The 57671-nt window shown below is 70.2% G+C and carries 46 protein-coding genes (1 of these 46 running past the window's edge); 25 read left to right on the plus strand and 21 right to left on the minus strand.

Annotated features, from left to right (window positions below):
- Positions 1–29: 29 nt before the first annotated feature.
- The 4 genes from CAP_RS20625 to CAP_RS20640 form a co-directional block, all read right to left on the minus strand.
- On the minus strand, positions 30–1442 hold the full coding sequence (locus tag CAP_RS20625; RefSeq protein WP_044243770.1) for an HTTM domain-containing protein: 1413 nt from the start codon (positions 1440–1442) through the stop codon (positions 30–32).
- 121 nt (positions 1443–1563) lie between these two features.
- Positions 1564–2697 (minus strand): imelysin family protein, encoded by a 1134-nt coding sequence (locus tag CAP_RS45105; protein ID WP_231511592.1) that lies wholly within the window; start codon positions 2695–2697, stop codon positions 1564–1566.
- A 5-nt stretch (positions 2698–2702) separates the two neighbouring features.
- Entirely contained in the window at positions 2703–4136 is a 1434-nt protein-coding gene (locus CAP_RS20635) for a di-heme oxidoreductase family protein (protein WP_044243773.1), read from the minus strand.
- Positions 4137–4140: 4 nt separating this feature from the next.
- Positions 4141–5358: an imelysin family protein gene (locus tag CAP_RS20640; protein WP_156040986.1), complete on the minus strand. Its 1218-nt coding sequence runs from the start codon at positions 5356–5358 to the stop codon at positions 4141–4143.
- 164 nt (positions 5359–5522) lie between these two features.
- On the opposite strand from CAP_RS20640, the gene CAP_RS20645 reads away from it, so the two are divergent.
- From CAP_RS20645 to CAP_RS20685, 9 genes are all read left to right on the plus strand, one after another.
- Positions 5523–5975: a chemotaxis protein CheW gene (locus CAP_RS20645; protein ID WP_052375576.1), complete on the plus strand. Its 453-nt coding sequence runs from the start codon at positions 5523–5525 to the stop codon at positions 5973–5975.
- Complete coding sequence (locus tag CAP_RS45110) at positions 5972–7513, plus strand: CheR family methyltransferase (protein ID WP_052375577.1); 1542 nt, start codon at positions 5972–5974, stop codon at positions 7511–7513. Before CAP_RS20645 ends, CAP_RS45110 begins: the two co-directional genes overlap by 4 nt.
- Positions 7510–8073, plus strand: a complete 564-nt coding sequence (locus CAP_RS20655; RefSeq protein ID WP_044243776.1) for a chemotaxis protein CheW — start codon at positions 7510–7512, stop codon at positions 8071–8073. Before CAP_RS45110 ends, CAP_RS20655 begins: the two co-directional genes overlap by 4 nt.
- 15 nt (positions 8074–8088) lie before the next feature.
- Positions 8089–9918: a HAMP domain-containing methyl-accepting chemotaxis protein gene (locus CAP_RS55040; protein ID WP_052375578.1), complete on the plus strand. Its 1830-nt coding sequence runs from the start codon at positions 8089–8091 to the stop codon at positions 9916–9918.
- Positions 9919–9923: 5 nt separating this feature from the next.
- Positions 9924–12443 carry a hybrid sensor histidine kinase/response regulator gene (locus tag CAP_RS45115; RefSeq protein ID WP_052375579.1) on the plus strand — a complete coding sequence of 840 codons (2520 nt, stop codon included), beginning with the start codon at positions 9924–9926 and terminating at the stop codon, positions 12441–12443.
- Positions 12444–12451: 8 nt separating this feature from the next.
- Positions 12452–13576 (plus strand): chemotaxis protein CheB, encoded by a 1125-nt coding sequence (locus tag CAP_RS20670; protein WP_197041276.1) that lies wholly within the window; start codon positions 12452–12454, stop codon positions 13574–13576.
- A 63-nt stretch (positions 13577–13639) separates the two neighbouring features.
- Entirely contained in the window at positions 13640–15799 is a 2160-nt protein-coding gene (locus CAP_RS20675) for a response regulator (RefSeq protein WP_052375580.1), read from the plus strand.
- 234 nt (positions 15800–16033) lie between these two features.
- Positions 16034–17017 (plus strand): endonuclease/exonuclease/phosphatase family protein, encoded by a 984-nt coding sequence (locus tag CAP_RS20680; RefSeq protein ID WP_044243781.1) that lies wholly within the window; start codon positions 16034–16036, stop codon positions 17015–17017.
- An 87-nt stretch (positions 17018–17104) separates the two neighbouring features.
- Positions 17105–17434 carry a hypothetical protein gene (locus CAP_RS20685; RefSeq protein ID WP_044243784.1) on the plus strand — a complete coding sequence of 110 codons (330 nt, stop codon included), beginning with the start codon at positions 17105–17107 and terminating at the stop codon, positions 17432–17434.
- Positions 17435–17596: 162 nt separating this feature from the next.
- On the opposite strand, the gene CAP_RS45120 is transcribed toward CAP_RS20685, so the two are convergent.
- The 3 genes from CAP_RS45120 to CAP_RS20700 all read right to left on the minus strand — a co-directional run bounded on the left by CAP_RS45120 (position 17597) and on the right by CAP_RS20700 (position 25036).
- Positions 17597–21793: a CHAT domain-containing protein gene (locus CAP_RS45120; protein ID WP_197041277.1), complete on the minus strand. Its 4197-nt coding sequence runs from the start codon at positions 21791–21793 to the stop codon at positions 17597–17599.
- Between the two features lie 264 nt (positions 21794–22057).
- Positions 22058–23557 carry a hypothetical protein gene (locus CAP_RS20695; protein WP_044243786.1) on the minus strand — a complete coding sequence of 500 codons (1500 nt, stop codon included), beginning with the start codon at positions 23555–23557 and terminating at the stop codon, positions 22058–22060.
- Between the two features lie 150 nt (positions 23558–23707).
- Complete coding sequence (locus CAP_RS20700; RefSeq protein WP_231511593.1) at positions 23708–25036, minus strand: FHA and sigma-54 interaction domain-containing protein; 1329 nt, start codon at positions 25034–25036, stop codon at positions 23708–23710.
- Between the two features lie 431 nt (positions 25037–25467).
- On the opposite strand from CAP_RS20700, the gene CAP_RS20705 reads away from it, so the two are divergent.
- The gene (locus CAP_RS20705; protein WP_231511594.1) at positions 25468–25896 is read left to right on the plus strand and encodes a hypothetical protein; all 429 of its coding nucleotides are present in this window, start codon (positions 25468–25470) and stop codon (positions 25894–25896) included.
- 40 nt (positions 25897–25936) lie between these two features.
- Here the strand turns inward: CAP_RS20705 and CAP_RS45125 are convergent, their stop codons facing one another.
- From CAP_RS45125 to CAP_RS20735, 7 genes are all read right to left on the minus strand, one after another.
- Entirely contained in the window at positions 25937–27268 is a 1332-nt protein-coding gene (locus tag CAP_RS45125; RefSeq protein WP_052375582.1) for a beta-helix domain-containing protein, read from the minus strand.
- 88 nt (positions 27269–27356) lie between these two features.
- On the minus strand, positions 27357–30338 hold the full coding sequence (locus CAP_RS20710; protein WP_044243791.1) for a TonB-dependent receptor: 2982 nt from the start codon (positions 30336–30338) through the stop codon (positions 27357–27359).
- Positions 30339–30418: 80 nt separating this feature from the next.
- The gene (locus tag CAP_RS20715) at positions 30419–30853 is read right to left on the minus strand and encodes an ExbD/TolR family protein (protein ID WP_156040988.1); all 435 of its coding nucleotides are present in this window, start codon (positions 30851–30853) and stop codon (positions 30419–30421) included.
- A gap of 4 nt (positions 30854–30857) precedes the next feature.
- Positions 30858–31340 (minus strand): ExbD/TolR family protein, encoded by a 483-nt coding sequence (locus tag CAP_RS20720; RefSeq protein WP_044243792.1) that lies wholly within the window; start codon positions 31338–31340, stop codon positions 30858–30860.
- The gene (locus tag CAP_RS20725; protein WP_052375583.1) at positions 31294–32001 is read right to left on the minus strand and encodes a MotA/TolQ/ExbB proton channel family protein; all 708 of its coding nucleotides are present in this window, start codon (positions 31999–32001) and stop codon (positions 31294–31296) included. The genes CAP_RS20720 and CAP_RS20725 overlap by 47 nt, the downstream gene beginning before the upstream one ends.
- Positions 32002–32032: 31 nt before the next feature.
- Entirely contained in the window at positions 32033–32794 is a 762-nt protein-coding gene (locus CAP_RS20730; protein ID WP_044243795.1) for an energy transducer TonB, read from the minus strand.
- A gap of 106 nt (positions 32795–32900) precedes the next feature.
- Positions 32901–33623 carry a response regulator gene (locus tag CAP_RS20735; RefSeq protein WP_044243798.1) on the minus strand — a complete coding sequence of 241 codons (723 nt, stop codon included), beginning with the start codon at positions 33621–33623 and terminating at the stop codon, positions 32901–32903.
- 116 nt (positions 33624–33739) lie between these two features.
- Here CAP_RS20735 and CAP_RS20740 point away from each other — a divergent pair, with 116 nt between their 5' ends.
- The 6 genes from CAP_RS20740 to CAP_RS45135 all read left to right on the plus strand — a co-directional run bounded on the left by CAP_RS20740 (position 33740) and on the right by CAP_RS45135 (position 40229).
- A complete protein-coding gene (locus CAP_RS20740) occupies positions 33740–34093 on the plus strand; it encodes a hypothetical protein (RefSeq protein WP_156040989.1) in 354 nt (117 codons plus the stop codon).
- A 28-nt stretch (positions 34094–34121) separates the two neighbouring features.
- Entirely contained in the window at positions 34122–35072 is a 951-nt protein-coding gene (locus tag CAP_RS45130) for a DUF4129 domain-containing protein (protein ID WP_052375584.1), read from the plus strand.
- Positions 35069–36595, plus strand: coding sequence for a hypothetical protein (locus CAP_RS20750; protein ID WP_156040990.1), 1527 nt, complete (start codon positions 35069–35071; stop codon positions 36593–36595). The genes CAP_RS45130 and CAP_RS20750 overlap by 4 nt, the downstream gene beginning before the upstream one ends.
- Positions 36582–37538, plus strand: coding sequence for an AAA family ATPase (locus CAP_RS20755; RefSeq protein WP_044243805.1), 957 nt, complete (start codon positions 36582–36584; stop codon positions 37536–37538). The genes CAP_RS20750 and CAP_RS20755 overlap by 14 nt, the downstream gene beginning before the upstream one ends.
- 3 nt (positions 37539–37541) lie before the next feature.
- Entirely contained in the window at positions 37542–38969 is a 1428-nt protein-coding gene (locus CAP_RS20760) for a DUF58 domain-containing protein (RefSeq protein WP_052375585.1), read from the plus strand.
- A gap of 291 nt (positions 38970–39260) precedes the next feature.
- A complete protein-coding gene (locus tag CAP_RS45135; protein WP_052375586.1) occupies positions 39261–40229 on the plus strand; it encodes a C-type lectin domain-containing protein in 969 nt (322 codons plus the stop codon).
- A 16-nt stretch (positions 40230–40245) separates the two neighbouring features.
- On the opposite strand, the gene CAP_RS20770 is transcribed toward CAP_RS45135, so the two are convergent.
- Entirely contained in the window at positions 40246–40917 is a 672-nt protein-coding gene (locus tag CAP_RS20770; protein WP_044243806.1) for a class I SAM-dependent methyltransferase, read from the minus strand.
- Between the two features lie 74 nt (positions 40918–40991).
- Positions 40992–41522 (minus strand): hypothetical protein, encoded by a 531-nt coding sequence (locus CAP_RS20775; RefSeq protein WP_044243807.1) that lies wholly within the window; start codon positions 41520–41522, stop codon positions 40992–40994.
- Positions 41523–41894: 372 nt separating this feature from the next.
- On the opposite strand from CAP_RS20775, the gene thrS reads away from it, so the two are divergent.
- Positions 41895–43124: a threonine--tRNA ligase gene (thrS, locus tag CAP_RS20785; RefSeq protein ID WP_052375587.1), complete on the plus strand. Its 1230-nt coding sequence runs from the start codon at positions 41895–41897 to the stop codon at positions 43122–43124.
- A gap of 743 nt (positions 43125–43867) precedes the next feature.
- Here thrS and CAP_RS20790 read toward each other — a convergent pair.
- Together CAP_RS20790 and CAP_RS20795 are read right to left on the minus strand one after the other, a co-directional pair.
- Complete coding sequence (locus CAP_RS20790) at positions 43868–44362, minus strand: host attachment protein (RefSeq protein WP_081865095.1); 495 nt, start codon at positions 44360–44362, stop codon at positions 43868–43870.
- A 236-nt stretch (positions 44363–44598) separates the two neighbouring features.
- On the minus strand, positions 44599–44895 hold the full coding sequence (locus CAP_RS20795; RefSeq protein WP_156040991.1) for a hypothetical protein: 297 nt from the start codon (positions 44893–44895) through the stop codon (positions 44599–44601).
- A 793-nt stretch (positions 44896–45688) separates the two neighbouring features.
- On the opposite strand from CAP_RS20795, the gene CAP_RS20800 reads away from it, so the two are divergent.
- Positions 45689–46135: an SRPBCC domain-containing protein gene (locus CAP_RS20800; RefSeq protein WP_197041278.1), complete on the plus strand. Its 447-nt coding sequence runs from the start codon at positions 45689–45691 to the stop codon at positions 46133–46135.
- A 91-nt stretch (positions 46136–46226) separates the two neighbouring features.
- Here the strand turns inward: CAP_RS20800 and CAP_RS20805 are convergent, their stop codons facing one another.
- A complete protein-coding gene (locus CAP_RS20805; RefSeq protein ID WP_044243816.1) occupies positions 46227–46907 on the minus strand; it encodes a phosphoribosyltransferase in 681 nt (226 codons plus the stop codon).
- Positions 46908–47416: 509 nt separating this feature from the next.
- Here CAP_RS20805 and curA point away from each other — a divergent pair.
- A complete protein-coding gene (gene curA / locus CAP_RS20810) occupies positions 47417–48442 on the plus strand; it encodes an NADPH-dependent curcumin/dihydrocurcumin reductase (RefSeq protein WP_044243817.1) in 1026 nt (341 codons plus the stop codon).
- A gap of 85 nt (positions 48443–48527) precedes the next feature.
- Here the strand turns inward: curA and CAP_RS20815 are convergent, their stop codons facing one another.
- Positions 48528–48956 (minus strand): hypothetical protein, encoded by a 429-nt coding sequence (locus tag CAP_RS20815; RefSeq protein WP_044243820.1) that lies wholly within the window; start codon positions 48954–48956, stop codon positions 48528–48530.
- Positions 48957–49108: 152 nt separating this feature from the next.
- Between CAP_RS20815 and CAP_RS20820 the strand changes: the two genes are divergently transcribed.
- The 4 genes from CAP_RS20820 (at position 49109) to CAP_RS20835 (ending at position 53269) form a co-directional block, all read left to right on the plus strand.
- Positions 49109–49507 carry a nuclear transport factor 2 family protein gene (locus CAP_RS20820; protein ID WP_044243823.1) on the plus strand — a complete coding sequence of 133 codons (399 nt, stop codon included), beginning with the start codon at positions 49109–49111 and terminating at the stop codon, positions 49505–49507.
- 46 nt (positions 49508–49553) lie between these two features.
- Positions 49554–50450 carry a DegV family protein gene (locus tag CAP_RS20825; RefSeq protein WP_044243825.1) on the plus strand — a complete coding sequence of 299 codons (897 nt, stop codon included), beginning with the start codon at positions 49554–49556 and terminating at the stop codon, positions 50448–50450.
- A gap of 263 nt (positions 50451–50713) precedes the next feature.
- A complete protein-coding gene (locus CAP_RS45140) occupies positions 50714–51691 on the plus strand; it encodes a BON domain-containing protein (protein ID WP_052375589.1) in 978 nt (325 codons plus the stop codon).
- Between the two features lie 174 nt (positions 51692–51865).
- Positions 51866–53269, plus strand: coding sequence for an Rpo12/RPC10 RNA polymerase subunit family protein (locus CAP_RS20835; RefSeq protein WP_044243827.1), 1404 nt, complete (start codon positions 51866–51868; stop codon positions 53267–53269).
- Between the two features lie 53 nt (positions 53270–53322).
- On the opposite strand, the gene CAP_RS20840 is transcribed toward CAP_RS20835, so the two are convergent.
- Positions 53323–55308, minus strand: a complete 1986-nt coding sequence (locus tag CAP_RS20840) for a hypothetical protein (RefSeq protein WP_044243830.1) — start codon at positions 55306–55308, stop codon at positions 53323–53325.
- A 151-nt stretch (positions 55309–55459) separates the two neighbouring features.
- Between CAP_RS20840 and CAP_RS20845 the strand changes: the two genes are divergently transcribed.
- Positions 55460–56812, plus strand: coding sequence for a serine hydrolase domain-containing protein (locus CAP_RS20845; protein ID WP_052375590.1), 1353 nt, complete (start codon positions 55460–55462; stop codon positions 56810–56812).
- A gap of 499 nt (positions 56813–57311) precedes the next feature.
- Positions 57312–57671, plus strand: the start of a protein-coding gene (locus CAP_RS20850; protein WP_044243832.1) for an AgmX/PglI C-terminal domain-containing protein. 1710 nt of this gene lie beyond the right edge of the window; the window shows 360 of its 2070 coding nt (coding positions 1–360); it begins with the start codon at positions 57312–57314; its stop codon lies off the right edge, out of view.

The following is a 57671-nucleotide window of genomic DNA, read 5'->3' on the forward strand; positions in this document are numbered from 1 at the left end:
CGAGGCCCCTGCTCCAGGGTACGCAGTACCTAGCGCAGGGAGGGGTCGGCGTGGGGGAGGATCCAGGGGGCGGGGAGCAGGGAGTCGCGCACGCGGGCGAGGTCGGTGGTGGGGTCGATGAGGCGCTGGTTGCGGCGGCCGTTGATGGAGGCGTAGGCGTCGGCGAAGACCTGGACGTCGCCCTCGCCGCGGCGCGCGAAGTCGGCGGCGAGGTGGTGGGCGTACTCCAGGATCATGTCGGGGCTGAGGGCCATCATCTTGACCTGCAGCGGGGTGAGCTCGGCGGAGGGGTGCAGGACCCAGGTGCGGTGCGTGGCGGGGTCGTGCACGCGGTACTCCACGATGCCGGTCTTCTCGACGAGCATCACCCGCCAGGCGAAGCGGAAGCCCTCGTCGGTCCAGCCGGAGTCGCCGGGGTAGAGCAGGTGGCGGAGCGGTAGCAAGAGCTGCAGCGCGAAGTGCGCGCAGAGAGCCGCGAAGCTGAGGCGGCCGAGGAGGGGGCGGGAGGGGGTGGTAGCGGCAGCGGAGGGCGCGGCGGCAGCGGAGGGCGCGGCCTGGGACGGGGCGGGGATGGGCGGGAGGAGCGCGGGCCAGCGCGCGAGGAGGGGGGCGAAGAGGCGACGGGGCCAGGAGGGGGAGAAGAAGACCAGCGTCGCCACGATCATGATCCAGGGGAACATGCCGATGGGGAACAGCAGGCCGGTGAGGGTGTGGAAGCCGATGACGGCGAGGTAGGCGACGGGGCGGGTGCGCTTCCAGAGGAGGAGCGGGAAGATGGTGAGGTCGAAGAGGGCGCCGGCGTAGCTCATGGCGTAGGCGGCAGCGCGGGAGGCGAGGAAGGGGCCGAGGAGGGGGAAGTCGGCGCGGGCGGAGAGCCAGGTGGTGAGGGGCTGCGCGCGGAGGAGCCAGTCGGGGTTCAGCTTGGCGAGGCCGGCGAAGAGGTACACGAGGCCGAGCTGGAGGCGGAGGGCGTGGAGGACCCAGGCGGGGGCGGTGGGGCTCTGGAGGGAGGGGTCGCGGCGCGCGTCGAGGGAGGCGGCGCGGTGGAGGGGCATGAAGACCAGGAGCAGAGAGGCGATGCTGACGAAGTAGTAGTGGTTGAGGTACGTCGCCTTCTCGCAGAGTTCGGCCCAGGTGAAGGTCAGGAAGAAGGTGGAGGCGGCGAGGCGGTAGAAGAGGCCGAGGGCGATGCACAGGCTCGCAAGGGCCATGAGCGCGAAGTGGGCGTACATGCCCCACGCGGGCCAGGGGTTCACCCAGCCGAAGCCGAAGTAGTGGAAGTGGAACGAGGGGGCGACGTAGACCTCGCCGATCCAGCCGCGGGCCCAGAAGCGGAGGGCGCTGAGGAGCATCATCGCGCCGAAGAGGATGCGGAAGGCGGCGAGGGAGGCGATGTCGACGGGCGCGGAGAGGACGGCGCGCACGGTCCGCGTGCGACTCAATCCTGCTTCGTCACTCCGGGCCTCCGTTCCAGATCGGTCGCGCAGCGGTGTGGCCAGCATCGTGGGTAGCGACCATCGGGAGCGTAGGGACCGAAGGTCCCTGATTTGCCGTACGCAGTACTCAGTCGCCGTCGTTGTCGTTGAGGGTGACGGTGACGTTGAGGATGCCGGCGAGGTCGACGGCGATGAGGCGGCGGAGGGCGCGGCCGCTTTCGAGGGCGGCGGCGACGGAGGTGGGGTCGGTGGTGACGGCTTCGCTCAGGGGGGCGGGGATGGATTCCAGCTTGGAGATGAAGTCGGTGAGCTGGTTGCGGATGCTGGTGTCGAGGTCGGGGGAGCGCTCGAGGAGCGTCGCGAGGCCGCGGCCTTCGGTGGTGCCGAAGCGGCCGGTGTAGACGGCCTCGATGCCGCGCGTCGCTTCGATGAGGTCGGCGATGGAGTTGTCGCTGAAGCGGGACTCGACGAGGTCGGGCTGAGGGGTGCCGCCGGTGCGGGTGCCGGAGGGGGCGCCGAGGCGGCCGTCGGTGACCTTCTGGAGCAGCTCGACGAGGGTGTTCACCACGCGGTCGATGCCGTCCTGCGCGCGGGGGAAGGTGTCGCTGCCGGAGCCGGCGGTGGCGACCTGCTCGACGAAGGCGCCGCTCTCGGGGCGCCAGGCGTCGGCGAGGGCGGAGACGTCGCGCTCGAAGATGCCGGAGATGGCGACGGCGAAGGAGCACCGGCGCATGGCGTCGGGGTCGTCGCCGCCGAGGGTGGTGAGCACGGTGGCGTCGCCGCCGGCGGGATCGAAGAGCAGGTAGTCGAGGGTGGAGAGGCCGCGGACGGAGACGCCGAGGGCGGCGACGTGGTCGGGGGTGACGGTGGCGGGGGCCTCGGCGATGGCGCTCTCCACGTTGTCGGTGCGGACGGGCCAGAAGTCGAGGGCGTTGGCGGAGCCGAGCTCCTCGGCGGGGCCGAAGAGGATGGCCTGGGTGTGCTCCCAGGGGGCGCGCGCGGCGCGCCAGGCGTCTTGCGCGGCGTCGAGGCGGGCCTGGTCAGGGGCGTCGCAGAAGGCGTCGAGGGCGGCGGTGAGGGGCGCGGCGGAGGCGGCGAAGGTCTCGACGGTCGGGAGCATCACGGTGCGGGCGAGGTCGGTGAGGACCGGGCCGCGCTCGTCGGCGGGGGTTTCGCTGGTGCAGCGCACGGCGCTGGTGAGCGTGAGGAGGCCGAGGCCGAGCATGGCCGCGGTGGTGGCGAGGCCTCGTTGCGAACGCATCGACATCAGAGAGACTCCAGGAAACGCAGCAGGGCTTCGCGCTCGCTCGCGGGCATGGACTTGAAGGTGTCGCGGGCGCGCTCGGCCTCGCCGCCGTGCCAGAGGATGGCCTCGGCGAAGCCGCGGGCGCGGCCGTCGTGGAGGAGGAAGAGGTGCTTGTTCACCACCTCGACGAGGCCCACGCCCCAGAGCGGCGGGGTGCGCCACTCGCGGCCGGAGGCCTGGAAGTCGGGGCGGTGGTCGGCGAGGTCGTCGCCCATGTCGTGGAGGAGGAGATCGGTGAAGGGGCGGATGTCCTGGTGCGACAGCTCGGGGTAGCCCGTGAGCTCGCCGGTCATGAGGCGCGGGGTGTGGCAGGAGGCGCAGCCGGCGTCGAGGAAGAGCTCCTTGCCGCGCTGGACGGTGGGGTCGCGCCAGTCGCGCCGCGCGGGGACGGCGAGGGTGGCGGAGTAGAACGTGGTCCGGGCGAGGGCGATGTCGCTCGCTTCGGGCGCGCCGGGTTCGCCGCCGGGGAGGGCGGCGAGGCAGTCGGTCTGGGAGGCGGTGCAGTCCTGGTCGGGGTGGAGATCGCTGGTGATGCCCATGTCGCCGAGGAAGGCGGCGGCGGTCTGTTGCTCGACGGTGGCGACGGCGGCCTTCCAGCCGAAGCGTCCGAGGACCTCGCTGCGGGTGCGCGCGTCCCAGACGCGGTTGGGGCGGCCGGAGATGCCGTCGCCGTCGGCGTCGTCGGGGTCGGCGAGTTCGAGGAGGGTGGCTTCGGGGATGGCTTCGAGGAGGCCGAGGCCGACCATGGCCGGGGCGATGCGCGCGGAGAACATGGCGTCGTCGGCGAAGGGGCCGTAGCCGGGGGCGTCGATGACGATGGTGGGGCGGCGGAGGCTGTAGGGCTCGCCGTCGGCGTAGGTGCCGGGGACCTCTTCGTAGGTCACGCGGGCGTCGCCTTCGCCGGGGACGCCGGGGATGCCGTTCGGCTGGAGCTGACCGCCGTAGGTGGGCTCGGGGGCGGGGCCGCCGAGGGCGTCGGTGCCGGGGACGCTGAGGCGGACCAGCATCTCCGCCATGGGGTCGCTCTCGGTCTCGGGGGGCCTGCCGCGGCCGTCCTTGAAGTGGCAGGTGGAGCAGGAGCGGGCGTTGTGGAGGGGGCCGAGGCCGTCGCGCCCCTTGGTGGAGGCGGGGGCGATGACCCAGTTGTCGCGGAAGAACGAGTTGCCGACGAAGAACTCGCTGCGGCGCTCCGAGGCCATGTTCCGCGCCGAGTACGAGAACGCGGTGGGGGAGGTGTCGAACACGGTGGTCTCACCGCCGCTCAGCTCTTCCCCTTCGTCTTCTTCCAGCCCGTGAGGTCCGGGGACCTCTTCTTTCGCGCAGCCGGACGCGAAGGCCAGGGCAGCGAGGAGGATCCAGGCGGGGCGTGCTCGTACTCGGGTCGCGGTCACCATGCCGTCACTCTTCCAGGTTCAGCTCGACCTCAAGGAGGGCTGCGATCTCGATGATCGTCGTGGTCTGGGCGCGGAGGGCGTCGATCGCGGCCTTCACGGCCACGCGGCCCGGCGCGGAGTCGTCTCCCACGATAGCCTGATCGAAGGGAACGGGGATCGCCTTGATGGCGGCGATGCTCGCGTCGAGCTGCTCCTTCATCTTCCGGTTGAGCTCGGGGTCGCGGGACTCGACCAGGTCGTCGATGCCGGGGCCGTCGGTGGTGCCGATGCGGCCGAGGTAGACGTTCTGGATGCCGGTGGCGTTCATGAGGATGTCGTTGTGGGTGTTGTCGCTGAAGCAGCTATGCTCGTCCTCTTCGTCCTTCGTGTCGTAGGCGACCTGCATGCGCTCGCCTGCGAGTTCGGCGCCGCTGAGGCTGCCGATGCCGAGGAGGATGTCGCGCACGGCTTCGCGGCCGGTGCGGCCCTCGAAGGAGGCGCGGTAAGTGTCGGCGCCCTCGGACCAGGCGTCGGTGACACCCTTGAGGTCGACCTCGAGCAGCTCGCCCGCGGCGAGGAGGTAGTCGCCGCGGCGGCCCTGGTTCATGGCGGTGCCCTCGGTGCCGTCCACGTAGTCGGTGTAGGGGCGCGCGCCGGGGCCGTCCTCGCTGAGGTCCTGGCCCCAGAGGAGGAACTCGATGGCGTGGTAGCCGGTGGAGATGTTCTTCTCGCCGCCGGCCTCGTTGAGCGAGGCGAGGTACTCGGTGGTGAGGTCGGGGTGGCCGGTGGGGTCGTTGACGATGCCGGCGTCAGCGTCACCCTCGACGTAGTCGACGTAGACCTCGTCGAGCGGCCAGGCGTTGATCTGACCCTCGGGGCCCTCGTCGTTGTCGATGGGGCCAGAGTAGAAGCGGAAGGCCTCGGTGAGGCCGTACGGGTTGCGCGCTTCGAGCCACACGGAGCGGGCGGCGTCGAGGTTCGCCTGCGAGGGCGTCTCCACGAACGTCGCGAGCGAGGCGCGGATCTCGCCGACGCCGGTGAGTGCGTCCGAGTAGCTCGTGTGCACGAGCTTGGCGTACTGGGCGACGACGGGCTGGGCGTCTGCCTCGAAGGTGTCGGCGGGGGGCTGTTCGCCGTCGTCGTCACCGCCGCAGCCCACGAGGAGCGCGGCAGCGGGGAGCAGGATGCGGAGACCACGGACACAGGCCGTGGAGGCGAGTGGACGGAGGAAGTTGACAGTCATTTTCATCAGTCTCTAACCAGGTCGCTGGCGGGGTGTCAATCACCCCGGACGGGGACGTTCCCGGCAGCACGGAACCGGCTGGACGGGGCCGGTGGAGGGGGGAGCGTGGTGGGGATGACCGGGTGGGGCGGTCGGGTGGGGACGTGCATGGTAGGGTGAGGGCGGTGCTGGAACTCCTCACGTTCGCGCTCGACGAGTTCCGGTATGCGGTGCCCTCGACCCGGGTGGTCGAGGTGATCCAGCGGGTGCTGATCACGCCGCTGCCAGGGACGGCGGCGCACGTGCTGGGGCTCATCGCGCACCGCGGGGGGATGGCGGTGGCGGTGGACCTGCGGGCGCGGTTCGGGCTGCCGCCGCGGAGGCCGACGCTGGACGACCACCTGGTGGTGGCGCGGGGGGCGCGGCGTCAGGTGGCGCTCGTCGTGGATCGCGCGGAGGGGCTGCTGATGCTGCCCAGGGCGCAGGTGGAGGACCCGCCGCTCGCGGTGACGCACGTGTCGGGGATCGCGATGCTGGAGGGGGGGCTCTTGCTGATCCACGACCTGGATGCGGCGCTGTCGCTCGACGATGAGCGGGCCATCGACGCGGGGATCGCCGAGGTCGAGGCGAGGGCGTGACGCTCGAACGGGCGGTCCAGGCGCTGTCGGATCGGGTCCGCGGCGCGCTGGAGGCCGAGATCCGGGAGCTGCTCGGGCTCGTGTTCCTGCGCGGTCGTGGGCGGGATTTCGACGTGGGGATCGCGCGGACGATGGAGCTGCTGGAGCTCGACGATCCGGAGCTCTTGCTGCAGCGCATCGTGGCGCGCGAGCCGGTGGTGCAGGAGGCGCTGGCGACGGCGCTGACGGTCGGGGAGACGTACTTCTTCCGGCACCCCGAGCACTTCCAGCTCGTGCGCGAGAGGGTGATCCCCGAGGCGCTGCGCCGGCGGTACGGGGGGATGGTGAGGCTGTGGTCTGCGGGGTGCGCGACGGGAGAGGAGCCGTACAGCATGGCCCTCGTGGCGCTGGAGCTGCTCGGGCCCTCGGCGTCGCAGCGGGTGGAGGTGCTGGCGACGGATCTGAGCCCGACGGCGCTGACGCGGGCGCGGGCCGGGCGCTACGGGCCGTGGTCGTTCCGGGGGGTGGCGGAGTCGGTGAAGCAGCGCTGGTTCGTGCCCGAGGACGGGTTGCAGCGGGTGTCGCCGGAGGTGCAGCAGATGGTGCGCTTCGATCGGTTCAACCTGGCCGACGCCACGAGGCCGGGGTCGCCGTGGCCCGGGGACATGGACGCGGTGTTCTGCCGGAACGTGCTCATCTACCTGGACAGCAAGGTGCGCGAGGCGTTCTTCGTGCGGATGGCGGGGGCGCTGGTGAGCGGAGGGCGGCTCGTGCTGTCGCCCTCGGATCCGGTGCCAGGGCGCGGGTGCGGGCTCATGCCGCGGCACGAGGACGGTCACAACGTCTACCAGCCCGGGCAGGCCGACGAGGCGGGGAGGAGCGGGCATACACCACCCGCACCCGCCGTGAGCCCAGAGGTGGTGCTCGGGCGGGTGAGGTCCGCACAGGTGGGGTCCGCGCAGGTGGGGCCCGGAAAGACACCGCCGCTGCCAAGGCGATCTGCGGTGTCTCCTGGTGCGGAGCCGAGGACGTACCCGCACGCGACGACGACGCAGCCGCCCTCAGGGGGCAAGGCGAGCGCGGTCGGGGCGGTCGAGCGCCCGGCTGGCGGGGAGAGGCGCGCGAAGGGCGCCGCAGAAGCGCGGAGGCTCGCCGACGAAGGGGAGACGACGGCGGCGCTGGAGATGCTCGAGGGGGCCATCGCGGAGGCGCCGCTGGAGGTGGCGCTGTACCTGCTGCGGGCGACGGTGCTGCTCGACGATGGACAGGCGGATGCCGCAGCGCAGGACGCGCGGCGCGCGATGATGCTCGATCCCGAGCGCCCCGCGGCGCACCTGGTGGCGGCGGCAGCGGCGGTGCAGCTCGGTGAGGACAAGGAGGCAGCGCGGGGGATCCGCAATGCGCGCACGTTGCTGCTCGGGTTGCCGGCCGACGCGGCGGTGTCGGACCTGGGCGACGCGCAGGTCACGGATGCCCTCGCTTACTGTCAGCGGCTCGAGCAGGTGCTCGCGCAGCGGTCGTCGGGGAGAGCCGGCGGTGGTACGAAGGCACCTTCATGAGCGAACCCTCCGTCAAGGATCCATGGAGCGAGGAGCAACGCGCGCTGCTGGAGACGCGCACGCGGGCGGTCGCGCATCGGGCCGAGGTCGCGGTCAACGTGGTGGGGACGGAGGTGCTCCGGGTGCTGGTGGCAGGCGAGCCATGCGCGTTGCAGACGGCGCGCATCCGGGGGGTGGCGGAGATCCTGAGGCTGACGCCGTTGCCGCACGCGCCTCCGGAGGTGGCGGGGTTGACCGTCCGTGGAGGAAGCGTGTTGCCGGTGTTCTACCTGCGGGCGGTGCTGGGGCTGCCGCTCTCGGCGCTGCCAGAGCACGGGCGGATGGTGCTGCTCGGGGCCAAGGAGGAGGACCAATTGGGCCTCGTGGTGGACGCGATCGAGGGGACCGCGCGGCTCGATCTGAGCACGCTGCGGGAACCGCCGCCGACCGTGGCTGCAGAGGTGAAGGCGGTGCTGCTCGGGATGGATCCCCAGGGCACCATGGTGCTGGACCTGGATGCCCTGCTCGCTTCTCCGCGGCTGATCATCGATATTCCCTTGCCTCGGGTGGGCCGTTCGTAACATCCAAGCGCTGTGATGCAGTGGTCCGTCGGTACGAAGCTCTGGGCTGGGTTCCTCTCGGTGGTGGGGCTCGTGCTCCTGCTCGCCCTCTACGGGTTCGAACGGGATCAATCCACGGAGGAGGCGCTGGATGGGCTGTACGCGCAGGGGGTCTACCCCACCCAGGCGCTGGGGATTGCGGCCCTGAACATGGAGCGGCTCCGCGGGCTTACCTACCAGCACATCCTCAGCCAGGATCCGACGGAGCAAACGCGGGTCGAGGCCACGATCAAGCGGCACGAGGGTGAGATCGAGCGGGCCCTGAACGAGGCGCAGCGGGGTTTCCCGCCCGGTGACGAGCGGCTGGAGATGCTCGCGAACGTGCGCAAGGTGCAGCAGGAATGGACGACGCGGAGGAACACGGAGCTTTATCCGCTCAGCCGCAGCAACCCGGACATCAACGCGAGCATCAACGTCTTGAGGACGCGGACCGCGCCGCTCCTGGAGCAGATGCTGGAGGAGCTGGGCAGGGTGGTGGCGAGCACCGTCACGACGACGCAGGGCATCTACGACAACGCGAACGGCATTCTGGACCGGGCCCGCTGGGTGATGCTGATCGGGCGTGGGCTGATGGTGGTGATCGCGGTGACCATCTCGTTCGTGCTGGCACGAAGCATCTCCGGGCGGGTGGCGCAGCTCGCCACGGCGGCCCGGAAGATCAGCGGCGGGGACCGGGACGCGCGCGTGCGCGTGGAGGTGGGCGGTCACGACGAGATCGCCGATCTCGGAGGGGCGTTCAACCGCATGACCGAGGAGCTGAACGGGCGCATCGAGGAGCAGCGGAAGAGCGCGGCGGATCAGGCAGACGCGCGCGAGGCGCTGGCGAAGCTCGTGGAGCGGTACGCGGCGTTCGTGGACCGGGTGGCGCGGGGAGACCTCACCGGGGGGCTGGAGGCCGAGGGGGTCGGCGACATGGCGCAGCTCGGGCGCAACCTGGACGCGATGGGGCGGGCGCTGCGGACGATGACGCTGCGCACGTACGAGGTGGTGGGGGCGCTGTCGAGCGCGAGCGCGGAGATCCTGGCGATCACCCAGGAGCACAGCGCAGGCGCGAGCGAGTCGGCGTCGGCGGTGACGGAGACGGCGACCACGGTCGACGAGCTCTCCCATACGGCGCAGGAGGCCACGAAGCGGGCGCAGGAGGTGGCGGAGCTGTCGCGGCGGAGTGTGGAGGTGTCGAGCGCGGGGAGCGCGGCGGTGGACCGGACCGTGGCGGCGATGGCGCGGGTGCGCGAGCAGGTGGGGTCCATCGCCGAGCGGATCCTGGCGCTGTCGGAGCAGGCGCAGACGGTGGGGCAGATCATCACTACGGTGAACGAGCTCGCCGAGCAGTCGAACCTGCTGGCGCTGAACGCGGCCATCGAGGCGGCGCGCGCGGGGGAGCACGGGCGGGGGTTCGCGGTGGTGGCGCAGGAGGTCCGGAGCCTGGCGGAGCAGTCGAAGCGCGCGACGGGGCAGGTGCGGGCGATCCTGGGGGACATCCAGAAGTCGACGACCGCGGCGGTGCTGGTCACCGAGGAGGGGAGCAAGGCGGTCTCGGCGGCAGTGGAGACGGCGCGAGAGGCCGGGGAGCGCATCGAGCAGCTCGCGTCGACGATCGCGGAGGCGACGGAGAGCGCGAACCAGATCCTGGCGACGGCGCAGCAGCAGGTGTCGGGCGTGGGTCAGATCTCGGCAGCGATGCACGCGATCAGCGCGGCGACGACGCAGACGGTGGAGGGGACGCGCCAGATCGAGCGCGCTGCGCGTGACCTCAACGAGATCTCCGCCCGCCTGCGCGACGCGACCGCGCAGTACCAGACCTGAGGCCGATGACCAGCCGCGATCTGCTCGACGAGCTTCGTCAGGTCTTCCGGGGGGAGCTCGAGGACACGCTCACGCTCCTGGAGGACGAGGCTCAGGCGCTGGCGACGTCCGATGCCTCGTCCGGCGAGCTCGGGCGATCGGTCGCGGAGATCTACCGGGCCGTGCACAGCCTGAAGGGGGCGGCGCACGCGGTGGGGTATCCGGGCCTGGAGCGGCTGTGCCACGCCCTGGAGAGCAGGCTTGCGCCAGTGCGCAGCGGGGGCGCGGTGGACGTGGCGCGGGTCGCGGCGGATCTGCACGTGGTGCTCGGTGCGCTGCACGCGGCGGCGATACAGCTCGCCTCCTCGGCACAGCCAGACGACGAAGCGCTGGCCGCAGCGCAACGACAGATCGAGGGCTCGGGAGCGCCAGCCTCGGTGGCGTCCCCAGGCCCGAGCGCCGGAGGCACGCCGATCGCCAGCAGCGCGCCCGTTGCCAGCAGCGCATCAGGCGCGGAGGGGCCGTCTGGGGTTGCGGCGGCGTGGCCGGCCACGGGCGCGCTCGTCAGCGGGGCTCAAGGCGGGGCGGTGGCGCCGGTTCTCGCGGCTGCGCCTGCCGTGGCGGCGCCGGGTTCCGTCGCCACCTCGACCACCTCGACGTCGAGCGTACCTCCTGTGTCCATCGTCACCGCGACTGCCGTGGGGGCAGTGGCGCCCGTCATCACGGCGACCTCCGTGATCCCGACGGCGCCCGCGACCGCCGAGGCAGCGACCGAGAACGCCGTGCGGGCCGAGGAGACGGTGCGCATCTCGGTGGCGCGGCTGGGGGACCTGTTCTCGTCCGCCGAGGATCTCCTGGCCTCTGCGGGACGCAGGAGGGCGCTGCTCGCGCGGCACTCGGTGCTCGCCGATCTGGTGGGCGCGCTCAGCACCGATCTCACCCGCACACGGCAGCACCTGCGGTCCAGGGGAGGAGGGCCTTCCGATCCGGACCTGGAAGAAGCGACGCGGCTCGTCGAGCGGTGCTTGACCACGCTGCGGACGATGTCCGGGTGGTCCGCCGAGGCGGAGGTGCAGGACGATCAGGCATGGCGGGAGGTGACGAGCGGCGCGGGAGAGCTGAGCGCGAGGGCGAGGGCGCTGCGGGTGGTCGCCCTGGACACGCTGTCACCCGCGATCGAGCGCGCAGCGGGAGAGATGGTCAGGACGCTGGGCCGCCCCGTCACGGTGTCGATCCGCGCCGAGGGGGTGGAGATCGACCGGCGGGTGCGCGACGGGCTGCGGGAGCCGCTCTTGCACCTGGTGCGCAACGCGATCGATCACGGGATCGAGCCGCCGGAGGCGCGCGTCGCGGCTGGCAAGCCGGAGGCGGGGAGCGTGGAGATCGAGGCGTCGATCGCTGGGCGCGATGCGCGCATCGTGGTGCGCGACGACGGCAAAGGGGTGGACCTGGAAGCGCTGCAGCAGGTGGCCGCAGCGCGGGGGCTGCCCGGTGCGGCAGGGGTGGACCTGCGTGACCTGCTCGGGCTGATCTTCGAGGCGGGGGTGAGCACGCGGCGCAACGTCTCGGCATTCTCGGGGCGGGGCGTGGGGCTCGACGTGGTGCGGCAGCGGATCGCCCAGCTCCACGGGCGGGTGGAGGTGGAGAGCGAGCCCGGGCGAGGCACGCGCTTCACGCTGACGGTGCCGGTGGATCTCAGCGTCTCGCCAGGCCTGGTGGTGCAGGTGCGGGACGTGCGGGCGATCTTCATGGCGACCGCCGTCGAGCGGCTGCGGCGCGCGTCGCCGGAGGATCTGCTCTCGCTCGAGGGGCGGATGTACCTGCGGGACGAAGGGGGCCCGGTGCCGCTCGCCGACCTCGACGCGGCGCTCGGCCTGTCGGCGCGGCCCGTCACCCAGCTCACGGCGGACGAGCGGTGGGCGTGCGTGGTGGTGGCCGCAGGAGATCGGCGGGCAGCGTTCCGGGTGGATGCGCTGCTCGACTACCACGAGGTGATCGTGCGCCCGCTGGGGGGGCGCGTGCGGCGCGCAGCGCTGGTGTCGGGCGCGGCGGTGCTCGGGGACGGAGAGCTCGCGCTGGTGCTCGACGCCGCCGATCTGGTCAAGACCGCGCAGCCTGCAGCCGTCACCGAGCACGCGGCGGACGCGGCGACCCTGGCGCGACGGAGGATCCTGGTGGTCGACGACTCGGTGACGACACGACAGCTCGAGCGGACCATCCTGGAGGCGGCAGGGTACGACGTGACGCTCGCCCACGACGGGCAGCACGCCTGGGAGATGCTGGCCGACGTCGATGCGTCCGGACACGGGCAAGGGCGCGTCGATGCCGTCCTCTCGGACATCGAAATGCCCCGCATGGACGGTTTTCAGCTCCTCGCGAGGGTGCGCGCGACGCCGCGCACGGCACGGTTGCCCTTCGTGCTGGTGACGGCCCTCGACCGGCCTTCCGACCGGCAGCGCGCGCTCGACCTCGGCGCAAGCTCCTACCTCATCAAGCGGAGTTTCGACCAGGAGGCGTTGCTTGAAACACTCGAACGGCTGCTATAACAGCGATGATGCCCGGTGAGACTCCGCCCGCCGAACCGCTGCGGGTCCTCATCGTGAACGACTCGGCCACCCAGCGCGTGGCGCTGCGGATGGCCCTCGCCGAGGAGCCGGGGGTCGAGGTGGTCGGAGAGGTCCCCGACGGCTACGCGGCCACCTCCACGGTGATCCGGCTACGCCCGTCGGTGGTGCTCCTCGATGTGGTCATGCCGGGCATGGATGGGTTCGCGACGGCGCGCGAGATCATGGCCCGCACGCCCACGCCCATCGTGATGATCACCGCGGCGGCCGATGCGAAGAGCAGCGAGCTTATCCTGGAAGCGATGCGTGCGCGGGCCCTGGCGGTCACGCAGGGACTGCCGCCACGCACGGCGCCTGGATACGTGCAGCGCAGGAGGGCGCTGGCGCAGCTCCTCAGGTCGATGGCCCAGGTGCGGGTGGGTCCACCGCCAGGCTCCAGCCCGGAGCTGCCTGCGTCGCAGGACGGGATCCCGACACGCCCGCGCGCCCTGCCAGAGCGCTCCAAGCCGATCTCCTTGCAGGAGCCCGCGCCGACGCCGCAGGGGCCGATCGTTGCCGTCGGGATGGTCGCTTCGGCGGGTGGACCGAACGCCATCGCAGACATCCTCGCGGAGCTGCCGCGCCGCGTCGTGCCGCCGATCCTGATCGTGCAGCACATCGCGCCAGGCTTCGCGCCAGGCTTCGCGTCGTGGCTCGCTCAGCGCACCGGATATCCAACGGACCTCGCTCAGCAGGGGGAAGCGCTCAGGGTGGGGCGCGCCTACGTGGCACCGGAGGACAGGCACCTCGGCGTGAACGCGCTCGGGCGGGTCGCACTCAGCGACGCGCCACCCGTGGGCTATTTCCGGCCCTCCGGGACCTGGCTCCTGCGTTCGCTGGCGCAGACGCTGGGGCCGCGCGCGCTCGGGATCATCCTGAGTGGGATGGGGGATGATGGAGCCGATGGAACGGTTGCGCTGCGCCGCGCAGGTGGACGGGTCGTCGCACAGGATCAACAGAGTTCCGTGGTGTTCGGCATGCCCAAGGAGGCCATCGTCCGAGAAGGTGCCGATGATGTTCTGCCCCTGACGGCCATTCCGGGCTGGATTTTGCGCTGGATACGCAGCACAGGGTGAGCTTCCATCCCGTCGAGCCGCCGGTCGTGGGGCGACACGGACAATGCGTGGAGATGCAGTGGCATGGGTAAGGTCAGGGGCAACGCGGCCGATGCGGCAGACGGTGACCGACTGTCGGGGCCTGCCATCGATGTCGAGCCAGAGCGAGGTCGGGTCTGGGTCGTGGAAGACAGCCCGACGCAGGCGGAGCTGGCGCGCCGGGTCCTGTCCCCCCTGCACCATGTCGAGCTTCTCCCGGACGCCGCCGCCGCGCTCGTGCGGGTGGGCGATACCCTCCCGGACGTGCTGGTGCTCGACTGGCACCTGCCGGGGATGTCGGGCCTCGAGCTGTGCCGCACGCTGCGTCAGACGCTCGACGAGGCGACGCTGCCGATCCTGATGATGACCGGCCACGCCCGCGAGCACGAGGTGGTCGAGGCGCTGGAGGCAGGCGCGAACGATTACGTGACGAAGCCCTACCACCCGCCGGAGCTGCGCGCGCGGGTGGGCACGCTGGCGCGGCTGAAGCGCCTGTACCAGCGGGCGTGGGCGGATCAGCGGCGACAGCGGCTCCTCGCAGAGGCAGGGGCGCGGATGAGCGCGTCGCTCGACCTCGGGGAGACCCTGGCGAGCGTGCTGCGGCTCGCGGTGCCGGAGCTGGCGACGCTGGCGGCGGTGGAGCTGCTCGAAGGGCCCGCGGAAGAGCGGGGCGCGCTGCTCCTCGCCCACTCCGAGCCAGAGGTGGAGGCGCGCCTGCGAGCACTCCCCCGCAGCCCCGTGTTCAAGGATCACCCGCTGAGGACGGCGCTGAGGAGCGAGCACCCGCTGCTCGTCCACGGCCCGGACGAGGTGCTGGAGCGGCTCTCGCTCAGCCCGGCACACCGGCAGGAGCTGGCGCTGCTCGGCCTGCGCTCTGCGATGATCGTCCCCCTGTCCGCGCGGGGGCAGGTGCTCGGCCTCCTGTACTTCGCGTCGAGCGATCAAGGCTACACCGCGGAGGATCTCCAGCTCGCCGAGGAGCTGGGCCGGAGGGCCGCGCTCTCGTTCGACAACGCGCGGTTCTTCGAGACGGCCCAGCGCGAGCGCGCCCGCGCCGAGGACGCGAACCGCGCCAAGGACGAGTTCCTGGCGATGGTGTCCCACGAGCTGCGCACGCCCCTCAACGCGATCCTCGGCTGGATCCGGATGCTCCAGCTCGGGGCCTTGTCGTCGGACAAGCGCGCGCGGGCGCTCGACATCGTGGAGCGCAACGCGCACAACCAGCTCGCGCTCATCGAGGATCTCCTCGACGTCTCCCGCATCATCTCGGGCAAGCTGCGGCTCGGCGTGCAGGAGGTGGATCCGGTGAAGATCGTGGAGTCGGCGCTCGACGCGGTCCGGCCGGCCGCGGACGCCAAGGATATCCGCCTCAAGCCTGCGATCACGCCGACGGGGCTCATCCCGGCAGATCCGGATCGGCTCCTCCAGGTCGCGTCGAACCTGCTCACCAACGCGGTGAAGTTCACGCCACGGGGAGGGCGGGTGGAGGTGTCGCTCGCGCGCATCGCGGACTCCGTGGAACTCGCGGTGGTGGATACCGGCCGCGGCATCTCGCCGGATTTCCTGCCCCATGTGTTCGAGCGGTTCCGGCAAGCGGAGGGAGGGCAGGTGCCGCCGCAAGGCGGGCTCGGGCTCGGGCTGGCCATCGTTCGCCACATCATCGAGCTGCATGGCGGCACCATCGAGGCGTTCAGCGAGGGCGAAGGGAAAGGCGCGCGCTTCACGGTGCGCCTGCCGGTCGCGCTGCCGAAGACCGAGGGTGAGGGGCGCAAGCCATCGCCGGGTGCGCTGGAGGAGCTGCGCCTGCGCTGCGATCTGCAGGGCGTGCACGTGCTGGTGGTGGATGACGCGCAGGATGCGCGTGACCTGATCGCATCCATCCTGGAGGCGTGCGGCGCCCGCGTGACCACGGCGTCGAGCGCCCCGGAGGGGCTCGAAGCGCTCAAGGCGGGCCGACCCGATCTGCTGATCAGTGACATCGGAATGCCCGGGCAGTCGGGCTACGATCTGATCAGCCGGGTGCGCACGCTCCCTGCCGGGGAGGGCGGGCGCACGCCAGCCGTGGCCCTCACCGGGCACGCGCACATGGAGGATCGCACCCGGGCACTCGTCGCGGGGTTCCAGACCCACGTGCCCAAGCCCATCGATCCCACGGAGCTGGTGCTCGTCGTCGCCACTGCCGTGGGGCGCATGCCCAGCCCCTGAAGGCTGCACAGCGCCGAGGACGTCGCGACCTGTCTGTGCGGGTTCGCGTCGGGCCGCGTCGGGCCGCGTCGGGCCGACAGGTATCCTCGCCAGCGACGACCTGCAGCGCCCGGGCATCGGAGGACGGTGCAGGGCACGATGGCCAGAGACGCGGGAGACGCGGAAGACGCGGGAGACAGAAGGCCTGAGCGGCCACGGACAGGGTGGAAGCGGCGGGCAACGCGGCTCCTCCGGGTGGCCGTGCTGGTGTACTTCGTGGCGGCCATCGCAGGTGCCGTCGGCCTGCCGCTGCTCGGCGATCGCTGGTGGCCAGCGACGCTCGTGCTCTTCGGGCCGCGCTGGCTCACGGCGTTGCCGCTCGTGGTGCTCGTCCCGATCGCCCTCGTCGTGGAGCGACGGGCCCTCGCCCCTCTCGCGGTGACGGCAGTGCTGGTGGCGGGCCCCATCATGGGCTTCGAGCTGCCGCTCGGTCAGGTGTTCCAGGAAGAGCGGGCAGGTCAGCTCCGGGTCATCACCTTCAACGCGCGCTCCCGGCACGGCCACCTGAGCGCGCTGCGTGATTTCATCGATGCGAACCGGCCCGACCTGGTGACGCTGCAGGAGTGTGGCTGGAGCGACAAGGAACTCGGAGCGGCGTTCCCTGGGTGGGAGGTTCGTGTCAACCAGGGTCAGTGCCTGCTCAGCAAGTTCCCGGTGCAGGAGGTGGCGGCCCGCGATCGTGCTGACGTGTGGAAGCGCGGGGGGCACGGCGCCATCGTGCGCTACACCATCGAGCTGCCCTCGGATCGAGGTACACCGACGCGGATCAGCGTCGTCAACCTGCACCTGGAGACGGTCCGCGATGCCGTGGAGGCGTTGCTGCACCGGGCATGGCGGGGAGCGGCGGAGCACGACGAGAACGTGGCGCTGCGGCGCTGGGAGTCGTCGCTGGCCCGGGAATGGGTGGATGCTGCCCCTCACCCGGTGATCGTGGCGGGAGACTTCAACATGCCCGTCGAGAGCGTCATTTACCGACACTCCTGGTCTCACCTGGAGAATGCGTTCTCTCACGCAGGCCTGGGCATCGGTGCGACCAAGCGCACGCGCTGGTTCGGCACGCGTATCGACCACGTCCTCGCGGGCGCGGGGTGGTCCGTGGAGCGCGCGTGGCTCGGCCCCGACCTCGGATCGGATCACGTCCCTCTCGTCGCGGATCTGCGCTGGATCGAGCGCCAGTAAACGGCAGTTTTCTCCACGATCAGAGGCTCGATCCGTGATCACACCGCGCCTAGGATCGCACGTGCCGCCCGGCCTCCGAACATCACCGTGCTCTCCATCCGCCGCGACCCTTTCCCGTTCGAGCCTGCACGCGATCTGCTCGGCATCGTGCGCGCCCTCTATGCCGACGCCCGGACGCGCGGTGTCGATCACGAACGGCTGCGGGGGATTGCCGCCGTGGGTGCGGAGATCCGGAGGGCCATCACGCTGGCGGAGGCGCACGCGCCAGGCACGCTGGGGTTCTCGTCGGCCTGGGCCCGGGTCGAGCGAGCGACGGCGCAGGTGGGCGATCTCGTGGACGTGTTGACGCCTGCGGCGCCCATGATCCGGGCTGCCGTGGCGCGCGCCAGGAGGAAGGGATCCGGGGCGTCGAGATGATCACGCCCCTGACTCGGCCATGCAGTGGCTCGTACTCCGTTTTCTCGATCACCCCTGGTCCTCGGCGCGACGCTCGCGCGACAGCACAGGGGTAGCGACCACCGGGAGCGTAGGGGCGACGAGCCCCTGATCCAGGGTACGCAGTACCAGGATACGCTGTACCTAGCCTGCTTCTTCCAGGGAGAAGCTCGGCGGCTGCCCGCGCTCCACACCTGCGGCAGCGTGTGCGAACAGGTCGTCGATGCGCACCTGGAGCACCTCCAGAGACACCCCGCGCTCGCTCAGGAACTTGCGCACCGAGGCGAAGCTCGGGCGCTCCAGGAGCGACGCGAGGCGAGGCATGACCGCGGGCAGGAGGGGCCGTGACCCGCTCTGCAGCGCAGCATCGGTGGGCGGACCGTCAGGGGCCGTCTCCGCGGGTGCATCCAGTGCCGCCGCTTCCAGCGCGTAGATCGCCAAGGCCCGCAGCTCTGCCGAGGCATCTTGCCCGGCCGCGAGCTGGTAGGCGACGGCGGCGAGCACGTTGTCCAGCGCGTCGACCGGCCGCCCAGCGCGCCCGAGCATGCTGGCGAGCCTGCAATGGGCGATGGCCCGCTCACCGGCGCTGGCGAAACGCTCACGCGCGCTGAGCGCTTCGCGCTCGAGGGCCGCCGCCCCCTCGAGGTCGCCGAGCTCTGCGCGGACGCTGGCCAGCGCCGAGAGCGCGCGCACTTCCCCCCGCGTGTCGCGCGCGCGTCGGAACCCCTCCAGGCACCCCTCGATCACCTCGGTGGCCTCTGCCATCCGGCCCAGCCGCACGAGAGGGGTCCAGCGGTGGAAGCGCTCGCGTGAGAGGTCGAGATCGGCTGCACCGAGACCGCGGTCCAGAACCTCCAGCTCGTCGAGCAGCGCGAGGCACGCCTCCCACCGCTCGAGCGCCGCGCTCGCACGCCTCGCCACGTCGACGCCAGTGACCAGTGCCCCTCCGAGCTGCACGTCCTCCGCACCGAGGGGCTCCTCCTCGTCGTGCGGGCGCTGCCTCCACAGCTCGCGCAGGACCTCGACGCGGCGCTCGATCTCGGGGAGCGCCTGCACCGCGCCTTGCTGCATCACGTCGATCCGGAGTGCCTCCAGCTCGACGGCGATCACCTGGGCGAGGGGCTTGCCGGCGCGGCGCTTGGCCTCCGCGCCGCGCTCGAAGAGAGCACGGGCTTCGTCGAGGCGGCCGTCCTGCGCGAGGGCGGTGGCCCACTTCGTGAGGATCACCCCCAGGTCTGCCCAGTGATCGTCCGTGGCAGCTTCCGATGCAGCCTGCTCGTAGAGCGGCAACGATGCGTCCACCTGCCGCGCGCCGCGCAGGGCGTCGGCGAGTGAGACCCGCGCCCGCCACCGCGTCGGCCCCTCGCCGTGATCGGCAGCCGCAGCGAGGTCGGCGACCACCTCGGCGACCAGCGAGGCGTCGCCTGCGCCCATGAACGCCGCGCTCCCGAAGGCCGAGAGTGCCTGAAAGGCTCGGCCCCGCACCAGATACCGAACGCTCCGACGGCCAAGCTCCGCGCACAGCTCACGCGAGCGGCGCGCGGCACGCGGCCTGGACTCGCTGATGGGCGTGGAGGGAGGACGCGTGCGCGCGTCCGTGCTCGACACGGGGCTCGACCGAGGGCGCGTGTCCTCGCCGGGAGGAGGCGTGGTGAGCAACCCTTGCTGGAGCATGGGGAGCGCATTCCTGAAGGCGGCCGTGTAGCGCTCACCGAAGCAACGGTAGAGGTCCTCCGTGGAGACCTCGGCGCGCTCCTCGGGGTGCTGCTCCATCCACACCGTCACCCGCTCCGCGATCAGATCGTGGAACTCGTACACGGTGCCACGCGCCTGCTCCTCTTCGCGAACCGCCAGCCCGGCCGCGCAGATCTCGGCGAGCGCAGCCCGGGGGCGCTCTTCGCCAGGCAGCAACTTGGAGCCGAGATCCTCGATCATCCACGCCGGAACCGGCTCGCTGGCCAGCGACATGCCCCAGAGGAGACGACGGGCGCCAAGGCTGAGCCGCTCGAGGAGCAGATCCACCAGGCACGCGCCGACGTCCTCGAGCAGGGCCCACGCCCTCTCCGCATCGCCTCGCCCACCAGGCAGAGATCCCGCGGGCAGACCTCCTTCGAGAGCCCCGAGCCGCGCGAGCGCATCCTCCAGCACGGGCCGCCCCATCCCTGCCACGTCCCCGAAGCGGAGCAGGACCAGAGGATGGCCGTGGCTCACCTCCAGCAGGCGGCGCGCGAGCCTCTCGGCCTGTCCCACCGCACCTCCACCTTCCCGGCGCTCCCGTGTCCCCCGAGCAAGGATCTCCCGGAGCGCCGAGCGCCGGTCGGCAAGCACCGCTGCGTGCCCGAGCGGCAGCGACCCAAGCGACACGCGCAGGGCCCCGGGAAGCTCGGCCGCAGGCGGACCACGCCGGCATGTCACGAGGAGCCGCGCGTCTCCTTCGCCGAGCTGCGGCCCGAGCTGCGCCAGAAGCCTCCACCACACCGCCTCCGACGCCTGCCCGGAGGCGCCACCATCGAGCCCGTCGAGCACGAGCAGCACCCGGTCTGCCCGCAGCGCGTCGGCGAGGTTCTGGATCAGCCGCGCCCCGCGTTCCTCTCGCGAGAACCCCTCTCCGGGTGGCACGTACACGCGGGCCAGCGGGTCCTGCTCGCAGCGCTCCCGATATGCTGAACTCTCCTCCCGCAAGCGCCGATCGACGTAGCGCAACAGCGGTTCGAGCTCCCGCGATGGCTTCCCTTCCGCCACGCTTGCGGAGGGCACGCCTTCCGGTCCGGCCTGGACCGACATCCCGACTTCGCCACGAAGCGGCTGGAAGGCGAGGACCAGTCCGAAGCGACGGTGCCACAGGTGGATGGCCTCGGCCGCGAGCGAGGTCTTCCCGATGCCCGCAGGACCGTCCACGAGGGCCAGCGGCACCCCTCCGGACATCAGCCACGTACGCGCGAGCAGCCCGAGCTCACCACCGCGCCCGACGAACCCAGGTGAAGGGTCGAGGTCCTTGCTGCCGCTCTCCAGGAGCGGCTGGGGCTTCGGCTCGCTTCTGTCGGCGAGCGCGCTTCGGTGTGCCTCGGCGACGATCGTCACTGGCCTCGCGCCAAACAGGATCGGAGCTGACTGATCCATCAGGTCCGCTTGCCAGGCCTCGCCCGCGGCGCGGCTCCTCCCGGAGGCAGGAGCCTCGAGGGGGGATGACGTGACGGGCCCTCGCCCGCTCTCGGCCACTGCCGAGAAAGCCAGCACGCCGCGCGCTCCTGCATCCTGGGTGACCGCCGTACGCTGACCTGACCGCGCTTCACCACTGCCGGCCAGAACCACGCCGCTCCCGTACCCGACAGAGCCAGGCATGGAGGTCCGCGCGAGACCCCCCTCTTTTCCGCCGGCCGATCCCGCCGCGGCCTTGTCGGATCTGTCGGCGGAGGATCCCCCTGCGAGCTCCCGCTGCGCTCCCGCGAGCGCCTCGTCCACGGACAGCCCTGACTCGCTGGCGAGCAGCCGCCGGTAGAGCGAGCGCGCGAGCCGCCGGGCATAGCTCGGCGCCACCTCGTGCCGTGTCGCCACCACCGCGGGGATACCCGCGGCGATCATCGCCAGCGCCACCTCCGGTGTTCCCCCAGCCACGTCGAGCGCCTGATCGAGTGTCGGCTCTGCAGCGGCGGGAACGGGCTCGCCCATCGCGGTGCGCACCGCATCCCAGTCACGGGCCACCCCGAGCGCTCCTGCCCGGCAGGCGCTGAGCAGGACCAGCGCTGGCGTCACCTCGCCGGTGCCGGAGCCGCTCAGCAGATCGGCGAGCTCCTCCCCCGAGATCACCGGCGCCTCTTCTTCACCTTCCTCCAGCTCGATCTCCAGCCCACCTGCGAGGGCACGCCCGCTCCAGTGCACCACGTGGTAGCCACCGCTGCGGCGCACGTGCTCCCAGATCTGCGCGCGGGTCACGCCGTGGCACAGCACGTCCACCTCCACGTCACGGTGCGGGAGGACGTCGCGAAAGAACGTGTCGAGCAGTTCTTCCCGCTCGATGCGCGCCCCCGCCGGCCGCGCGCCGGCAGGCTCGGCGAACACGAGGAGAACGCGCACGGGCGCTGACTGGGGCGCCACCATCGCCCCCCCCTCGGGGACCGTGGCATGCTCCTCGGCCTTGGCCTTCGATGGCACCAGTGCGATGCGGACCGCGATCCCCCGCTGTCGCAGCGTACGCAGATCTCCCTCGAGCCTCGCCAGGTCCCATGGCACCTGCGCAAACGCCGACGCCAGCGCATCGTCAGGAGCGCCGGAGACCCTCACGAGCAGGGTGCGCGCCTCGTTGCCCCCGGCCAGGGCATGCGTGATCTGAGAGCCCAGCACCGAGCGGCCCAGGAATGCTCCTACAGCATCGAGCAGCACCTCGGCTTGTCGGCCATCCCGGGCGACCCGACGGATGTATCGCCGCGTTTGGAAGAGTCCTTCCCAGCGTGCAGCCGGGTGGGCATCGAGCTGGACTCGGTGCTCGCCGAGTTGAGCCCCGCCAGGTCCTGCGAGACGCAGCGTCACTGACCTGGCGGAGGCGTCGGTCTCAACATCCAGCACGAAGCATGCAGGCATCTGCTGATGCTACGTGCAGAATGCGGCTCAGGGGGAGGGGTAGGGCGGACCGAAATTCGACTCGACCGTGGACCTGTTGGTCAGGTAGGGCTGCCTGGACACCGCATCCATGTAAAGCGGTCGCACGTCGCAGGTATTGCTGCACTCATTGGTCTGGAACCGGACGTCGGCAGCCAGCCAGTACAGCGAGCCGCCGCCCGATGCCGGGAAGATCAGGGGCATCTCCGGATCGTAGAATCCCGACGGGCCGAGATCCGCGGCCAGCGCGCCGTTGCAGTAGACCTTCAGACGCGGCCGGATGTTCTGGCTCCCCGAGAAATAGTGAACCCCGATCCGGAACCACTGGTCCTGTGGCGGGAAGTCGACGTTGATGTTCTCGGGAGCGCAGAAGTTGCTGGCCGAAGGGTCCGTGACCGAGGGCGTGCAGCTGATGTTGTCCAGATCGAGGCGGGGGTTGTAGCAACCCTCGCCGCGGGCCTGCCAGGCCGTCCCCACACCGCGCGGCGCGTAGTAGCAGGTGTTCTGCTCGAGGACGGGGTCCTCGTACCAGGCCACCGGATCCGGAGGCGAGCCGGTGGTGGGGAACCAGTGCGGCGCATCGCTATCGCTGAGTGAGCTCAGGGTGCAGTTGCCATAGCCGCAGTCCTGAGGCGCCCCGCTGACCGCCCAGGGCTGTGTGTTGTTGGGCTGGTGCAGGTGCAGATCGATGTCGGCGCCGTAGGGCGCGGAATCGTTCCTCCACTCGAGCTCCACGCGCAGCCCTCGCGACCCGACGAAGAGCGGGTAGGTGCATGACTCGGAGGGGCCGCCCGAGACCGTCTTGGTGTAGGTCACGGTGTACTCGCCCGACTGCAGCGGCTTGTAATCGTCTGCGGGACTCGCGCCGGAGGGGACCGGGCACGGGTTCACGCCCGCCGGGCAGGCCACGCTCCAGGTCTCGGTCACGGCGTTGCTGCTGAAGGTACCCGTTCCCGGTTTGAGGTCGACGTTCTGGAAGGGTACCGCCTGGATGGGATGGCAACCCACCGTGCTTTGCTCTGCGCACTGCTCGGTCGCGTGCACACCGCCGACGCAGGGACCCCAGTCACCGTTCTCGGTGCAGCTCTGGGAGCCATCGAAGCAGCCAGGCTGACCACGGAACGAAGGATCACCCTTGAAGCAAAAGTGCGCCTGTCCGCCGATGCAGGAGCAGTCCTCGTCCACTTCGCCATCACAGTCGTCGTCGAGCCCCAGGTGATCCGGGTCGCACAGCTCGGTGGGCCCGCATTCGGAACCGCACGGGTTGATGTACACGTCGGGGGGCGCGTCGGTCCCACCGTCCTGCGGTGGCTCGATGATGATGCCGCCACCGGCTTCACCGCCAGAGCCCCCCGCTCCCGGCCCACCGCCACCCGTATCCGTGGTCCCCGTGGTGCTCGTGAATTCACTACCTTCCCCGACGGCACTGCAGCCTACAGCCAGCGCAGCCCCGCCCGTCGCGGCGGTAAGAACAACCAGAAGGGCAGGGACGACTCGACCGCGGCGCATGAGACCTCCAGCAATCACGGGTCAGACGACACTAAGCGTAGGGATGTAGGGGCTCCCCTGGAGGGTGCCAGGAGAACTTCGATTACATTATCAGAAGCCGCCCACGCTGTGCGAGCGCGAAGTTGACCCTCTGGTCACTCTGCCCCCGGCTCACCCGGCGTGGTCCTCCCGCGACCCGAAGGTCCCGCGATCGATCCCGTACTTCTTGAGCCAGCGACGCACCTTGTTGCGGTGAATGCCGAGCCGCCGTGCAGCACGGGTCACATTCCCCCCTTCGAGGCGAAGGGCCTCCGCGATCGCATCGTTGGGCACGCCACTCCGCTCGGAGTCCTGTCCCGAGCCCTCCTCCACCCCCATCCCGGCCCACTCGTCGAGATCCCGGGCCTCCACCACCCGCCTCTCCTCTCCCACTGCCCGGCTCACGGCACGGCGCGCCTCTCCCAGCAGCTCGCGCACGTTGCCGGGCCAGGGGCGCATCAGGGCGGAGACGATCAGCGAGACGTGGAGTGCCGGCGGCTGACTCCCTTCCACGGGTTTGCAGCACGCGGCGAAGTGCCAAGGAATCTCCTCGGGCCGCTCCCGCAGCGGCGGCAGGCGCACCTCTGGCTTGCCGATCCTGTAGTAAAGATCGTCCCGGAACTGCTTCGACGCGACCCGCGCCCGCAGGTTGTGCGTCGCTGCGCACACCTGAAGGCGCACCGGCTTCGCCGCCACGGCCCCGAGTTCCATCACCTCCTGCGTGTCGATCACCCGGAGCAGCTTGGCCTGCACGCCGGCGTCGAGCTCCGCCACCTCGTCGAGGAACAGCGTCCCGTTGTTCGCCGCTTGCACGTACCCGTCCGTGTCGTGCGTCAGGCCGGAGTAGGCGCCTTTGCGCGCACCGAACAGGAGCCGCTCCGCGAGCGTCTGCGGGATGGCAGCACAGTTGACGGCCACGAAGGGTCCCCCCGAGTGGCGGCCAGCCTGGTGGTATGCGCGCGCCGCAAGCTCCTTGCCCGTGCCGCTCTCTCCCGTGATGAGCAAGCTGTCGCCCGACAGCGCGGCTCGCGTGATCGTCGCGTGCACCTCCTGCAGCGCCGGCCCGAGCACCATCCCCCTCTCGACCCGCACCCGGTACTGCAGAAAGCGGCGCACGTCGTCGAGCGGCAAGAAGATCGAAGCTCCGGCCTGGATCACGCGCATGGAGGCTCGGTGCACCTCACCCTGGATCGGCTCGTTGTCCACCCAGGTGCCGTTGGTGCTCTTGAGATCTTCCACCGACCAGGTGGTGCCATCGAAGGCGACGCGCGCATGACGCCGCGACAGGAGCGTATCGTCACCTGCGGGACCACCGCGCCCGAGCACCACGGCCCCATCCTCCAGAGGAATCGCCGTACATTTCGGCTGCTTTCCGGAGAACACGAGAACGAGACCGGGGATTGGCACCTCACTGACCGGCACTTCGGGCAGAGACTCACGGATGGTCGTGGTCGAGTGCATTGGATCCATCCTAACGCAAAAGGGCAAGCTGGCCTGACCCGGCCGGCCAGTGGCCGCTCAGCGACTCCCCCGGCTGCATTTTCCTTCCCTCTCCCCACCTTCACCTCGGTCCGAACATTCCGGCCGCTGCAGGATCTCTTCCGGGTTCCAATCGCGGCGGCACAGATTCTGCTCCGGATCGGTTCAGACGGACCGACTACCTCGCCCACTGCAGAGTAAGTCAACCAACACAGATTATGGGCACTACACGCAAACTCGACCTGCCTCAACGCATCCGCCGTTCGCGAAGCTGGTCATCATTCGCGGCAGCTCCCGGGCAAGTAGGCGGCGGCGTTCCCGCCGTACTCGAGTTCCTCGAGGGCTCTGTCACCGAGTGGACGACGACAGAGCTCATCGACTGGATCCAGCGGCACCTGGTCTCGCCGGGGCTCATGAAGCGCCCCATGGTGCTCCGGGAGCCAGGCGCCAGGCCCCTGCGCCTCGACATGCGCATGGAGACGGACGCGAGCTTCGAGGAGCTGCTCCTGCGCGCGCGCGGGCGGGTGATCGAGGCGGTGCGTGGGCTGATCGCCCCCGTTTCCGACGATCGCTTCCTCCACGCGGCCATCTACGGTGGGCGCGTGCGTCGCGCCTCCGTCGACGGCAAAGCGGCCTGGGTACCTTCTCCCCGTGAGATCGACTTTCTCGGGGACATGGTGCTCAGCGTGCTCGCATCCGCCGTCCTCACCGACAGGGATTACTATCGTGCGCACCTTGGGCTCTGCGAGCTGTGCGGAACGGTGACATTCCGCGACGCCGCGGACACGCGAGCCCAGTGTGCTGAGCACCGCGTGTCCGGATTCACGCTCCGCGCACGCTGATCATCGCCACTCGGGCTGGATTGCTGCGCGGCGTCAGGACTCAGCGCGCTTCGAAGCTGACCCAGGCGCCTGTGGCCCAGCCATCGTCCGCCGTGAAGGCGCCGATGTAGGTGGCTGAAGCATCGAAGAAACCATCCTCGGGCGGCGTCGCCGCACCCTCGCTCAGGGTCACGGCAGGGCGGAAGTCGGGATCCCCTGCCCTGAAGCAGTTGGCGAGCCCCGGATCCGTCACGCTGTTGCCGCTCGCGGGGTCGTTCCACCACGCCACCTCATCGAACCCGCCATCGTCGTCGTAGGTGGGCTTTCCCTTGCTCGCCTCGTCGGTGTCCGTCTCCTCGTAGGCGATCGTGACCCCCGGCGCCGTGCTCCCGTGGCAGATCGAGCTTGTCGCGACCGGATCGGTCAGCGCGCCGCCCACGTCCACGCAGGCCTCGAAGCCCGTGATGACCGTGTTCACGACCGTCCCCTCCGTCGACCGGCGCAGCAGCATCCCGTACTGCTGCTTGTCCACCACCTTGTTCTGCCCGCACAGGGTGGCGTTGTAGATGGTGGGGCTGCTGATCGGCCGGTTCTGCGTCGCGTCGCCGTCGTTGTCCGCCTCGAACCCGTTCGCGTCGTCGGCGATCGAAGCGTCTTGCACCACCGCCACGTACTGTAGCCGTCCCGTGTAACCGAGATCCCAGTCGACACCGTCGTCTCCGTTGTAGGCGCAGAGCAGGTGCTTCGCGTCCACCGTCCCGCCGAAGAACTCGAAGCAATCGTCGGTCGTGTGATGCACCATCACGTGATCGACGCGCGTCCCGCGCCCCACGCCCGCGAAGGTGATGCCGTTGATCTCGTTGTCCGGCGAGAGCTGCACGCCGCTGTACTCGATGCGCACGTACTCGACCACCCCGCTCGAATCGTCGGGATCGTCACCACCGTACTGCGTCCCCTCTCCGGTGATGCCCTCTACCTGCGCCTTGCCACCGGGCACGTTGATCGGCGCGTTCCCGAGCAGGATCACGCCGCCCCAGTCACCCGCCAGCCGATCCCCGGGCTCGGCCTGGCTCGTGAACACGATCGGGGCGTCCGCGGTCCCCTGCGCCATCAGGCGCGACCCGGGCTCGACCACCAGCGTCCCCAGGCTCGACGCAGCGCCCTTGATCACGGTCCCCGGCTCGATGGTCAGCGTCGCCCCCGCCTCCACGAACACCACCCCGCCGAGCGTCCACTCCTTGTCTGCAGTGAGCGTCCGATCCTCGGAGATCGATCCGCTGAGGGTGGTGTCTCCCTGGTTGCCGGGCGGCACCGGATCCGCTGCGTCCGAGCAGCCAGCGAGCACGACGCCGAGCGCCGTCGAGCAGAACAGGATCGTACCGTTGATGCGCATATGCGATGAACCTCCAGAATCTCTGCGCGCACCCTGCAGCACCCGCGTTACTCCCTGGCGTGCGCAATGCGACGTTCTCGTGGCGACCTCAGTTCGTGATCACCACGCCGAGCGCCCCCGAGACGCCATTGCGGAAGCGGTTGACCACGTTGGCCTCCCCTTCGGCGTCCTCCCCCTGAGTGAACAGCACCGGTGAATCGAGCAGGTTCTCCAGCGTGAGCTTCAGATCCACGTGCTGCCCCAGCCGCTGCGCGAAGGTCACATCGAGCTGGTGCCGCGGCTCCTCGTACACGTCCGGCAGCCGGTTCGAGCCCACCTGCGAGATGCGGGGACCGAACACGTTGTAGAGCACCCGCGCCCGCGTCCCGGTCTCCTCGCCCGCGTAGTCGAGCCCCAGGTTCACCACGTACGGAGACTGCCCCGCCAGCGGCCTCACCGCGTTGGTCTGCACCCCGAGATCATCCGTGTTCAGCGACACCCGCGAGCTCACCAGGGTCAGGTTGGCGATGAGCTGGAAATCCCGCAGCGCGGGCGCCATGAACCCGAGCGTCTTGCGCATCTCCAGCTCGATGCCGGCGTTCCTCCCTCCCGGCGCGTTCTGGTAGGACACGATCCCCCGGCCCGAAGGAATGATCACCTGCTCGATGGGATCCTGGAACTGCTTGTAGAACGCGCTCACTGCCATCACCTCGCCGGTTCCCGGGAACAGCTCGAAGCGCAGGTCGGCGTTGTAGATGCTCGTCTGCGTCAGGCCTGGTTCGCCGACGATCTCGCGGGCGCCGAAGTAGTCGGTGAACACGAAGGGCGCGAGCTCCCGGAGCTGCGGCCGCGCCACCGTCTTCGACAGGCCGAGCCGCACGTTGGACGTCGACGTCACCTTGTAGAGCAGGCTCACCGCCGGCAAGAGCGTCACGCTGGCCAGCTCGTTCATCACCGGCGCCAGCTCGGGCGCGTACGGGCTGAACGAGTTGATGGTCTGCCGCGACGCCTCCACGCGCCCTCCCACGACCACCCGCACCGCGCGGGTGAGCGCCGCGTCGGTCATCAGGTAGCCGGAGAACACGTCGTAGTCGGCGTTGTAGGTGTCCGTGTTCCGCGTCTCTTCCCGGAGGATCAGCTCCGTACCGATGTACTCGGCCGTGAAGAGCTGATCGGGAGACTGCCTGAAGATGGCTTGCTGCTCTTCCTCTTCCTCCTCCGTCCCATCACTCTGGCCCTGGAACGGGATGAAGCGGAACCTTCGCGAATCGAAGCTGCGGCGCCGCAGCGTCATCAGCCCGCCCAGCTTGAGCTTCGGGGCGAGCTCCCCCTCGCCGAGCGGCTGGAGCCAATCGAACCCCGCTCCGAGTGAGCGCTCCGTCTGCTCGCTGAAAAAGTACGAGCCCGACAGCGTGCTCTCCTCCCACCCGTAGACGCCCGTGCTCGCGTCCTGGGTGTAGACGTTCTGGCGGGTCCCGGGCTCCTCGGAGGAGGCGAGCGACGCCGAGGCGTTCCAGGTCAGCGTTGCGTGCGCGAGATCCGGGAAGCGATGCTCTCCCAGGAGCTGCCCGAAGGTGAGCGCGCGCTCCACGAACCGGAGCCGCGTGTCCGTCACGTTCACGTTCCGCTCGTCGTTGAAGCCGGCGATCTCTCGCCCCTCGTTCTCGGACGCGCGGCTGTAGATGCCCGTCAGCGTCACCTTGTGGTCCTTGCCGGAGTTCCAGGTCGCCGACCCGAACCCGCCCCAGGCCACCGTGTCGATCCCCGTGTCGGCCACGTAGGTGTTGCGGGGGCCGATCTCGTCCGAGGTCGCCGTCGGCGGCGGTAGGTAAGTCCGCAGCACCTCGTCGGGCCGGCGCGTGAACCGCCTGCCGTAGCTCAGCGCTGTCGTGAACCCGAGCTTCTGCCCGCGCGGCAGATCGAAGGTGTTCCCGAGGACCAGGTTCCCGCTCCCGTTCGGGAGGTTCTGGGTGCGGGTCGTCTCCATCGACCCCAGCGTCTGCGCGAGCTGCCTCCCGTGACCCGTGAGCTCGTCATTGCTCATCACCGTCCCGTCGGGCTTCTCGGCCAGCCGGGTCACCTTGTAGTTCGGGAACCCCGCCGGCAGCGCCCGCGTCCCGTCGTCCATCCCCAGCCAGTCGAGCCCTCCGCCCGCGTAGCTCACCCGGTCCTGGAAGGTCGACACCGAGTTCAGCCCCAGCGTGATCTGCGCCTGCGCCAGCAGCTTGCTCGGTAGCTCGCGGGTGTTGATGCGCACCGACCCTCCCGCGAAGTCCCCCGGCATGTCGGGCGTGAAGCTCTTCAGGATGGTGATGTCGCTCAGGATCAGCGTCGGGAACAGGTCGAGCGGCACCGCCTGCCGATCCGGCTCCGGGCTCGGCAAGGGAGCGCCGTTCAGGAGCGAGTTCGTGTACCGGTCGCCGAGCCCCCGCACGACCACGTAGCGGTTGCCCACCACCGTCGCGCCCACCACCCGCCGCGCCGCCTCCGATGCGCTCCGATCGGGCGTCCTCGCGATCTCCTGCGCACCGATGGCGTCTCCCACCTGCGCCGCATTCTTGCGGATCAGGAGCTGCGCGCCCACGCTCGCCCGCTCCACCTCCGCTTCCACCTCGATCACGTCCTCGGCTTGCTTGTCGGTCGAGAGGGCCACGTCGATCTTCGCCACCGCCCCGGCGACGACCCGCACGTTCTGCACCCGCTGCGCCGTGTACAGCTCGTACCAGACGCGCAGCGTGTACTCCCCTGGCGGCAGCTCCAGCCGGAAGCGCCCATCGACGTCGGCGAGTACCTTGCTGGGCGCTCCGACCACCGCCACCTGCGCGTCGAAGATGGGCTCCTTCGTCGCCGCGTCGGTCACCACGCCCCACACCACGCCCTTGCCCGCAGGCGGGGGCCGGGCAGGGTCCTCTTCCCCGAGGCCCTCCTCCCCTGCCCCGGCGTCCGCTGACATATCTCCACCTGCGGGCGCGTCTCCACCGGTCGGCGGCGTGTCGCCTCCCTCTGCGGGCTGCTGGGCAATGGCCACACTGCTCCACACCAGCGGCGCAACCAGCGCCGCCACGACCCCCCAGCTCCCCTGACGCATCATGCACGTGTCCCTTCGCGCGCGGCCTGCCGCGCACACCGACGAAATCTCAGGCCGCGAGGCTCCGTGCCCGCGCGCGGCTTTCAGCGCACCGCGTTCTCCGTGAGCACCGCGATCGTCCTGGCGCCGCCCATCCGCGCCAGGTCCATCACCTCGACCGCCACCGCGTAATCCGCCTCGTCGTGTGCGTCGAAGTAGATCACGCTCTCCGCGCGTGCCGCGATGATGCGCCCCAGCTTGTCCCTGAGCGCCGCGCGCTCCACGGGCGACTGGTTGATCCGCACCGTCCCGTCCCTGTCCACCGTCACCACCACCGGCTTGTCCTTCTCGCCCGGCGGCGGCTCGTTCTTCGCATCCTCGTCCTTCTTCGGCAGGTTCAGCCACATCTGCTTCGCGAGCAGCGGCGTCACCACCATGAAGATGATCAGCAGCACCAGCACCACGTCCACCAGCGGCGTGACGTTCATGCTCGGCCTGATCTCGTTCTTCCGACCGCCGCCTTGCACACCCATGCCCATGGCGTCAGCCCTCCTCTGGCGCGCCTTCTGCGCCTGCTCCGGCCGGCATTCCCTTGCCACCCCCCCGCTGGCTCACCTGCAGCGAGATCCCGGCGAAACCCAGCCCCTGACACAGCGCGAAGGCCTCCCGCATGGTGTGGTACTTCACGGCGCCATCGCCCTTCAGCACCACCCGCCGCTCCGGCTCCGCGGCCCTCACCTCCCGCAGCTTCCCTTCCAGAGCCGCGAGGCCCTCGACGGGCTCCTTCTCCAGGAACAGCCGCCCGCTCGCGGCCACCGTGACGTAGATCGGATCGAGCTTGGCCTTCGACTTCGCATCGGGCTGGAAGACGGCGGGCAGCTCGACCCGCTCGCCGTGCTCGAGCTGCGGGGCCACCACCATGAAGATGATCAGCAGCACCAGCACCACGTCCACCAGCGGCGTGACGTTGATCTCCGGCTCAAGCTGCGGTCTTCGCGATCTCGTGCTCTCCACTGTGGCGCCCATGCTCGTTCTCCATCTCGTCGATGAGCTCCCCGGCGCTCCGCTCGAGGGACAGCTCGACGGCGGAGATGCGGGCGCTCAGGTAGTTGAAGCAAAGCACCGCCGGGATCGCGACCGCGAGGCCGAGGGCGGTGACGATGAGTGCCTCGGAGATGCCAGCGCTCACGGCGCCGAGCCCCCCCGAGCCTGACGAAGCAATCGTCTGGAACGCGGTGATGATGCCGATGACCGTGCCGAGCAGCCCCACGAAGGGCGCCACGGATCCGACCGACGCGAGCACGTTGAGCCCCCGGCGCAGATCGGCGCCGATCGCCTCCCTGCGCCGACCCGCTTCACGCCTCGCCAGCTCCACCGCTGGCACTCCGCCCTCCCCCTCGCCGAGGGCCCGCTCGTAGCGGCGCACCGAGGCCGCCATCAACCGCGCGAGCGCCGACAGCCGGTAGCGCTCGGCCACCTCCACCAGCGACGCGGTGTCCCACACCTCCATCAGCGGCCGCGCCTCTGCCGCGAACCGCCGCGTCTCCGCGCCGAGCCGCGCGAGCGCGATCACCCGCTCCACCACCACGGCGATGCTCGCCAGGCCCATGATGACCAGGGCGAAGGCGACGAGCCTGCTGAGCAGCCCCATGCTGGCCCAGATGTGCGCGAGATCGAATTGCATCATGGCTTCCGCTCCTCGAATTCAAGAAGGAGGTTCATGTCTTGAGCTTGAAGGGGAAGCGCGCCGTCTTGAAGACGGAGATCGGCCTCCCATCCACCATTGCCGGTCTGAATCGCCACGACTTCACCGTGGCGAGCACCGTGTCATTGAACATGGGGTGACCCCTGACCACCGTCACCTGAGTCACCTGCCCGGACTCGGAGACCACGTATTTCACCACCACCGTCGCCTCCACCCCGGCGCTCCGCGCCTCGGCGGGGTACGCCGGCTGGTTCATCGCAATCGCGGAGGGCGGCGTCGCATTCTCCGGGAGCTGGATCGGCCCTGCAGCGCGGGGCGGCGGGGGGGGTGGCGGCGGTGGAGGGGGCGGCGGAGGGGGTGGCGCCACGGCAGGTCCGGTCCCCCCCGGCACCCCTCCAGGCCCACCATTGCTGTCCCCATAAGCATCGTCGGAGGCGCTGCCCTGCCCTGGTTCTCCCTCCGGAGGCAGCTCGGTGGGCACCTCCTTCGGCGCGACGAGCGCCTTCCTGGCCGGCCCTGGCGACACCGCCGCGGGGCGCAGCTCGGGCGACGGGGGAGGCGGCGGAGGCGGCGGTGTCGCCGCGGGGACCTCCGTGGCGAGCTTCACGTCGACGACCTCCGCCTCTTCCTCTTCAGCGGGGGCGATGGCGCTGTGCACACTCGCCGCGACCAGGGTCAGCGCACCGAAGAGCCCGATCCCGACCGCGTACCCGATCGCCAGCCGCTTCGCCCGTCCGGGATCCGTGTCCCCGACGCTCCAGGTTTCAAGGTGCATCCTTAGCTCCGCGGGCCTTCACGCTGCGCGCACCCTGCCTGCCTTCCGTGGCAACTGCGTGACGACCGCGAAACGTTTCAATCGTCGCGCCGTGTCACCATTCGCTTCACGCCTCTCGCACCGCGCGGGGTCGCGACGGATCGAGGTCCGGCGAGCCAGCGAACCGGTAGCCGATCCCCCGCACCGTCTCGATGTAATCACCGGCGCGACCGAGCTTGTCCCGCAGCCGCTTCACGTGGGTGTCCACGGTCCGTGTCGTCACGTTCACGTCGGCCCCCCACACCCCTTCCAGCAGCGCGCTGCGGCTCTGCACCCGATCCCGGCTCTCGTGCAGCGCCAGGAGCAGCTTCAGCTCGAGCAGCGTCAGTTCCACCTCCTGGTCGTCCACCCACACCCGGTGTGCTTCCTCGTCCATGCGCAAGCACCCGAACTCGATGCACCGCGCGGTGGGCGCCGCCACCCGGGACCGCCGCAGCACGGCCTGGATCCGGAGGAGCAGCTCCCGCACGCTGAAGGGCTTCACCACGTAATCGACGGCCCCCAGCTCGAAGCCCACCACCCGGTCCACCTCGTCGCCCCGCGCCGACACGATGATCACCGGGATGCGCCGCGTGGCATCGCTCCGCTGCAGCGCCCGGCACACCTCGGTCCCCGGCATGTCCGGGAGCATCATGTCGAGCAGCACCAGATCGGGCGGTGTCTCGCGCGCCTTCCGGATGCCCTCCTCTCCATGCCCGGTCGCGAGCACTTCGTGCCCTGCCTGCCTCAGGTTGTAATCGAGGACCTTGAGGAGCGCTGGCTCATCTTCGATCACCAGGATCCGCGCCATGCTGGAGGAGGGATCTACAGGTCGGTTGTTACGGCCTCATGACCGGATGGTCACAGGGTGAACTCGTGTATTCTCGCCCCCGCCCTCGCTCCGCTTTCCTCGGGGAACCCGACGACATGGAATTCCTTCAACCGTTCGAAGCCGGGCGCGTCCTCTCCCGAGCGCCCGCGGTGCTTCGGCAGAACCTCGGCGCCTTCTCCTTAATGGCGCTCGTGGCTTACCTCCCTCAGGCCCTGCTCAGCTACGTTCTCCACACGGTGAAGGCCAGCGAGGGGCAGCCCTTCGAAGCCTTCTCGGAGAACCTCCCGAAGATCCTCGGGGCTGCCATGCTGGGAGCCGTGCTCACCCCCCTGGCCGTGGCAATGGTCACCCATGGGGTGCTCCAGCAACTCCGCGGCCGGAGCACCACCTTTGCCGAATATGCGCCGCGATCGTCTACCATGACCTGCGGGTGGCCAAGGAAGGCGTGAGCACCGAGGATCTCACGCGGGTGTTCGAGTGACCGCGAGGCGCACCCGGCGACCAGCACGCGCGCGGGAGTGCGCCCTCGTCAGAGCCCTGCTCCTCGGCGCGCTGACCTGCGCGCACCGCGACGTCCGCGCCGCCGAAAGCGCGGCCGACATCGCCGCGCGCGCGCGGCGCGTCGTCTCCGACGAACGTTTCCAGACCGAGCACCCTCCTTTCCGCGCGCACGACCAGAAGCTGCGCGACGTCACCCTCGGGGGAGACGAGGACTCCTCCGCGCCGAGCGTCGACGACCCCCGGCGTTCCCCCGAACGCCGCCGCGATTCGCTCACGCCAGGCGACGATCCCCAAGGGGAACGCGCGAGCACGGCGGAGCGCGCGCGCCTCGCCCGCGAAGCGCGGCGTGCCCGGGACGCCCGCCGCGCCCGCCGCCTGGCCGAGGCCGAGCACAGGAGCATGCCCCCCGCGCTGCCCCGTTCCGAGGTGGCGTCGGTCGCCTCGCAGCTCGTGAGCACGCTCCTCCTCGTGCTGCTCGGCGCCGTGGTCCTCGGTGGCATCGCCCTCCTCATCGCCGGCCACCTCGCCCGTCGCAGCCCCTCGGTGGCGCAGGTGAACGCCGCCGGTCAGCGCCGCGCCGACAGCGACGCTCCCCTCCCGGAGGAGGGTGACATCGAGCGCCTCGCCCGCGAAGGCCACCACGCCGAGGCCATCCACCTCATGCTCCAGCGCGCCGTCGCCCACCTCGCGCGGCAGGGTCGCCTCGCCCTCTCCGACGACATGACGGCCCGCGAAGCCCTGCGCGCCGTCGTCTCTGGCGATGCCGCGCGCCGCCCCCTCGGGGAGCTGGTCCTCGCCGTCGAGATCTCCCTCTTCGGCGGCCGCGACCTCGACCACCAGGACTACGACCGCTGCGCCACCGCCTTCCGCGCCTTGCTCGGATCCCCCGCCTCCGCCGCCGCGGCCCAGGGGACCGCCTCTCCGTGAGCACCGACGCGCCGCCCCCTTCATCGCCCCGTGTGCCGCCGCGCTCGCCGACGCTTTCCGCGGATGCATCGCGCCCCTCTCCGCCGACGCCATCCTTCACCGACACGGCAGGCGACATCTTCACCCGCCGCACCGCCGCCTGGCTCGTCGCCCTCTCCACGGTCTCCCTCGCCGCCACCCTGCTCGTCCTCGCCTTCTCGGGCCGCATGAACGCTGGTGACTCCGCCCAGGCCGACGCCTTCAGCCGCTCCTCCATCGGCTACCGCGCGCTCGTCGAACTGCTTCAGGATGCGGGCGTCGACGTCGTGATCAGCCGCTTCCGCTCTGCCGAGAAGGCAGGCCCCCACGAGCCGCTCCTCCTCGCCGAGCCCCTGCTCCTCGACGAGCCCGTGCCCCCGCGCGGCGACGCCGCTCCAGCGGCCAGCAGTACCGCCCAGCCCGAGGGCAGCCCTCCCATCCGCCGCGACAGCCGCCACAATGGCCAGGGCGACCCGGCGCGGGGCGCTCCCGAGGGCGACGACGACGCGCACGGCACGGGCGCCTGGGGCCTCTCGGCCCAGCTCGACGAAGCAGCCCGCCGCGACGCGCCGGTGGTCGTGGTGCTCCCCAAGCACCGCGGCGTCACGGGCCCGCAGGAAGGCTGGATCGAGGCGCTCGACACCCAGGGCGCCCCGGAGGACGCCCTCGCCATTCTCACCGGCGAGGACTGCATCATCACCGACCCTCCCCTCCCCCAGCGCTGGAAGAGCGCCCTGCCCGGCGGCGAGCACCCCACCTTCCCCATCGACACTGCCCCCGGCGAAGCGCCGGAAGACGATCCGACGCGCCCCCTCGAACCCCAGCTCGTCTTCTCCGACTGCCCCCTCGAACCGCTCCTCTGGAGCGACGAAGGCATCCTCCTCGGCAAGGTCCCGGACCGCCCGGTGTTCATCGTCTCCGACCCCGACCTCTTCAACACCTGGGGCCTCGCCCACGGCGACAACGCCGTCATCGCGCACCGCTTCTTCGTCGATCACCTCGGCGCCACGAGCCTCGTCATCGACGAGATCACCCACGGCCACTACCGCGCCCCCTCCCTCTGGACGGAGCTGCTCACCCTCCCCCTCCTCCCCGTCACCCTCCACGCCATCGGCCTCACCCTCCTCGCGTTGATCGCCGCGAGCCTCCGCCAGAGCCGCGCCGAGCCCGCACCCGCGCGCGTCCCCGCGGGCAAGCGCGCCCTCGTCGATGCCACCGCCGAGCTGCTCGACGGGGGCGCCCACCACGCCGAGACCCTGCGCCACTACCTGCGCATGACCCTGCGCGCTGCCGCGGCCTCCCTCGGCCTACCCCCTGGCACCGACCCCCTCCCCGCGCTCGCCGCCCTCTCCCGCGCTCGTGGCGCCCGCGTCGACATCGACCAGATCGCCCGTGAGGTCGACGCCTTCACCTCGCACCGTGGCCGCCCGGCCGCAGCTTCTGCCCTCGCCCTCGCCCGCGCCATCGACACCTGGCGCAAGGAGATCCTCGATGAGCCCCGATGAGCTGAACTCCCTCTGCGAGCGCCTGAAAGAACAGATCGGCCGCATCGTCGTCGGCCAGGAAGCCGTCGTCGAGGCCCTGCTCGTCTCGCTCCTGTCCGGCGGTCACATCCTGCTCGAAGGCGTCCCCGGCACCGCCAAGACGCTCCTCGCCCAGACCTTCGCCGCGTCCCTCGACCTCGGCATGAAGCGCGTCCAGTTCACCCCGGATCTCATGCCCGGCGACGTGATCGGCGCCAACCTGTTCAACTTCCAGACCAGCCAGTTCACGCTCACCCGCGGCCCGCTCTTCACCGACTTCCTCCTCGCCGACGAGATCAACCGCACCCCGCCCAAGACCCAAGCCGCGCTCCTGCAAGCCATGCAGGAGCGCGCCGTCACCGTCGACGGCGTGAGCCATCCCCTCTCCGACGCCTTCCTCGTCGTCGCCACCCAGAACCCGGTCGAGCAGGAGGGCACCTACCCCCTGCCCGAGGCGCAGCTCGACAGGTTCCTCCTCAAGATCGTGGTCGGCTATCCCTCCCGCGACGAGGAGCGCGAGATCGTCCGCCGCCACGGCAGCCGCACCCTCATGCCCGACGTGAGCGCCTACGGCCTCAGCCGCATCGCCGATCACGAAACCCTCGCCCAGGCCCGCACCGCCGTGGCTGGCCTGCACCTCTCCGACGAGCTGATCGACTACGTGGTCGATCTGGTCCGCGCGACGCGCCAGCACACGGCCATCCAGCACGGCGCCTCGCCCCGCTCCGCCACCATGCTCGCCACCGCGTCCCGCGCCCTCGCCTCGCTCCGCGGCCGCACCTTTGTCATCCCCGACGACGTGAAGGAACTCTTCCTCCCCGCGATGCGCCACCGGATCGTCCTCTCGCCAGGCGCCGAGGTCGAGGGCGCCACCGTGGACGCCACCCTCCGCCAGATCCTCGTCTCCACCCCTGCCCCCCGCTGACCCATGTCCCCCTCCCGGCGAGGACTCCTGATCGCGGCCGGCGGCCTTCCGCTCGCCCTGCTCCCCGCGCTGGTCTCGACCTCGCTCTGGCCCGCCTGGGTCGTGTTCTGGGCGCTGCTGCTCCTCCTCTTCGGCCTCGACGCGGCGCTCCTCCTCCGCGGTGGCACCCTCACCGCCGATCTCGACACCCCCGACACCCTCCACGTCGGCGCCACCCACACGGCCCACCTCCGCCTCGTCGTCCCCCACCTGCGGCGTCACCTCACCGCGCGCGTCGGGCTCGACGCCTCCGAGCACCTCGCCCCCGACACACCGCGCCCGGTCCCCCTCGGCCCCGACGCGCCCCCCGTCGCCATCCCCCTCCGCCCGCTCCGCCGTGGCCCCGCCACGCTCGACGCCGCCTGGGTCCGCTACGAAGGCCCCCTCGGCCTCGTCCTCCGCTCCGCCCGCGTCCCGCTGGGGCGCGCCGTGCGCGTCGTCGCCAACGTGCCCGCCGTCCGCGCCGATGCCCTGCGCTTCTTCGGCCCGCGCGAGGCCACCTCGGGGCTCAAGATCGAGCGCTTCGTCGGCGACGGCACCGAGCTGCACGCGCTGCGCGACTTCCTCCCCGGCCACGATCGCCGCGCCATCGACTGGAAGGCAAGCGCCCGCCACACCCGCCTCCTCGTGCGCGAGCACCGCGCCGAGCGCAGCCACCAGGTCATCCTGGTCGTCGACACCGGCCGCCTCATGGCCGAGCCCCTCGCCGCTCCCCGGAACAGCCCCCCCTCGCCTACCCCCTCCAGCGCTCCCGCGTCCACCCCGGCGACCATCACCACGGATCCTGCCAGCACCGCTGCCACGCCCGCCACGCCCGCCGTGCCCGCCGTGCCTCGCCTCGACCACGCGATCCACGCGGCCCTCCTGCTCGCCTTCATCAGCGCGCGCGCTGGCGACCGCATCGGCCTCTACGCCTTCGATGCCCGCCCGGGGAGCTTCCTGCCGCCCCGCGCCGGCGCCGCCGCGTTCCGCGCCGTGCTCGATCAGAGCGGGCAGCTCGCCTACACGGACGCGGAGACCAACTTCACGCTCGGCCTCACCAACCTCCTCTCCCGCCTCACCCGCCGTTCGCTGATCGTCATCCTCACCGACTTCGTGGACACGGTGACTGCCGAGCTGATGATCGAGAACGTCACCCGGGTCTCCCGCCGACACCTCTGCATCTTCGTGGCGCTGCGCGATCCCCTCTTCGCGTCACTCGCCGCCGCGCCCGCCACCTCGATGCTCGACGTGCACCGCGCCGTGGTCGCCGACGCGCTCCAGCAAGATCGCGAGGTGGTCCTGAAGCGCCTCGCCCGCCGCGGCGTGATCTGCATCGACGCCTCGCCGGAGCAGGTCGGCCCCGAGCTCGTGAACCGCTACCTCGAGGTCAAACGCCGCGAGATGATCTGAGACATACGGCCGGAGCCATGGTCCGCTTCCCGAGGCGACGGGCGTCAGGCCCGAAGCGGCAGAGCGCTCTGGGAACCGCGCATGGCTCGCGGAGTGGGGGGTCTGCATGGGGGCAGAAAGATCCGCGCTCATCCCTCCTCCGCGAGGTGCGAAAGGTGGGACCTTGCGTTCGTTGCTCCTCCCAAAATGCGCCTGTCTCTCCCTTAACCGTTGGCGCTCCCACGCGACGTCTCCAACATGCCCGGCAGTTCTGCACGTGCCCGGCACGTCACACGCAGGAGGGAACCCTCAATGACCGCCAGCCGACTCTTTCGCGTCCTCACCTTGCCGCTCTGTGCCCTCAGCCTCGCGCTGGCACCCGCCATCGGGTGTAGCGGGGACGAGGCAGGACCCGCAGGCGAGGAAGTGGCTGCCACGAACGTCCGCGTCACCGAGGCCGACCTCGCCAAGCTCGGTCAGGGCGAGACGTTCAAGGTCGACTTCGGCGCGCGCGAGACGCTCTACCACTTTCACTTCGACCGCAGCCTCGACTACGGGCGCATCGCGCTGGTGACGGAGGACGGCACCGAGACGCTGATGTCCACCGCGCTCGCGGACCTGCTGGCGAGCCCGTACTCGCCGGAGATCGCGACCGACAAGACGTTCGTGCTGACGGCGCAGCCGGAGAACCTCGCGGACCTGACCGCCGAGGACATCGTGAAGCTGCGGTCCGAGGGGACGCTGGTGAAGGAAGCCACCCCCGGCGGCAAGGCCATCGAGCCGCAGGCCGAGGAAGACTGCGTGACGCAGATTGTCTACCACACCATCATCGTCGCCGGCGAAGAGGTGGTCTGCGAGACCAAGATCCTGGTCTGCGACGGCGAGCCGGCCTGCTCGGACGTGAAGACGTTCCAGGGGCACGATTACCTGTTCTGCAACAACCAGGAGCCCTGGCAGGACGCCGCGGCCTACTGCTCGAGCTTCGGGATGAGGCTCGCCACGATCAACAGCATCAACGAGGAGGGCTTCGTCCACGCGATGGCGAACATGTTCTCCACGCAGAAGTGGTGGATCGGGCTGAACGACAGGGCCACCGAGGGCGTCTACACCTGGGAGAACGGCGAGACGTCGAGCTACAGCAACTGGTACGCGGGAGAGCCGAACAACGCCGGCGGCAACGAGGACTGCGGCCAGCTCAACCGCTACTACCCGGACCACGGCTGGAACGACGAGCCCTGCGGGCTGCACTACCGCTTCATCTGCGAGGGCGAGGAGAACTGAGCCCCACCGCGGGGGCTCACGCCCCCGCTTTCCCCTCCGAGCCGGGCGAAGCGCGCTGCGCACGCACCACGACGCGATCCCGGAACCGATAGACACATTCAATCGACGTGAAGCCGGCCATCGCGAGCTGCTCCGTCAGCTCGGGCAGGTGGAGGCGTCGGGAGCGGTCGGAGAGGCCTCCCTGCGCCCACGGCGCCCCGAGCGTCTCCAGGGCGTAGAGCCACCCGCCCGGCGCGAGCATGCGGCCGAGATCCGCGAGCCCTGCGCCCATCCAGGTGAGCCCTTCCTGGAGCGTACCGCCACGCAGATCGAGCAGAACCATCAGCACGCTGCCGAGCACCACCACCGAGGCCGGGGGATCCACCGGGATGGCCCCCTCCCCGAGGCCTCCAGCGAAGGCACGCACCTCGGCCCGCGGCAGCGCCTCCGCGAGGGCTTTGCGCGCGCGTTCGAGCTTCCGCGCGTTCGGCTCCACCAGGGTCACGCGGCCGAGCTCCGGATAGCTCCGCGCGATCAAGCGCGAGAGCTTCCCGGTCCCCGCGCCCACGTCCACCAGGTGATCGCCCGCGTCGAGCGGCGGCAGCGCCAGCATCAGCTCGCGGTAATGCTCCGGCTCTCGCTCCGGACCCGCAGTCCAGGTGGTGTCGTGAAGATCATACCAGTCGGGGTGCTCCCAGGGCGGTTCCATGCCCCGATCGTACCTCACCGACCCCCCCCAGCCCGCTCCACGTCCTTGCGCCTTCCCCGCTGCCCGCCCGAGCTTCAGCCTGTGGGCCGGTGCGTCGTCCTCTCTCCCGATCCGGACGCCGTGCGCGCGGGCAGCACCACCTCGCGCCCGCCCAGCGCGAGCGTCGGCGGCTCCGCATTCACCAGGAGCGGTTCGAGCTGCGTCTGCGCATGGCGCGAGAAGCGCGCCTCCAGCTTGCCTCCGCGTACCCGCGCGTAGACCACCCCGTCCACCCCCAGCGACAGAACTGCAGGGTCGAGCGCCTCCTCGGTCCCGTCGAACAGCACGAGCGTCGCCGCGTCGCCGCTCACGTGCAGCGCGCTCACGAACAGCGGCGCATCGTCCACCTGGAAGTAACACCAGTCGTAGCCGTTGGTGAGGATCGGCCGCCCGTCGTCGGGGTGCGAGGCAACCCAGCTCCGCAGCGCCTGCTCCATGGCCTGGTGCTCGACCCGCTCTCCGTCGTGCCAGAACCGCCCCTCCTTATCGAGCCGGATGGTGCTCTCGCGCGAAGCTCCAGGGGGCGGGGCGAGACGGTAAAAATCGGGATGATCACCAGGCTTCATGCACGCGTCTCCTTCTGACCGACCTGTAGAGCCCGCGACTGCCTCACCGCAAGCCGCCACAAGCCGGCGCAACATGGCCTGCACGGCGACCCTCCTGTACGGCGACCGGTTCGCGCGCTCGCGCTCGGACACACTTGACATCTCCGACGAAGAGCGCAACCTGAAGCGCATGCTCGTTCATCGCGCGCTCACGACCACGACGACGACCGGCGTCCCTGGCGGGACCCTGGTCGTCGTGAGGTGTCGGCCGCGCTGAAGCGACGCACGTCACGACACACCGAGGGCCCTGCCGGGAGGCGGGGCCTTCGTGCTTTGTAGCGCTGGCACTGTCCTCCCCTGGGCCCGAGGCCTGAGACCCGAAGGAGGACTGTCATGCTCAACGAATTCGATCATCGCGCCATCGGAGCCCGCCTCGACCTCTTCCACGTGCAGGAAGAGGCCCCTGGCATGATCTTCTGGCATCCCCGCGGCTTCACCCTCTATCGCCTCGTCGAGGCGTACCTCCGAGACTGCCTCGCCGCCCATGGCTACCAGGAGATCAGGACCCCCCAGGTCCTCTCCCGATCCCTCTGGGAGGAGAGCGGCCACTGGCACAACTTCCGCGAGGGCATGCTCACCGTCGACGACGGCGAGCACGACTTCGCCCTCAAGCCCGTCAACTGCCCTGGCCACGTGCAGGTCTTCCGGCGCGGCATCCGCTCGTACCGCGACCTGCCGCTCCGCCTCGCCGAGTTCGGGGCCTGCCACCGCAACGAGCAGCGCGGCGCCCTGCACGGCCTCATGCGGGTCCGCGGCTTCGTGCAGGACGACGCCCACATCTTCTGCCGCGAAGACCAGGTTCCGGACGAGATCGCCGCGTTCGTTGCTCTCCTGCGCGGCGTCTACCTGGCCTTCGGCTTCCCCGACGTCGACGTCGCCTTCTCCAGCCGCCCCCCCGAGCGCGCCGGCGACGACGCGACCTGGGATCGCGCCGAGGCCGCCCTCCTCGGCGCCGCCCATGCCGTGGGCCTCGACCCTGTGCACCAGCCAGGCCAGGGCGCCTTCTACGGCCCCAAGCTCGAGTTTGCCCTCCGCGACGCCCACGGCCGCGCCTGGCAATGCGGCACCATCCAGCTCGACCTGGTGTTGCCCGAGCGCCTCGACGCCCACTACATCGACCGCGAGGGTGCCCGCGCCCGCCCGGTCATGCTCCACCGCGCCATCGTCGGTAGCCTGGAGCGCTTCGTGGGCATCCTCCTGGAGCACGCGCGGGGCGCCCTACCGCCGTGGCTCTCGCCATCCCAGGTGGTGGTGGCTCCCATCGCCGAAGCTCACCAGCCCTACGGCGCCAGCGCCCTTGCGGCGCTGCGTCAGAGGGGCCTGCGCGCCACCCTCGATGGGCGTCCCGAGAGCCTCGCCCGCCGGATCGTGGACGCCAGGGAGGCAGGCGCCCCCTTCCTGTGGGTGGTTGGCGCCCGGGAAGCCGAGGCCGGCACTGTCTCGGTGCGCGACCGCGCTGGCGCCTCCCAGCTTCTGCCCCTCCAGGTGGCCCTCGACGCCGCCGAGCGCGCCTGCGCCAGACCCCCCATTCCTCTCCCCTCCGAGGACAGACCGCCCGTCTGACCCCAGACCAGGAGCCACGCTGACCGGGCGTGCTGCTGCGCCCCGGTCAACGCTTGTTTCCCCCCCCCGCTCGTTCCCCCCCCCGCTCGACGTCCGCTACGCGGAGGAGCTTCGGCCCACAAAAACGCAACGGCCGAGCTTCGTGGCGCTCGGCCGATGATTGGCGTCGGTTCGACGCCTCTTCAGGCATCCCTGCCTGTCATTCGCGAAGGGGCCGTCCAGCAGGAATCGGCCTCGTATGTGCATGCACCTTCTGCGTACCTCTTCAGGAACACCTCCTCGGCACGGCTTGGCTCACCACTGCTCTTCTTCCCCAGTGTGGCCAGGCTTTTGCACAGCTTCTTGCGATCGCGTGGGAGTTCGCAGCCGGCACGGTCGATGCAGTGCACCGAGGTCCCTGACTGCTTCTTGTCGTCTCTCATCCCGTCTCTTCCCGAAGCACCTCCCAGCTCGTCGTCACGCCCTCCCAGGGATTCGTGGCCATGCAAGTGCAATGGCCGCTCGAACACCACACGTCACTCCTGGACACCTCTCCTGAGGTATCTCCCCCGACCTGTGGGACCATCCCCCCTTCCTGTGGCCACGCACGTGCGTTCGGCCACATCAGCAGCCATTATAATAACGGCTCCAAGACGACCTCCTGCGTCCCCCCAGCTCTCCCCCTCACTATATGTCCAAGCGTGGAGCCTGGCCATTCATTCCGGCGTTTTTATTCGCCGTCTCATTTCCGGGCACTGCCCGGATCAGGCTGCGCGCAGCGTCTTGAGCCGCTCCTTGAGCTGAGGCGCTTCGAGCCAGCTCAGATCCTTGCCCACCGTCTCCACGACGCGCTTGGCCACCTGCGTGCTCACAGTGGACTTCAGCAAGCCGAGGAACTGCGGTGGCGCGACGAGCACCAGCTCATCGTAATCGTGCTGGTTCAGCGCTTGCTCGAGCCTTCCGGCAAGCTCACGCGCGAACTTCTGCGCCTCCACCTCCTTCGGGTCCGTATCGGGCGCCGCACCGGGACGGCCCATGTACGTCCCGCCACCGTTGACACCGGGACCTCCCCCACCCGAGACACCTCCCGGGTTGCCGTTGGGCTTGCGCCCCGGAGCATCGGCCATCAGGTCCTGCCGACGCGCCCTGCTGTCAGCGTGTTCCAGGGACTCCAGCGGTGTGTACCGTCCCTTCGCATCCTCCCGGTAAAAATGAGCACGGCTCGCATCACAGACCAGGATCCAGGTAATTCCTGCCATCGGTCCCCCTTCACCGTTGATTCCAATTACAAGGGAGACCTAAGGGCCCACCCCTCCAACCGCAAGGTCGGACAGGGCGATGATCCACGTTGGAGCGCAAAGAAAACCGCGCGATCCTGGATCCACCGTTCCTGGCCCCCTCCACCCTCTCTGCCCGCCCTCTCGTTGTTCACATGGCACGGGCTCACGCCCCGCGACCCCCGCCGAGCAAAGCTCGTCGTTTCACCTCCCCGTCGTCATCCCTGCACCCCACCCTCGCGCGTCACCTCGGTGTCGCCGGGTTCCGGAGCCGGGGGCCTTGTGCTCGTGGTCCCACCCTCTCGGGTACCTGCATCTGCGACCTGTTCGCCGACGGGTGTGCCCGGCGTCTCCTGCACCGCGGCTTCGACCTTCGGGCACTCACCAGCGCCCGCCTCACCTGCAGCGGTGAGGGACTCCGAGGGGTCCTCGACATTCAGCCGGGCCACGCTGTAAACGAGCGGCTCGGCATAAACGAGCCACATGAGAAACGGATCAACGATTCTTACGGCCATGCGAGAACCTCCGGCGAGCGATGGCTCGGCAGTCCTTCGACGGCTTCACGCCATGAGCCTCGGTGCGTAGGGAATACTGCCGACCGAGAGAAGTCCTAGACGCGTGGAAGCTCACATTCCCTGGCGCCTGCGTGCAGCAGGAGCCGATGGTTTGAGCCGTCCTCGATCCGTCAGGTCTCGATCGGCGCTCAGGTCCGCTCACGCCCAGCGCCAACGTCTCACATTTGAGTGAGCGTACTGAAGTTGCACAGACACGACACCCGAACCGGTGCCAGGTTTCACGGCTCCCTCACGGCGTGCACTGCGGTGCCTCTCGCCCCCGGCCTCTCCCGATGCATCGCCATGACAATCGTGAACAGATGCCCTCGGCTGACCACACCTGACGTCGTACCGCCAGGCGCGTGCGCCATACCGCCAGGCCCGTACGCCGCCGCTGCGTGTGAAATCAATGCCCAAGGGTGTCGTCGATGAGGGCCAGGGGGCCTTCGATGAGCACACGGCGGTCACTGGGTACAGGTGGGTTGGGGCAGCGGCGCCTGTGGCTTGATCCCCCCGAGCCAAACGACCGTGGACTGGAGAACGTTCAGAGTGAAGTACAGGTCGGCCACAGCGTATCGAAGCGGTGCTGTCGATGCGGCAAGGAAACCGGGTCCACGTTGAACGGCTCTCGTTCATCGGGAGTCCTCCGGAGGCGGCCCTGATCGCGCCGTCGGTGGGGAAGCGCAAACAGCAACTCAACGGTTGCTCATCGTTCGCTCCGGGCACAACCTCCGCAACTTGCGGAGAGGGAGCAATGATGTCCCGGAATGAATGCATGTGCGAAGTTGCCATTGATGCACCGGTAGAGAAGGTATGGTCAGCCATTGCGAGCCCGGAGTTCTGGCTTGGAGAGATGGCGCCTGATGCGTTCGCGTTGCGCGAAGGCGCGAGGCTCGTCTCCGGACATGGCGATGACGGCCGGTTTCCTCAGATCATCGAGGCTGTCGAGCCGCAGCGCCGTGTCGCTTATCGCTGGGCGAACTGGTTTGCACCCGAGGAGCCCGAGGAGGGCACTGCGACCCGGGTCGAGATCACGCTGCTGCCGGAAGGGACGACGACGCGGGTGCGGGTCGTGGAGTGCGGGTTCGACACGCTCCGCCTGGATGCGAAGGCCCAGCAGCAGGCGGCAGTCGACAATGGCGTGGCGTGGGCAGCGGTGCTCGCCGCGCTGAAGAAGACAGTCGAGCAGGGAGACGGATGAGCGGTCATCGCCGGGGCCGGGCGACCTCGGAAGACCGCGGTGAGGTGGGCTGCGCGCTCGGGTGAGGCGCGCCGTGGTCGCGCGCGGATGCTCAGGCCACGCTGGTCAAGGGATTGCTGGTGTTGCTGGTGGAGAGCGAAAGGAGCGACTGCACCTCCTCGTCGGAGGTGGGGGTGAAGTCATGGTAATGCATGCCCACGGTGCGGATGCGCCCAGGTTCGCTGAGGCAGACCACGTCGTCGGCGGCCTCGCGGATCTTCCGGCAGGTGTAGGCGGCCCCGATCGGCGCGGCGATGACGAGGCGGGCGGGCTCCATCCGGCGCGCGGCAGAGACGGCAGCGCGCATGATGACGCCCGTCGCGAGGCCGTCATCGACGAGCACCACGGTGCGGCCCTGGAGGCGAGGAAAGGGACGCTCGCCGCGGTAGACTTGCTCACGCTGTGCCAGGATGCGCTGCTCCCGTCCAACCATGTCCTTGATGTCTTCCTCGCTGAGGCCGAGGGAAGACAGGAGTTCGTGGTTCAAGACCGTGACGCCGCCACTCGCGACGATGCCGAGGGGGTGCTCGCTCTGACCGGGGGCTCCGAGCTTGCGGACGAGGAAGATGTCGAGGGGTACCCCCAGCACCCGGGCCGCTTCGTAGGCCACAGGGACACCACCCCTGGGCAGGGCGAGGACGATGACGTCGTCGCGCTGGGCCAGGCCCTGGGCCATGAGCCTGACGCCCAGGGCCCGTCCAGCTTCGCGGCGGTCCCGATACATCTGCTTCATACTCATTCTCGATATCCCCTCTTTAACAGGGGCATGTCCACGCATCACGAAAACATCCAGGTCAGGGTCTGGCGGCGACATCGATGCGACCATTGTCCATCGCAATGGTAGATCAAACGACCCTTGGTGCACGATGCTCTTCACTGCATCCGTGAAAGCGCAGGGATTCGTGGACGCCCCGGTGTAGCCGCCTTGGGGCGGCCACCGTGTACGCTCGAAAGACGATTCTGGAGGCAGCGGGTCGACGAAACACTCGGGCTCATCCCATATGAGAAGTGAGCAACTTCCTGGTGGCCCACGAAGGTTCTGCCCTAGGGAAAGTCCGCTACGAGATCGCGGGAGGAGCCTGCTCGGACAGGTCGTCGGGGCCAGAGCACCACCCGAACGGAAGGTCGTCGTCGACGGGATCCCGCGACTTTGCAGCGTGCTCCGTCTCTGTCATGACTCCCGGCACCTCTGACCTGGGACCGCGGAAACCTGCTGGCCCCTCTGCGACGGGAGATGACGTGATGAGTGACGTGAAGAGCCGACGCATCGTACTTGCAGCCCGACCGAAGGGTGAGCCGACGGACGGGTGCTTTCGCACCGAGGAGGTGAGCCTGCCCGAACCCCGCGAGGGTCAGGTCCTGCTGCAGATCCTCTACCTGTCGCTCGATCCGTACATGCGCGGGCGGATGAACGCGGGGAAGTCCTACGCCAAGCCGGTGGAGCTCGGGGAGGTGATGGTGGGTGGCACGGTCGCGAAGGTGCTCGCCTCGCGCCACCCCGATCACGCGGTCGGGGACACCGTGCTCTCGTACTCAGGCTGGCAGACGCACGCGATCGCGGACGGAGCGCACCTGCGCAAGCTCGACCCGGCAGCCGCGCCGGTGACGACGGCGCTCGGGGTGCTCGGGATGCCGGGGTTCACCGCCTACGCCGGGCTCCTCACCATCGGCCGGCCGAAGGCCGGAGAGACGGTGGTGGTCGCCGCCGCGAGCGGACCGGTGGGATCGGCAGTCGGCCAGATCGCGAAGATCAAGGGCGCGCGGGCCGTGGGCATCGCCGGGGGCGACGACAAGTGCGCCTTCGTGCGCAACGAGCTGGGGTTCGACGCGGTCGTCGACCACCGCGCGCCAGACTTCCCGAGGCAGCTCGCCGAGGCCTGCCCCGAGGGTGTCGACGTCTACTTCGAGAACGTCAGCGGCCCGGTGTGGGACGCCGTCTTCCCCCTCTTCAACACCTACGCGCGCGTGCCCGTGTGCGGGCTCGTCGCCAGCTACAACGACGCCGGGCCCTTCGAGGGCCCCGACCGGCTGCCGCCGGTGATGCGCGACATCCTCTCGAAGAGCCTGACGCTGCGCGGCTTCATCCAGTCGGAGTTCGCGGATCAGCAGCCCGAGTTCTACCGCGAGATGGGGGCGTGGGTGCGCGACGGGCGGGTGCGCCACCGTGAGGACCTGGTCGAGGGGCTGGACCAGGCGCCGGAGGCGCTGCGGGGGCTCCTGAAGGGGCGCAACTTCGGCAAGCTGGTGGTGCGCGTCAGCCAGGGGTGAGGGAAGCCATGGACGGTGGCTGACGGCCCGGAGACGTCACTCGCGTGGGGCAGCGCTCCGGGCCGTGGCGCGGGGAGCGGTACTCTTACCGGCGGTTCCCCCTGGTGGGCATCTCGCCGGTGCGCAGAAACGCCAGCGCCTCCGCCTCGACGAGGAACACGTCCCCCGGCGCATGGAGCTGGCGCCCGATCCGCTGGACGTGGAGGCGCCCGGAAGCCGTGCCCACGACCACCGCGAAGCGCAGGAAGGCGTCGCGGTTCTTCGTGAACAGCGCGGTGACCCGGGCCTCGAACCCAGGGTCGTCGTTGCGGCCGGGAGCGCGGCGCAGGTCGAGCAGCATGCCGCAGGAGGCGCCCCCGCTCTGCTTCAGCAGCGAGAAGGCGCTCTGCACGGCCTGCACCATCTCCTCGGTGGTCGCGAAGGGCGTCTCCAGACGGGTGAAGGTGGAGAGCGCGCGCTCCGGATCGATGGTGACGATCAAGTGCTTCGTGGCGACGAGCGTTCGGGTAGCCATGCGACCTGGATCCATGCTCCGTCACCCACGCGGAGGGTACGGAAGGACAGGAGGTAGGAGAGGGCGACGATCGTAGCGCACCCGCCCCCCTGGCGCCGAGCGTCCCCTGGCCACTTGACGTCATGCGGAGCGAACCCTCCAAGGATGCTGCCATGAACACCCAGCAGAAGAACCTCGACGTGGTGCGACGCTACCTGGCTTCCATCGGCCAGGGTGACCAGGAAGCGACGCTCTCCTTCTTCGCAGACGACGTGGTGCAGGAGGAGTTTCCGAACCGGCTCATGCCCCAGGGCGCGACGCGAGATCTGGAGGCCATCCGGGAAGGAGGCCGGCGCGGCGCCAAGGTCATGGCCGCGCAGCGATACGAGGTCCTCAACGCCATGGCGAGCGGCGAGCAAGTGGCGGTGGAGGTGGTCTGGGTCGGGACGCTGGCCGTGCCTTTCGGGAGCATCCCCGTGGGCGGAGAGATGCGAGCCCGGTTCGCGATCTTCGTGACGCTCCGCGACGGCAAGATCGTGCGGCAGCACAACTACGACTGCTTCGATCCCTGATGAGCCAGGAGCCCATCCCGGGAGGGCCCCGCTGTATGCTCGGCGGGTGATCATCGTGACCAACCCTGGCTCCAACCTGCCTGCCGCCGTCGTGGAGCGCTACGGGATCCTGGTCGCGCCGCAGCAGATCGTGGTGGATGGCGTGGCCCACGACACGCGCCACGGCGTGGACATGGCCATGGTCGAGGGGTGGGTGCGCTCGGCGAAGGAGCACCCCCACGTGGTGGGCACCACGGCCGCGGAGTTCGTGTCGGTGCTCCGCGGAGCGACGCGCCAGGACCGCGAGGTGCTGGTGATCATGACCTCCCGGAAGATCATCGGGTCCTTCGATGCGGCCCAGGTGGCCGCGAGGACGCTGCTCCGGATGACCGGCAACGAGGGCGTGCGGGTCGTGGTGTGTGACACGGGGGTGACCGACGCTGGAGCCGGGATGGCCTGCATCCTCGCCGGGGAAGCGCGGGCCGCAGGGCTCAGCCTGGACGAGGTGGTGCAGCTCCTCGACGCGTACCGGACCCAGGTGCGGTTCGGATTCCTGACAGAGACGCTGGAGTACCTGGTGAAGGGGGGCCGCGCGACGGCGCTGCGCGCGCTCCTGGCCAACGTGCTCGGGGTGCGCCCGCTCGTCGCGTTCAACGAAGGCGAGCTGCGGGTGGTGGCGAAGGTGAGCACGAAGGTCGAGCCCGGAGAGGCGCTCGCGCAGTGGGTGGAGGGGTCGCTCGGCCCTGGGCGACGGATATGGGCCGCCATCTTCCACGGGGGAGTCCCGGAGAGAGCTGTGAAAACCGCGGTGGCGCTGCGGAAGCGGCTCGACGTGTCCTTCCTGTGGATCATGCCGCTGTCGCCGAGCATCTACCTGCACACCGGACCCGGTGCCGTGGGTGTGGCCGTGGTCCCGCTGTCGGTACTGCCCTGGTGGCCCGATGCGGCGCCGCTGATCGGCTGATCCCCGCGGCCAGGAAAGAGGGGGAGCACGCTGTTCCCGACGTAATTTCTGCCCGTTCGGCCAGGTCGCCACCGAATGCAGTGCGTCACGCAGGGCGAGGCGCGCGTGAATGGTCCGTCAAGCAATGGACTTCGGGCAGGTCCCGATGCGCGCCACAGGTTTGGTCTTATTGCGAGGGATGCAGCCAGGGGGCACGCTGGCGTCCCGCACGTCGAATACGGTTCGAATGCGGCGGAGACATGAGGCGACGGAGGGCTGGTATCATGGGAGATCGTTTCGGCAGGGACGCGGGATACGGCGGCGACCGGGGGTGGGATCGCGAGCGGCGCGGCTGGAGCGACGACTTCCGGGGCACGTACGCCACGAGCGAGCGTGGCGGAGGCGGTTACAGCCTCGACGATGGGCGCTTCACGACCCACGAGCGCGGCAATGCCCGTTGCCCCGAGGAGGCACGCATGGGCTACGGCCATGGTCCAGGCGGCTACGGCCCCGGCGAACCCCGCGGCTACCCGAGGCGCCCGGAGGGTCCGTACGGGAGCGATTTCGGCGCCGGGTTCAACACCGGCTGGGAGCGCACCGAGATGGCGGCCGGGCCAGAGTACAGGCGTGACCCGTCGATGCACCATGGCCACGAAAACGACGACGGGCGCCGCGCGTACGGTCGCCAGCGCGGCGGGTTCAGCGATGATGCCTACTTCGGAGAAGCAATCCGCCAGGGGTACCCGGAGAACCGGGGCGCGATGGCGCGCGGCTGGGGGGGCGGCCCCTCCGAGGTCTACCACCACGACGGCGAGTATGGCTGGAGCGACCAGCCGTACCGCGGCCATGCGCACGAGGAGCGGGGACACTCGGCGATGGCCACCCTCAAGGGCGCGATGAGCGACCTCGGCGACAAGGTGCGCGGCTTCTTCGGGCGGGGGCCCAAGGGCTACAAGCGCTCCGACGAGAGGATCCACGAGGATGTGTGTGAGGCGCTCTCCGATCGCCACGACGTCGACGCCAGCGAGGTGACGGTGCAGGTGAAGGACGGCGAGGTCACGCTGGTGGGCACCGTGCACGATCGCCGCCACAAACGGATGATCGAGCAGATCGCGGAGGCGGTGCGCGGCGTCGACGACGTGCACAACCAGATCCGCGTGCAGCGCCCCGAGGAGGCGACGAAGGCGACGGCCCCGACGACCTCGGGGACGACGGGCGCGCAGGGGCCGCGCATGCCGATCGGCGACGTCGCGCAGCGCTGACGCAGCGCTGACGCAGCGCTGACGAAGGGCCGTCGGGCGCCTCCCCCCGCGGCCTCGCGGGAGCGCGGGTGCGGTCCTTGCGGTCCTTCAGGAAAGCGCGGGTGCGGTTCGCGTACTCCGCGCCCGCAGGTCTGGGGTAGAGAGGCGGAGCGCGCTCCGGTTGCGCCTCGCCTCATGACCACGACCATTTTCTCCCATGATGTCCGCGTCCTCCTGTGCGCCCGCTGCGGCGCTCCCCTGGAAGCCCCTGTCGCTGGAGGCACGGTCGGGTGCCGCTACTGCCGCGCTCAGAACATGTTCGCGGCGCGCCCGCACGCCCACGCAAACGGCGCAAACGGCGGAGCCGACGCGCGCAGGCCCGGCGCCATCGCCTGGAGCCATGCCAACGATCCGGGGCGGCTCGCGATGCTGGCGGTGCAGCTCCACGCGGTGACGGACGTGCCGGTCGGGCTGCGCCCGTTCCTGTTCGGCGGGTGGCGGTTCGTGCAGCCGACGGCGGTGGAGAAGGCCTGGAGCATGTTCCAGGCGGCGCTGGTGCGCAGCCGGCATGGAGATGCGCTCGCCGCCGAGGAGCTGGTGTTCCTGGCGGCAGCGTTCTTCGAGCACCTGCGCGGGGAGCCGCTGCGGCGGCGGGCGGTGGCCGAGAGCGCGCTCGACGCGCTGACGCTCGATCGCCACCGGGTGGTGATGCTCGGGCTCCTGGCCCGGGGCGCCGCGAGCGAGGGGGACCTCGCGTCAGCCGAGGCCTGGTGCGCGGAGATGATGGAGGGCTCCGAGGACCTGGCGGTCGAGTCAGAGCTGCGGGTGAGCCGCGCGTTCCTTTCGGCAGCGACGGGGCAGGTGGGGGCCATCCCGCCGCTGCTCGGCCATTCGAGCCGCGAGGTGCCGATCACGCCACGGCTGCAGGTGCTCGCAGATCTGCTGAGGGCGCACGGGCTGGAGACCGCCGGGCACATGGACGCGGCGCAGGCGCTGCTCGAAGGGCACACCAGGCAGCGCGCGACCACGCTCGACCTCGACGAAGTGCGCGCGGCATTCCCTTCCCTGCACCTCGCCCCGCGCAGCCATGCGGCCGTGGCGGCGCGCATCGCGGAGCTTCACGTAGCGCTCATCAAGCCCCGCTGGGACCACGTCGTCCTCTGGACCGTCGTGGTGGGTTTCGCGCCGGTGAGCTTCGCCTTCATGATCTCCCCGCTCATACCCCGCTGGAGCATGTTCATCATCGCGGCCATCCTCAGTCTTTCCTTCCCGGCCATCCTCGCGACGCACTTCGTGCGCCAGGACCGAAGGCGGATGGAGCAAGAGCGACGGATCATCCACGAGGGGATCTCGGGGCGCATGTTCCTCTCCGGCCAGCAGGAGGCGACGCTGTTCGGTGCCATGGGGAAGGACACGCTGGTGCGGTATCCGGACGGGACGATCGAACGGCACCTGCCTCGGACCGCCGTGAGCATGAACCTGAGCATGGTGCTCACGGAGCAGCTCGTCGCGCGCAGGCATCCAGAGATGGCGGGCGACTACTGGTACGAATGCGGCGGGGTGTCACCGTACCGCCCCTCGTCCAACCAGAGGCGGTGAGCGCTCGCTCATTCACCCGGCAGGGACAGGGGCGAGGTCTCCGGCCGCGTGGTTCAGGAACTCGGAGAATGCCCCGGGTTGCGCCAGGTGAAGCGGTCGACGAGCGTGGGCTTCTCGTCCGCTGCGAGGGGGTCCACCTTGCCGAGGACCCACCCGTCGATGGCCGAGCCGTCGCGCCGTACCCGCAGGCGCACGAAGTGCTTGTAGCCGGGGTGGGCGAGGGCGCTGAACGCCTGGTGCTGCTCCAGCCCGAGCAAGGTGAGCGCCGTCAGGTACGCGCCGAAGAGAAACGCGCCGAGCGCCACGGCGACCGCCGCCACCGAGAGCAGCACGCCCCAGGGCGGCACCCCCACCCCGCGGAGCACGGGACCGAGCAGGATGGCTGCGAGCACAGGGAGGAAGCCCAGGCCCACGCCGGTGAGGAGCGCGAGCCCCCCGATGGTGCGCGCCTCCCCCGTGCGCCACCCGCCGATGGCCCACGCGAGCAGCCAGCAGACGACCGCGGTGGCCGCCGCCATGCGCATCCCTGGCAATCCGCTGTCGAGCGCCATCAGGATGGTCGGCACGTACAGGAGGGCGATCCCGATGTGAACGAGGAAGCCCGAGCGGCCCCGGGCGATCTCGAAGGGGATGCGGAGAGCGAGCGAGAGCGACGCACGCGGCCCCGGGAACTCCGCCTGGGGAGGCGTGAACCCGCGCCGGGCGATGCGCGCCGGGTGCAGAAAAGCGCCGCCCCCGCCGGCGATGACGTGCATGCCCTCCCCGATGGTCTCGCGGCAGTAGTGGTGGGTGTCGCCGGTGAGGACGAGGGGGCCGTCGTGCGCGAGTGAGAGGTCCAGCGCCGCGAGCATCTCGGTGCCGGCCCGGCTCGGTTCGAGGTACGCGCGCACCGGATCGGCCATGCACAGGACGATGCCGCGCGAGGGGTCCTGCGCGCGCGCCTCGGCGAAGAAGAGGCGCTGCTGGAAGTCGACGGCGCGGAGCTGCCGGTCGGGCCCCCACAGGGTCATGCCGGGGGCGAGGTGCAGCGCCCAGTAGCTGGCCGTTTGCACGGGCGTGTAGCCTTCGAGCGGCAAGGCAGGGCGCTTCGCCACCAGCGTGCCGACGCTGAAGGCCTCCACCCAGGCGATGAAGTGGCCGATGTTGCCGCCGGCGTCGGACGCGACGCCCTCCCGCGGGCGAGGCTGGGTAGAGAGCGGAGGGGACGCGGAGGACGGGGGCGGCATCACCCGCGACGCGCGATCGATGGTGCCTCGCCGCGCGCGGAACATGCGCCCGAAGCCGTCGAGGCCGGCGTACCAGTCGTGGTTGCCCGGGACGCCGAGGAGCACCCGGGGGACACCATCCTCGGCGGCGCCGCGCAGCACCGCGTTCCAGGGAGCGATCACCCGGTTGTGGATCTCCAGCTCCGTCGCCACCGGATACGCCGTGTCGCCGCCGAACAGGAGCAGGTGCCCGCGTGGCAAGGTGAGGCGCTCCCCGGTCGCGTCCTCGACGTCATACGCAGCGAAGATCATCTCCGCCACGGCGGTGCTCACCGAGACGTCGTCCCCGGTATCGGCGACGAAGTCGATCCAGAGATCGCCTCCCAGCGCCTCGGTGAGGCTCTCGGCGACGGCCCCCCGCCCCGCCCCCACAGCGCCGGCAGCGCCAGAAGCCCCGAACGCTCCCAGCTCGCCTGCGACCCGGGCCGTGAACGCCTCGGGATCGTCGGGCCTCATCCAGTCGCGGCTGTCGATGTCCTCGGTCGCGATCACGCTGGCGACGAGGTGCCAGATGTGTCCCCAGAAGGACTTGGCGCCGAGCCACGCGATGGCGCGCGGAGACCTGCGGCCGCGACGGAAGCGGAGGTGCGGCTCGTCCGCCGGGGCGGGAGCGAGGGTGACCAGAGCGGGGGGGCGGTTGTGCGCAGCCAAGGTGACGGTGAACGAGCGCGGCGTGGGCGCGCCGCGGAGGACCGAGAAACGCGGCGAAAACCGGAGGAATGCCCGGAGGCGCGGGCTGCGCGAGGTGAGCGCGCAGCTCGGGAGGTAGTACACCCAAACGCGATCCGCGGCGCAACTCCCGCGCGATTTCGGCGCTGCGCGCGGCGGGTGAGGCGTGGCGACGGTCGAACGTCGATGCTAGCCTCCGCACGCTTCGTCACCCAAACGCGACCTCGCGTCGTACCTCTCGCACGAGGAGCCACGAATGCGCACTGTGCTGACCGCAGCAGGCAGGATCCTGCTGCCCATCTCCCTGCTGTGGAACGGCATCGCCTGCGGGGGAAGTCAGGACGTCCCGCCGCCGCCGCGCCCCGCGCTCGCAGCGCCCACCGCAGCCCAGCCGGCCAAGCCAGCGCCGAAGAAGGAACCCTTCAAGGAGGTCCACGACTACCTCGAAGGGCTGGTCAAAGAGAAGAAGATCGCCGGCGTCGTGGCCCTGGTCTCGCAGAACGGGGAGGTGAAGTACACCGAATCCCTGGGCCTGCAGGACGTCGAGGCGGGCACGCCGATGACCCCGGAGACGATCTTCCGCATCTGCTCCATGACCAAGCCCATCACCAGCGTGGCCGTGATGATGCTCGTCGAGGAGGGCAAGATCGCGCTTTCGGACCCGCTCTCCAAGTTCGTGCCCGAGTTCAAGAAGGTCTCGGTGGCCGTGCCCGATCCCGCGAAGAAGGGCGAGTACAAGCGCGCGAAGCCCAGGCGCGAGATCACCATCGAGGATCTGCTCACCCACCGCTCGGGGCTCACCTACGGGTTCCTGGCCGAGCCCTACTTCCTCAAGCTGTACCGCCACGCCGGGATCTCCGATGGGCTCATCGAGACCAAGGGCACCATCACCCAGGGGGTGCAGCGGATCGCGCTCGCGCCCCTCACCTTCGAGCCCGGCAGCTCGTGGGGATACAGCCTGGCCACGGACGTCCTCGGCCGGGTGATCGAGGTTGCCTCCGGCAAGTCGCTGCCGGAGTTCTTCTACGAGCGCCTCCTCAAGCCCCTGAAGATGAACGACACCCACTTCCGCCTGCCCGCGGAGAACCAGGACAGGCTCGCGGCGGTCTACCAGCCGAAGGAAGACCAGACCATCGAGCGCCTGCCGGCAGGCAAGAACGAGCGGGGCGGGGCCATCTACTCGGCGAGCTACCCCCTCGACTGGAACGGCAAGTACTACTCGGGCGGCGCGGGGCTGGTGTCCACCGTCAAGGACTACGCCCGCTTCGCGCAGGCGCTCCTGAACGGCGGCGAACTCGAGGGCGTGCGCGTCCTGAAGAAGGAGACCGTGGACCTGATGACGCAGAACCGCATCGCCGACGTGAAGCGCCCCGAGGACCTGCACGGCGACGGGTTCGGGCTGGGCTTCGGGCTGGTCACCGAGGCCAGGAAAGGCGGCGACGCGGGCTCGGTCGGCACCTTCTCCTGGAGCGGCTTCTACAACACCTACTTCTGGGTCGACCCGCAGACGAAGATCGTCGGCGTGGTGATGACCCAGCTCTACCCGCACGGCCACCTGGGGCTTGCCGACGACTTCCGCAAGAAGACGTACGCCGCGCTCGAGCCGTGAAGCACGGCGCGACGCCGGGCCGGGCCGCGCGATCCCGCGGGCGCGGTCCATAGGACGACCTCCGTGTCAACCTCGCGCCTCGCGATCCAGCCCCTTTTCGATCTCCACCCCTCGCCACCGAACCCCCATCCCGGGTGAGCGCGCCTCTCCCACCAGGGGCGCCAGCGCCGGGTGAGGCTTACAGCCATCCTCAAGAAAATGCGGGATGGTGTGGACACGCTCTCCCGCGAGGCGGTCACGATCTCCCCGATTTCCCCGCGATCTCCCTAGAAACGCATCGCCTCGGGAACTTTGGTCCAGACCTGCTGTCGAGAGCACATCGGTCGGCCTCAAGGCTTTCGCGCCTGGCTGCGAAGGGGTCGAGGCCCCCGAGCGGCCCTCGAACGCGACGCGAAACGGATCTGTCGAGAGCCAAACGAAGACAACGCAGGCGTTCCCTGCGTAGAATATCCCCGATCGGGGACACGGCGCCGCCAGGGCGCATCAGGAAGGGTCGGAGATGGAAGGCAAGCAGAAGGTCGCGATCACGTTCGCGCTCTACCAGAACGAAGCGTTGCTCCGTCGCGAGACGGTCACGCAGGACATCATCAAGGTCGGCAAGGACCCGAAGAGCCACCTCCGCATCGACGACGAGCTCGCCTCGCGCATGCACGCGGTCGTCGAGGTGACCTCGCCCTCTGACATCACGCTCATCGATCTTGGCAACGAGCCGGGCACCATGGTGAACGGCGCGCGTGTCAACAAGTGCAAGGTCAACGCTGGCGACCAGATCCAGATCGGCGGAACGCGGATCGTGGTCGAGCGTGCGGAGCCCGTCGCCGTGGCTGCCGCGGCCGCGGCTCCCCCGAAGCCCGTGCCC

This window comes from Chondromyces apiculatus DSM 436, assembly GCF_000601485.1.
Classification (GTDB): Bacteria; Myxococcota_A; Polyangia; order Polyangiales; family Polyangiaceae; genus Chondromyces; species Chondromyces apiculatus.

Excerpts from the sequence above, each read along its gene's own strand:
- CAP_RS20775 (WP_044243807.1), bottom strand. The coding sequence starts at position 41,522 with ATGAAGCCTGGTGATCATCCCGATTTTTACCGTCTCGCCCCGCCCCCT.
- CAP_RS45105 (WP_231511592.1), bottom strand. The coding sequence starts at position 2,697 with ATGCGTTCGCAACGAGGCCTCGCCACCACCGCGGCCATGCTCGGCCTC.
- CAP_RS20635 (WP_044243773.1), bottom strand. The coding sequence starts at position 4,136 with ATGGTGACCGCGACCCGAGTACGAGCACGCCCCGCCTGGATCCTCCTC.
- CAP_RS20805 (WP_044243816.1), bottom strand. The coding sequence starts at position 46,907 with ATGAAGCAGATGTATCGGGACCGCCGCGAAGCTGGACGGGCCCTGGGC.
- CAP_RS20715 (WP_156040988.1), bottom strand. The coding sequence starts at position 30,853 with ATGGGCATGGGTGTGCAAGGCGGCGGTCGGAAGAACGAGATCAGGCCG.
- CAP_RS20655 (WP_044243776.1), top strand. The coding sequence starts at position 7,510 with ATGAGCGAACCCTCCGTCAAGGATCCATGGAGCGAGGAGCAACGCGCG.
- CAP_RS45115 (WP_052375579.1), top strand. The coding sequence starts at position 9,924 with ATGACCAGCCGCGATCTGCTCGACGAGCTTCGTCAGGTCTTCCGGGGG.
- CAP_RS55040 (WP_052375578.1), top strand. The coding sequence starts at position 8,089 with ATGCAGTGGTCCGTCGGTACGAAGCTCTGGGCTGGGTTCCTCTCGGTG.
- CAP_RS20735 (WP_044243798.1), bottom strand. The coding sequence starts at position 33,623 with ATGGCGCGGATCCTGGTGATCGAAGATGAGCCAGCGCTCCTCAAGGTC.
- CAP_RS20755 (WP_044243805.1), top strand. The coding sequence starts at position 36,582 with ATGAGCCCCGATGAGCTGAACTCCCTCTGCGAGCGCCTGAAAGAACAG.
- CAP_RS20695 (WP_044243786.1), bottom strand. The coding sequence starts at position 23,557 with ATGCGCCGCGGTCGAGTCGTCCCTGCCCTTCTGGTTGTTCTTACCGCC.
- CAP_RS20710 (WP_044243791.1), bottom strand. The coding sequence starts at position 30,338 with ATGATGCGTCAGGGGAGCTGGGGGGTCGTGGCGGCGCTGGTTGCGCCG.
- CAP_RS20820 (WP_044243823.1), top strand. The coding sequence starts at position 49,109 with ATGAACACCCAGCAGAAGAACCTCGACGTGGTGCGACGCTACCTGGCT.
- CAP_RS20835 (WP_044243827.1), top strand. The coding sequence starts at position 51,866 with ATGACCACGACCATTTTCTCCCATGATGTCCGCGTCCTCCTGTGCGCC.
- CAP_RS20675 (WP_052375580.1), top strand. The coding sequence starts at position 13,640 with ATGGGTAAGGTCAGGGGCAACGCGGCCGATGCGGCAGACGGTGACCGA.
- CAP_RS20815 (WP_044243820.1), bottom strand. The coding sequence starts at position 48,956 with ATGGCTACCCGAACGCTCGTCGCCACGAAGCACTTGATCGTCACCATC.
- CAP_RS20725 (WP_052375583.1), bottom strand. The coding sequence starts at position 32,001 with ATGATGCAATTCGATCTCGCGCACATCTGGGCCAGCATGGGGCTGCTC.
- CAP_RS45135 (WP_052375586.1), top strand. The coding sequence starts at position 39,261 with ATGACCGCCAGCCGACTCTTTCGCGTCCTCACCTTGCCGCTCTGTGCC.
- CAP_RS20670 (WP_197041276.1), top strand. The coding sequence starts at position 12,452 with ATGCCCGGTGAGACTCCGCCCGCCGAACCGCTGCGGGTCCTCATCGTG.
- CAP_RS20705 (WP_231511594.1), top strand. The coding sequence starts at position 25,468 with ATGAAGCGCCCCATGGTGCTCCGGGAGCCAGGCGCCAGGCCCCTGCGC.
- CAP_RS20730 (WP_044243795.1), bottom strand. The coding sequence starts at position 32,794 with ATGCACCTTGAAACCTGGAGCGTCGGGGACACGGATCCCGGACGGGCG.
- CAP_RS20740 (WP_156040989.1), top strand. The coding sequence starts at position 33,740 with ATGGAATTCCTTCAACCGTTCGAAGCCGGGCGCGTCCTCTCCCGAGCG.
- CAP_RS20700 (WP_231511593.1), bottom strand. The coding sequence starts at position 25,036 with ATGCACTCGACCACGACCATCCGTGAGTCTCTGCCCGAAGTGCCGGTC.
- CAP_RS20790 (WP_081865095.1), bottom strand. The coding sequence starts at position 44,362 with ATGGCAGGAATTACCTGGATCCTGGTCTGTGATGCGAGCCGTGCTCAT.
- CAP_RS20800 (WP_197041278.1), top strand. The coding sequence starts at position 45,689 with ATGATGTCCCGGAATGAATGCATGTGCGAAGTTGCCATTGATGCACCG.
- CAP_RS20720 (WP_044243792.1), bottom strand. The coding sequence starts at position 31,340 with ATGGGCGCCACAGTGGAGAGCACGAGATCGCGAAGACCGCAGCTTGAG.
- CAP_RS20770 (WP_044243806.1), bottom strand. The coding sequence starts at position 40,917 with ATGGAACCGCCCTGGGAGCACCCCGACTGGTATGATCTTCACGACACC.
- CAP_RS20760 (WP_052375585.1), top strand. The coding sequence starts at position 37,542 with ATGTCCCCCTCCCGGCGAGGACTCCTGATCGCGGCCGGCGGCCTTCCG.
- curA (WP_044243817.1), top strand. The coding sequence starts at position 47,417 with ATGAGTGACGTGAAGAGCCGACGCATCGTACTTGCAGCCCGACCGAAG.
- CAP_RS45125 (WP_052375582.1), bottom strand. The coding sequence starts at position 27,268 with ATGCGCATCAACGGTACGATCCTGTTCTGCTCGACGGCGCTCGGCGTC.
- CAP_RS20795 (WP_156040991.1), bottom strand. The coding sequence starts at position 44,895 with ATGGCCGTAAGAATCGTTGATCCGTTTCTCATGTGGCTCGTTTATGCC.
- CAP_RS20845 (WP_052375590.1), top strand. The coding sequence starts at position 55,460 with ATGCGCACTGTGCTGACCGCAGCAGGCAGGATCCTGCTGCCCATCTCC.
- CAP_RS20640 (WP_156040986.1), bottom strand. The coding sequence starts at position 5,358 with ATGACTGTCAACTTCCTCCGTCCACTCGCCTCCACGGCCTGTGTCCGT.
- thrS (WP_052375587.1), top strand. The coding sequence starts at position 41,895 with ATGCTCAACGAATTCGATCATCGCGCCATCGGAGCCCGCCTCGACCTC.
- CAP_RS45140 (WP_052375589.1), top strand. The coding sequence starts at position 50,714 with ATGGGAGATCGTTTCGGCAGGGACGCGGGATACGGCGGCGACCGGGGG.